Genomic DNA, 56,543 nt, shown 5'->3' on the forward strand with positions numbered 1-56,543 from the left:
CGGTAGAGGGCCAGCTCGCCGGGTGTGGCGGGTGCGACCGGTGCGCCGGTGGGGGCGGCAGCAGCGTGCGACACGGGAAGCACGGAGCTGAGGCCGAACCCGGCCAGCAGCGTGGTTCCCGAGGTGACAACGGTCCGTCGCGACGGGAGGCGCGACGGGCCCGACAGATCTGTCATGTGTGTGACGTCCCATCAGAAAGCGCAGGCCGAACCGGCTCCGCACGCCCCGCGCCGAACCGGATGACAACGTTGCCAAAGGCTGTGTCGCCCAGCGATTTCTGTCAACCCCTGGGGCGTTGTTGCTTCACACGGCGCTGTGCGGATATTTGCTCGGCATGGCTGAAGCGAACGGTTGCATACGAGGGTCGGGGCTGTGCGCGTTCAGGGGGACCCGGTGAACTCGTGGCGGTGGCGCGGGCCGTACGCCGCCAGAGGGTTCTTCGCGAGCGAGCCACTGCGGTTGTGGCGTGACCGCGATGATGCCAGGGAGCCGGGTGGCCGTCTGGGGCGTCGGCCGGGGCCACTGGATCGGTGGCACGGCCTGCCTGGGTGGTCGACCTCGCCGCTCGCCGATCTTGCCGTCATGCGCCGCGGGCCATGCCCCTGTACGCGGCCACACTTCGGCGCCTCGCGAGTGCAACGATGTGATGGACCGCCGGACTGCCGCCGCGTAGCAGGGTGTTCAGACGGGCGGTTTCGGCGATACCGGTGCCGTGTCCGGCACCGCGGTCGCGGTGCCGGACGTCCTGCCCGCGCGCAGTCGGTCTTCTCGCTGTGGGGCCAACGCCTTTGCGATCAACGGGGTGACTACGCCCTCGGTGACTTCTGGTTCGTGTGCGGCTCCGGAGCGGCGGTGCTGGAAGCCGCGGTGCTGGGAGCGGTGCTCCTGGAAGCCGCGCTGTGGGGAGCCATGTTCCTGGAAGCCGCGCTGTGGGGAGCCGCGTTGTTGGGAGCCAGGGTGCTGGGAGCCGCGTTGCCCGGAGCCGGGCTGCTGGGAGCCGCGTTGCTGGGGCCGCGGAAGACGATGTAGGCGAACAGGGCGCCCATGACGGCGACACCGGCCCACATGGCGTTCTGCCAGCCGTCCACGAAGGACTGCTGGGCGGCGTGGAGCAGGTCCGGCGCGTGCGGACCGGCGGTACCCGCCGCCTCGACGGCGTTGGCGACGCCCTCCCGGGCGGTATCAGCGGCTCCGCGGGGGATGCCGTTGAGTCGGCTGTCGATGGCGCTGCGGTAGCCGTTGGCGAGAAGCGCCCCCAGCAGGGCGACGCCGAGGGCGGTGCCGAACTCGCGGGTGATGTCGTTGAGGGCGGAGGCGACGCCCTGCTTCTCGCGCGGCAGGGAACCGGTGATGGCCTCCGTGGACGGGGTCATCGACAGGCCCATGCCGAGGCCCATGGCGAGCATGCCGGGCAGGATGGTCACGTAGCCCCCGTCGACGGAGACGAACAGCGCCATCAGCGCCAGACCGAGGCCGGCGCACGCGATGCCCGCGGCCACGGTCGCGCGTGAGCCGCTACGGACGGCGAGCTTGGGGGCCAGGCCGGAGGCCGCCATCATCATGATGGCCATGGGCATCAGCGCGACCGTGGACAGCAGTCCCGACCAGCCGAGCACGGCCTGGAAGAACGGGAAGAGGACCACGGCGATGCCCGCCTGGACACCGAAGACCACCAGGAGGGTGATCGAGCCGCCGGCCAGGCCGCGCTCCCGGAACAGGCGCACGTCCAGCAGGGCCGCGTCACAGCGGTGCAGCTCCCAGGCCACGAACCCGATGGCGCCGGCGAGACCGACCGAGAGGCTGGTCAGAGTCGCGGGGGCGGTCCAGCCGCGTTCGGGACCTTCCTGCAGGACGAAGATGAGGCCGATCACCGCGACGGTGGAGACCAGCGCGCCGACGGCGTCGAAGCGATGGGCCGAGGCCGCCCGGGAGTTGGGGACCGACTTCAGCGTCATGGCCAGGGCCACGAGGACCAGGACCACCGGCAGGACGAACAGCCCGCGCCAGTCGGCGACGTCGACGAGAAGCGCGGAGAGAAACATGCCGAGGATGCCGCCGCCTCCGGCGACGCCGGTCCATACGCCGATCGCCTTGCCGCGCTGCTGTTCGGGGAAGGTGGAGGTGATGACCGCGAGGGTGATCGGCATGATCATCGCCGCGCCGATCCCGCCGGCCACACGCGCGGCGAGCATGACCTCGGCCGACGGGGCCAGGCCCGCGACGACGTTCGCGGTACCGAAGACACCCAGCCCGGCGATCAGCATGGGCTTGCGGCCCAGGCGGTCACCGACGGCGCCGAGCGGCAGCAGCAGGGCGGCCAGGGCGAGCGTGTAGATGTTGATGATCCACAGGACCGTGTTCTGCGAGGCGCCGAACTCCACGGCCACGTGGGTCTGCGCGACATTCAGCCCGGACACCGAGGCGATGACGGCCATCAGCGCGACGGAGACGGCGATCAGGATCGTGCGCAGCTGCCGCGCGTCGGGTACTTCGCCGCCGTCGGTTTCGGCGGCCTGTACGGGCTGGTTCGTACTCATGGATTCCTCTCAAAAGGGCAGGCTGGGGCAGCGCCGGAGAAGGGCCGGTCGCCGAGTGAGGGGTGAAGAGGGTGGTGGGGTGGAGCGGTCCGGGCACCGCACGCATCGCCGGGGCTTGAGCGGTGGGCGGCTCGCCGCGGGCTGCGGGGAGGGCTACGTCGGTGTCCGCGGTGGACGGCAGGAGGTTGCTGTCGGAGCAGCCCCTTGTGCTGACGTCACGGGGGCCATGGCCTTGCCGTTGGTCGGGCGCACGCCGCTGTCCCTTCCTCGTGCGTGGCTCGGAGCGCCCCGGACCCTCTCCACAGGACGCTAAGCGCGATTTGCATCAGGGGCATACCATCTTGCTCATGGCGCAAGAAGACGGTGAGCTGGACAGCCTCGTACGCAAACGCATCCGCGCGCTGCGGGTGGCCCAGGGCTGGTCTCTTGAGGAACTGGCCACGCGCGCCCACCTGAGTCAGTCCTCACTGAGCCGCATCGAGAACGGCCAGCGCCGCCTCGCGCTGGATCAGCTGGTCACTCTCGCCCGCGCGCTGGACACCACGCTGGATCAGTTGGTGGAGACCGCGACGGACGACGTCGTCACCAGCCCGATGATCGACAGCACCCACAGCCTGATGCGCTGGCCGGTGAAGGGTGACCCCGGAATGAGTGTGGTGCGTCAGCGCATGACCGAACCACCGCCCGACAACCCGGCGCGTATGCGTGCCCACCCGGGGCGCGAATGGCTCGTCGTCCTGTCCGGCACCGCGGTGCTGATGCTCGGCCACCGCCGCTTCCGCGTCGAGACCAATCAGGCAGCCGAGTTCCCGACGATGATGCCGCACGCCATCGGCGCCGAGGGGGGCCCGTGCGAGATCCTCGGCATCTTCGACCGCGACGCTCGCCGCGGCCACCAGCGGGAGGGCGGAGAGAGCGATGCTCAGGGTGCGGATGGATGATTACGCAGGCTGCGGAACCGCGACACTGGCCTACGCGGCCAGGGTGCCCCGTCGAGCCTGAGCTGCACGCCCTCGGCTGCTGTCAGGCTTCGATGCGAAGCCACGTGTCGCCGGCGCGCAGCCACAGAAGACCATCACGTCCCTGGCCGCAGCGCATGACCACCCGTCCGGGCACTCGAATCTTGCGCCGCTCGGTCACACTCCAGGTGTCACCGTCCAGCTCAGCTCGGACCACTTCGGTTGCCCGGCGGTTGTGAGCGCGCTTGGTCAGGACTGCTCGACGGTCACGAACGGCGAACCCGTCCGGGTCACATACGGGGCTGGGCCAACTGGCCACCTCCCCGGTGGACGGCGTGATCCGCGTCAAGTACGTGCCTCCCCGGCTACTGCCTGAGTACCAGATCAGCCAGACCCGGTCCCCTTCGGTGGCAGCGGTGCATCCCTCCAAAGGCGCGTCAGGGAGCCGACCTCCCGGGGCCCAGACTGCCTGGCCCTCGGCACTCCAGCCGGCAAGACCGGCTGCAGACTCCGGATGCCCTCCATAGATGCCTTCGTCTCCATACGCCGTCCAGATGGAACCCCCGCCATCGGCCACCAGGGCAGGGATGTCGTCGCCGATGCAGAAGGTGGACTCTTGGTCACCACTTTCGAGGGAGAACACCACAGCGTTCGGGCGCCACGCTCCCGACTCCTCCTTGCTCGAACGACCGCACGCTATGAGGAGTCGGGACTTCGGGAGAAGGGCGATGTGACTCGGCCTGACCGGGATGTCCCTGATCCGTCGACGTTGAAGCGACCCATCAGCCTGCCGCATCAGCAGCACCGCATCGAACGGAACATGCGGGCCCCATCCCGCCCAACCCTTTATGTAGCGGCTCCGACGGAGCCACTGCCGATCGACGAGCAGAACGGCCAACTCCCCCGTCGGGCCGGCCGTCCACCACAGCGGGCGTGGTCCCGCCCAGCGTTCCGACAGAGACGGCTTCCAGACCCTCTCCACGTCGATCGCCGACACCACATCCCCCCTGCTTTCAGCCGCAGCACCCGAACGTAGGTCTGATGAGAGGAGTGTATTGAGGCCGCCGCCAGGCACGGCCCTCGCGTCGTCCGACTCGATGATGCCGCCGTCGCAGGTGAGCAGTTCGACCACGGAGCGAGCTAGTCGCCGGGGCCCGGGCTCGCCGGGTCGGGTACGGGTGCGGCCGTGGTCGCCGCCCGTTGGACCAGAAGGTCGGTGACCAAATTGAGCGGGGGCCAGGCCAAGCGTCCGTGACGTGCGACGGCGTGGGCGCGCAGCGTGACCGGCGGACCGGTGAGCGGCACCAGGCGCACGTCGGAGAAGGTGGGGATGCCGACCGGCAGCAGTCCCACCCCGAGCCCGGTGGTGATCATGCCCTGGACCAGGTCGAGGCTGTCGGCCTGGTGGGTGATCCGGGGTGTGAATCCCGCCATGGAGGCCAGAGTGCGGATGACGGTCTCGTCGGCGGTGTTACGGGAGTTGACGATCCAGTCGTGCGTACGGAAGCGGGCGAAGACGTCGAGGGTGTCCGCCGCGTCCGTCACATCGGCCCCGGCCGGGACGCCCAGGCCCCAGGTTGCGGTCCACAGTGCGGTGCTGTGCAGCGCGGGGTCCGGGTCGGCCGGCGCGAGGTCGTAGTCGTAGGTGAGCGCGAGATCGGTCTCGTCCGCGGCCAGCAACTCCAGCGCCTCGGCGGGTTCATGCTCGCGGATGAGGACATTGAGCCGAGGATGGCTCGCGGCCAGGTCGGTGATGAGGGGCAGCACATGAGCGCGGATGGCAGTGGCGAACCCGGCCACCCGCAGGGTCCCGTTGGGTTCACTGCCGGGGGTGAGGTCAAGGCGCGCGGCCTCTACGGCGGCAAGGATCACCGCGCCATGCTCCGCCAGACGGCGCCCGGCCGGGGTGAGCCTCACCCGACGCCCGTCAGGCTCGGTCAGGGCGGTTCCCATCTCCCGGGCAAGTACCGTGAGTTGCTGCGAGACGGTCGACGTGGTGGTGCCCACGGCTTCGGCCACCGCGCGCATCGATCCGAGCCGGGACAGTTCCACCAGTAGGTGCAGACGCCGTGTCTCCATCCACCTATTGTCCGTGATCTTCGAATGGAATGCTCAGGACTGACGCGTGGGCGCGAACGGTACGCAGAGCCACTGCGCGGCCTTGATGTGACGGCATCCCCTGAGCATGGCCGCTGCGGCCGGACGTTTCGGGGCGCTCTCCGGCCGGATGCGGGCCGTGGCTGGGTTCAGTGGCCACAGAGTGCTCGGAGCCCGGCCCACGCAGCCGGCCGGGTCACACACCCGACCGGCTCACGCAGCCGGCCGGCTCACGATGCTTCGGTGGCCGCGGGCCGCGGTGTGGGCGGGGCGTGCTCGGTGGCCGGACGGGCGCCTGTGCGGGTCGCGCCCACACCGGCGGCGACTACGAAGGCGACTCCGAGAGCGGATGCCACGCCGGGGAGCTGTCCGAGCACGACCAACCCCATCAGCATCGCGATGGCGGGTTCCAGGCTCATCAGAGTGCCGAAGGCCGAGCTGGTCAGGCGGCGCAGTGCGAGGAATTCGAGGGCGAACGGCACCAACGGACTCACGATGGCCAGTCCCAGCATGGTCCACGCCGCCGACCAAGTCACATGCGTCGAGAGGGTGGGCGCGGCGATGAGCATGCCCACTATGCCGGCGACCGGCATGGAGACGGCCAGGCCCTTGAGGCCGGCGAGTTGGTCGCCGACACGCTGGGTCAGCAGGATGTAGGCGGCCCAACAGGCCGCGGCGGCCAGGGCGCATCCGACCCCGGCCAGGTCGAGGCTCCCGTGCCAGGGTTCCGTCAGCAGAGCAACACCCACGGCAGCCGCGACCGTCCATATCTTGCGGCGTGCGCCGGGCCCGTACAGGGACACGGCCAGCGGACCGAGGAACTCCAGCGCGCTTGCGGTGCCGAGTGGGAGCCGGGCGATGGCGAGCATGAAGAAGAGCATCATGCCGGCGGTCACGACACCCAGGGTGGTACAGGCCCGCAGATCACGGCGGGCGAAATCGCGTCGGCGGGGCCGGACCAGGATGAACAGCAGAAGCCCGGCCCAGCCCAGGCGGAGTCCCGCGGCACCCACATCCGTGAGCTGTTCGAACAGGGGAACGGTCAGGGCGGAGCCGAGCTGGACGGTGGACATGCCCGCGACCGCCATGAGAAACCCCGTCTCGGGGCCGCCCAGGCGCGAGCTACGGGGAGGCTTCTGCGGACTCATGGCCTCCAGTAGAGGCGTACCGCATTGTTCGTGTCCACGTGTCGATCATGGACATACTCTTTAGACATCCTGGACGTTTGCCATCCGAGCTGCCGCTGTGCCTCGGCATGCGCGCGGAGAGCCAGGGGCGGGCCGCGTGGTCGTGGCCCCGCCTCTAAGATCGACCGGCCGGATGACGACGAGAAGTGAGGGGGCAGGCGTGATGGCCGGTCAGGTCGCGGCAGTCAGCCGTAACGAGACGTACTCGTTCAGCAAGCCCACTCGTGATTCCATCACCCTGCTCACGGGCCTCGGCATCGAAGGTGACGTGCACGCAGGTGAGACGATCCGCCACCAGTTCCGCATGACCTACGAGCCGGACCTGCCCAACCTGCGCCAGGTCCACCTGATGCACGAGGAACTCTTCGACGAACTCGCGCTCAAGGGCTTCGACGTCTCCGCGGGCCAGCTCGGCGAGAACATCACCACCCGCCAAGTGGACCTGCTGGGCCTCCCCACCGGCGCCCTGCTCCATCTCGGAGAGCGGGCGGTGCTTGAAGTGACGGGGCTGCGCAACCCGTGCTCGAAGATCAACGACTTCCGCAAGGGGCTGCTCGGCGAGGTCTTCGCCCTGGACCCCGTGTCCGGCGACTTCACCTTCAAGAGCGGCGTCATGGCCGTCGTCCGCCAGGGAGGGATCGTCCGCCCCGACGACCCCATCCAGATCGAACTCCCGCCCCTCCCCCACCGCCCGCTGGAGCGCGTCTAGGGCCGCGAGTTGCCGACTCCCTGACGCGCCGTCGCGAGCCCTTCCTCGAAGAAGGTCAGTAGGTGAGTGCGTCCTCGGCGGTGCCGAAGAAGCTGGTGACCCGACCGTCGTTGACCGTGACGGGACCGTCGTTGATCGGAACCGTCGCAGGGCTTTCGGCGGCCGTCAACGCGATCTCCACCTTGTCGGCGCTCTTGCCGCCCGAGGTGTCGGCGCGCGCGAACATGATCCCGGCGTAGGCGGTCTCGCCCGACTTCAGGATCCAGTTCTTGCCCTCGGGTCCCGCGTGCTCGGCGGCTCCGTCGAGTCCCGGAATCGTGATCACCAGCTCGTTCGCCGGCAGCAGACAGGGGGCGCTGTCCTTGTTCGTCGCCGTCAGCAACGCATGACTGGTCGGCTTGGACGCGACGGTGACCTTGTAGCTCAGGTCGGCCGTCTCGCACATGCCCACGCCGCCGTCCTGACCATCGTCCGCCACGGGTGCCGACGCCTGCGGGGTGCTGCCACCGCTGCCGGAGGTGTCACCGTCGGGCTTGTCGCCGTCGCCCGGGGCGGCCGTCGAGGGCTCGCCGGATCCGTTGTCGGCTCCGGCAGGGGACGCGCTCGCTGCCGCGCTCGGAGCGGACGCGTCCTTCTCGCCGTCGCCGTTGCATGCCGTCAGGGCCATGATGCCGAGCGAGACGGCGGCCAGCATCACTGTGGTGGTACGGCGTGGACGAGTTGCGTGAGCCATGTGAAATCCCCCGAGAGTCGGAACGTTGCGGTGATCGTGCCGCATGAGGGCGATGAATCCGCATGATCACACCAAGCAGGGGTCGTTTCCGGACATGCTTGTGACACTGCGACAGGGACCTCGGCTCGCGACATCAAAGGAGGCCGAGCACGACCGGCACCGCTTCGGCAACGCCGTCGCGTGGCGGCGTGCCTCACGCCATGGATGCGGCTCGCTCTCGCGCGACCGTGAGGACGATCTTGCCCTGGATGTGGCCCTGCGCGGCGCGTTCGTGGGCCGCTCGGGCGTCCGCCAGTGTGAAGGTGCTGTCGATCGCGACGCGGAGTGCGCCCGTGTCGAGCAGGCGGCCGAGTTCGGCGAGTTGCGTGCCGTTCGAGCGGACCTGGGCGGTGGAGACGGTGACGCCGAGCTTCGCGATCTCTTCCTCGTCGAAGTCGCCGGGAAGTACGGGGAATTGGGAGCCGCCGCGCTTGAGGGTGCGCAGGAAACGCTTGCTCTCGGGGCCGCCGACCGCATCGAGGACCAGGTCGACGTCGTGGACGAGCTCTTCGGGGCGGCTCCTGGTGTAGTCGATGAACCGGTCGGCGCCGAGCTCGCGCAGGAAGGGTTCATGGGTGCCGGATGCCACCGCGGTGACGTGTGCGCCCTTCCACTTCGCCAGCTGCAGTGCGAAGTGGCCCACGCCGCCCGCGGCGCCGTTGATGAGCACGGTCGTGTCGCGGTCGAGCGACGTCGGGCGATGCGGTGCGTCCTGGAAGGGTGAGGGGTGGTCGTGCCCGACATCGATCAGGAACTGCCACGCGGTGAGCGCGGCCATGGGCGCCGCCGCGGCGTGCACGTGATCGATGCCGGCGGGCTTGCGGGCGAGGTCGGAGGCGGGGGCGGCCACGTATTCGGCGTAGGCACTGCCGTGGAAGCTCGGGAAACGCAGCAGGCCGAAGACCTCATCGCCGACGGAGAACCCGGCCACGTCCGGGGCGACCGCTTCGACGACGCCCGACACATCCGTCCCCGGAATGGCCGGCAGGCTGACCGACGGCTCCGCCTCCCCCGGCATGGTGGTCAGCCCGCCGCGCAGGTACCAGTCGGGAGGGTTGACGCCCACCGCGTACACCTTGACAAGCACCTCACCCGGCCCCGGCTCGGGAATCGGCACCTCGTCGTACTGCAGCACTTCGGGGCCGCCGTGTGCGTGGAGGCGGACCGCTTTCATCGTGCCTGTCGGCATCGTTCTCTCTCCTGCCGTGTCGCGGGATACGCTGATCCGGATCGGCGATCCACATAAACGGATCACTGATCCGAATATATGGACCACTGATCCGGATAGTCAAGAGGGACCGATGCGGGCCGACGCCAGGAAGAACCGCGACCACCTGCTCGCCGTAGCGGGCACCGCCATCGCCGAGCAGGGCGTCGACGTGTCGCTGCGGGACATCGCCCGCAGGGCCGACGTCGGTCTCGCGACGCTGCTGCGCCACTTCCCCACCCGCGAGGCGCTGCTCGACGCCCTGCTCCGCACGAGCTTCGACGAGCTGACGGCGAAGGCGCACGCCCTGGAGACGTCGAACTCGCCCGAGGAGGCCCTCGTTTCGTGGCTCCGCGACTGTGTCGCCTGGACCACCGAGTACCGGGGCGTGACCGTGCTCATGGCAGCCGCCATCGACGACCCCGAATCCGCGCTCCACGCCTCGTGCGTCACCCTGCGCGCCGCCGGCGCCCGGCTCCTCACCCGCGCCCAGGAGACAGGCGCGGCCCGCGGCGACATCGACGGCGCCGACCTGTTCGCGCTGGTGGCCATGCTGGCCTGGCTCGGGGACCAGCCCTCCCTCGCACCGCGCGCCGATCACCTCTTCCAGGTGGTCGCGAGCGCGATTCTGACCAACGCGGTCAGCAGCCGGGCAGAGGCCTAGCGTCGCCACCGGACCCGTAGTCGGCATCGCCGTCCTCTGCCGGGGATTCGGTCAGCCGAGGGACGGAACCGACGCCGGACCCGTAACCGGCATCGCCGTCCACGGCCGCGTACTCGGCCGGCCGAAGGGGCGGAACCGACGCCGGACCCACGGGCGTGTCGAGGGCCGCGGCCTGGGTGGAGCCTCCCTGCGCAGGTCAGGAACCCCGTGTGCGAAGATCCGGGTTCCACACCAGCGAGACCCGCCCGGGACCGGCTCAGCCGCCCACGGTGACCACGGACCGAGAGAAGAGCGCATGCGCACCACCCCGACCAGGGTTCGACGGCTCGTGACCGCCCTCGCGGGGGCCGCCCTCGTCACCGGCTGCGGCAGCCCCGCGCTCCCCACTTCGACCGAGTCCTCCCCCGCCCCCTTCGGCCGGCCCGGCGTACAAGCAGAGCTGAAGGCGGCCGCCGCCGCGGCCGGAGCGCCCGAGAAGCTGGACGAGCTGGACCGCGCCAAGGCACTCCCGACGGGTGCGACGGAGAAGGATCGGAAGCTGGCCGCTCTCACCGCACGCCTGTCCCCCTGCACGGTCTCCTGGACGAACAACCGCGCGAACGGCGCCTTGTCCGGCCCGAACGAGTCGCGACAGCAACTGGACGGCCTTCTCTCGCACCTGGCGGCACACGGCTGGAGGAAGACCGGGGCCGCCACGGAGGCGCCGGTCGGCGACGGCGGGACGTACTTCACGGTCACCTACAAGAAGCGTGGCTGGACTCTCAACGCACGGCACATGACCGTGTCACCCGTGAGCCAGTCCACCGTCGTGGCCACGGAGGACACCTGCTTCAACCGCCTCACCGACGAGGAAGCGGCCCTCCTGGAGGGCTGACCATCACCTAGGGCCCCGTTCCGTTCGCTGCGCCCCTGAAGCATCGGCTCCAGCGGCGCCATGAGAGCGCCCGTGGGCATCCGGCCGACAAACCCGCGTCCGAGGGGTTGCCCGGAGATTACGGTCCCCACTTAAATCACATCGTGAACTAAGTTGCTGTACTGCTGTGTTGCCCCCTCCGGCATGCCTTGGCACACAAGCGACGCGGTTCGCCGCGGCTCCGTCGCGGCGTATCGCTCGCGCTGCAGGAAGCAGGCTCGTCCGAATCCCGCACCGCTCCCGCAGAAAGCTGACGCATGAGACTCATGAAAGACGCCGGACGCCTCAGACGCAGAGCGCTGGGTGTCTCGCTGATCGCCACCGCGGCGCTGGTCACCCTCCCCTCCCAAGGACCGGCGGCGGCAGCCGAAACGCCGCTGTCCCAAGGCAAGAGCGTCACGTCCTCCTCGAACGAGAACGCCGCCACGGCCGCTGCCAACGCCGTGGACGGTGACCGGGGCACCAGGTGGTCCTCGGCCGCGAGCGACAACCAGTGGCTGCAGGTGGACCTGGGCGCCACGGCCTCCGTCACCCGGGTCGATCTGGACTGGGAAGCCGCCTACGGCAAGGACTACAAGATCCAGCTCTCCCAGGACGGCGCCAGTTGGAACGACGCCAAGACCGTGACGGGCGGCGACGGCGGCACCGACTCCGTGGACGTCTCGGGGCAAGCCCGCTATGTGCGGATGCAGGGACTCAGCCGGGCGACGCCTTGGGGCTACTCCCTGTGGGAGTTCCAGGTCTTCGGCACCACCGGCGGCACCCAGCCCGCCTCCTGCGACTCCGCCGACGCCGCCCGCGGCAAGCCCTCGTCCGCCTCCTCGGTCGAGAACGCGGGCACTCCCGCCTCGGCCGCGTTCGACGGTGACGCCGGCACCCGCTGGTCGAGCCAGGCCTCGGACCCGCAGTGGGTGCAGGTCGACCTGGGATCGGTGCGCGACCTGTGCAAGGTCGACCTGAACTGGGAGGCCGCCTACGCCAGGACCTTCCGCATCCAGACCTCCGACAACGGACAGGACTGGAGCACCCTCAAGGAGGTCACCGACGCGACCGGCGGCCGGGCCTCCTACGAGGTCGACGGCTCGGGCCGCTACGTACGCATCCTGGGCACGGCCCGCGCCACCGGCTACGGATACTCGCTGTGGGAGGTCGCCGTGCACACCGAGTCCGGCGGCACCGGTCCCATCGAGGGCGGCGGTGACCTGGGCCCGAACGTCATCGTCGTCGATCCCTCCACACCGAACCTCCAGCAGAAGTTCGACCAGGTCTTCGCGCAGCAGGAGGCAAGCCAGTTCGGCAGCGGCCGCTACCAGTTCCTGCTGAAGCCGGGCACCTACAACAACCTCAACGCCCAACTGGGCTTCTACACCTCCGTCTCGGGCCTCGGCCTCAACCCCGACGACGTCCAGATCAACGGTGACATCACCGTCGACGCGGGCTGGTTCAACGGGAACGCCACCCAGAACTTCTGGCGGTCGGCCGAGAACCTGGCCATCAGCCCCGTCAACGGCACCGACCGGTGGGCGGTCGCCCAGGCGGCGCCGTTCCGGCGGATCCACGTCAAGGGCGGGCTCAACCTCGCACCCAACGGCTACGGCTGGGCCTCCGGCGGATACATCGCCGACTCGAAGATCGACGGCACCGTCGGCCCGTACAGCCAGCAGCAGTGGTACACCCGCGACAGCTCCGTCGGCGGCTGGACCAACGGCGTGTGGAACATGACGTTCACCGGTGTGGAGGGCGCGCCCGCGACCAACTTCGCCACCGGGCCGTACACCACGTTCGACACCACACCCATCTCCCGGGAGAAGCCGTTCCTCTATCTGGACGGCAGCACCTACAAGGTCTTCGTACCCGGCAAGCGCACCAACGCGCGAGGCGTGTCCTGGCCGGCCAACGCCGGGGGCTCGTCCCTGCCGTTGGACCAGTTCTACGTGGTCAAGCCCGGCGCGACGGCCGCCACCATCAACGCGGCCCTCGACCAGGGCCTCAACCTGCTGTTCACACCCGGCGTGTACCACATCGACCAGACCATCGAGGTCGACCGCGCCAACACCGTGGTCCTCGGCCTGGGGCTGGCCACGATCATCCCCGACGGGGGCATCGACGCCCTGCACGTGGCGGACGTCGACGGCGTACGGCTCGCCGGTTTCCTGATCGACGCCGGTCCGGTCAACTCGGACACGCTCCTGCGGATCGGCGAGCCCGGCGCGTCCGCCGACCACTCCGCCAACCCCACCACCATGCAGGACGTGTTCGTCCGCATCGGCGGCGCGGGCCCGGGGCTCGCCACCAACTCGGTGGTCGTCAACAGCGACGACGTACTCATCGACCACACCTGGATCTGGCGCGCCGACCACGGCGAGGGCGTCGGCTGGGACACCAACAGGGCCGACTACGGGCTGCGCGTCAACGGCGACGACGTCCTCACCACCGGCCTGTTCGTCGAGCACTTCAACAAGTACGACGTCCTGTGGAGCGGAGAGCGCGGACGGACGATCTTCTTCCAGAACGAGAAGGCCTACGACGCCCCGAACGAGGCCGCCATCACCCATGACGGCATCGTGGGATACGCGGCCTACAAGGTCGCCGACACGGTGAACGAACACGAGGCGTGGGCGCTCGGAAGCTACTGCAACTACACCTCGGACGACACCATCGTCCAGCACCACGGCTTCCAGGTGCCGGTGAAGCCCGGCATCAAGATGCGCCACCTGATGGTGATCTCCCTCGGCGGCAAGGGTCAGTACCGCCACGTCATCAACGACACGGGAGCCCCGACGTCAGGGACGGACACCGTGCCGTCCAAGGTCACGCAGTTCCCCTGATCCACGTCTGATCCCGCAGCGGCGGGAGGCCCCGGGGGCGTACGCGTCGCCCCCGGGGCCGGCCGGCGGTTCGCCATGTGCTCGTGCGGCGCGGGATCGTCCTCTGCCGTCCGGGTGGGCTGTCAGGGGTGAACAGCGGTGGCGGCAGGCTGCCTGCGGGCCTGCCGTGGGCCGATGGCGATAATTGGCCACGTGAGCAGCGACTATCCCAGCGAGGCGAGTCAGGCGCTGTCCAGCCAGACCCGGGCGCACTGGCGGACCTTCGTGCAGACCGAGACGGGCAGCGCCACTCTGCTGCTGGCCGCCGTGGCCGCGGCCCTGCTGTGGGCCAACATCGACGCGCACTCCTACGAAGCGGTGTGGGGAGCGCACTTCACCATCGGCTTCGACACCCGCCATCTCTCCCTCGACCTGCACGAGTGGATCAACGCGGGGCTGATGAGTCTGTTCTTCTTCGTGGTCGGTCTGGAGGCGCGGCGCGAGTTCGACATGGGGGAACTGCGGGACCGCCGCTGGGTGCTGCTCAGCGCCGTGGCGGGACTGGGCAGCATGGTCGTGCCCGCGGCGATCTACGTCGCCATCAACGCCGGTCATGACTCGGTGCACGGCTGGGGTACGGCGATGTCGACCGACACCGCCTTCGCCCTGGGCATCCTGGCGGTGTTCGGCTCACGGCTGCCGGCCTCCCTGCGCGCTTTCATGCTGTCGATCTCCGTGGTCGACGATCTCCTCGCGCTGCTGGTGATCGCGGTCTTCTACAGCGAGGGCATCCATGTGCCGGCGCTGCTGGTGGCGCTGGGCGGGCTGCTGCTCATCGGTGTGCTGCGGCTGGCCGGTATCCGCAAGGGCGTCTACTGCGCCGTGCTGTCCGTGGTGGTGTGGATCGCGCTGTACGAGGCCGGCGTCGACCCCGTGGTGACCGGTCTGGCCGTCGGAGCGCTGGTGGTCGCCTATCCGGCGCCGCGGGGCGACCTGGAGCGGGCGAGCCAGCTGTTCCGCCTCTTCCGCGAGCAGCCCACGCCCGAGCTGCAACGCTCCGCCGTACGGGGTCTCGCGGCGGCGATCTCCCCCAACGAGCGCCTGGAGCAGAAGTTCCTGCCCTGGGTGAGCTACGGCATCGTGCCGCTGTTCGCGCTGGCCAACGCGGGCATCGAGCTGAGTGGCGCCAAGCTCGAGGAAGCGTTCACCTCGCCCATCACGTTGGGCATCCTGGTCGGCTGTGCGGCGGGCAAAGTGATCGGGATCGTGGGTTCCATGGCGGGCGCGCAGTTCCTGACGGGCGGTCGCCTGCGCCCCAACGTGGGCTGGGGATCGGTCACCGCGGGCGGGGCCATCGCCGGAGCGGCGTTCACCGTCTCCTTGTTGATCGCCTCCCACGCCTTCGAGGGCGAGGAACTGGACCAGGCACGGATCGGCATCCTCGCCACCCTGGTCGCCGCGTTCGTGCTCAGCTGGGCCGTCTCGGGTGTCGTCGGACTGCTGCCGGAGGCCCGCCGGGCGCGGGCGCTGCTGGGCACGACCGACGCGCTGACGGATCTGGCGGTGGCCGTGGACGTGCGCCACGACCGCATCCGCGGGCCCGAGAAGGCGGCCGTCACGGTGGTGGAGTACGGCGACTTCGAGTGCCCGTACTGCGGGCAGGCCGAGCCGGCCGTACGGGAACTGCTGGGCACCGACTCCGACGTCCGCTTCGTGTGGCGGCACCTGCCGCTGTCGGACGTGCACCCCGAGGCGGAACTCGCGGCGGAGGCGTCGGAAGCGGCTGCGCGGCAGGGGAAGTTCTGGGAGATGCACGATTTGCTTCTCGCGCGGCAGGATGCGCTCGGCGGGGAGGACCTGCTGCGGTACGCGCGGGAACTCGGTCTGGACGTGGCGCGGTTCCGCGACGACATGGAGCGGGGCCGGGGCGCCCGGCGTGTCGCGGAGGACGTCGACTCCGCGGACTTGAGCGGGGTGTCGGGTACACCCACGTTCTTCATCAACGGACGGCGCCACAAGGGTGCCTACGACGCGGCAGCCCTGACGCAGGCGGTCGAACAGGCCCGGCGGCAGGTGCTGGCCACGCAGGCGGGAGTGTCGGGACAAGCGGGCAGCCGACCGCGCCGGCCCGCGCCTTGAGGGGCCCGGGTCCGGTACGGGCGCCGAGCGCGGGGCCCCTGAGTCAGAGGCCGCTCAGCACTGCTGCTCGTACCGGAGGTCGGCGTACCGTCGGGCGGCGATGTCCTCGCGGATGCCCACGATCAGGTTCAGGGTGAACACCTCGTAGTCGATCGCCTGCCCCGCCATCTGGGCGAAGAGCACCAGACCGTCCGTGTCCGGTGCCATGTCCCACGGGTCGGAGAAGCCGCCGAGCTGCACACAGACGCCGGGGCGGGTGCCGCCGGACGCCGCTTCCAGCAGGTCCTCCTCGAATCCGTCCAGTATGTCGTCGTGGCCGTCGCCCCTCGCGAAGGCTGCCGTTCGCGGGGCGTCGCGCCAGTCTTCGCCGAGGGTCAGTCCGACCACGGGGTACAGGGTGCGGGGTTCATAGGCCCTGACCCGTACGGACTCACCGTCGGACTCGTACGTCCCGGGGTGCTCCGTCGTCGGCGTTCCGGCCGGGACGTGGAGCACCGCCGATGAGTCCGGCGGGTACTCGATGTCGCTGAAGAACAACAGGTGCCCGTCGGCGGGAAGTTCGATGTCCAGCACCTCTCGGGGCAGCGCCGCGCAGTCGACGCTCAGTATCAGCGGCTCCCTCCCGTCGGGCCAGTCCGCCCCTTCCGGCAACGCGGGGAGCCCGCCCGTCCGTGCGGCCGGCCGGGTCCTCTCGCGGAGCGAAGCCGGGACCTCGTCGTACGGCACCAGGTGGATGCAGGGCCTGCTCCGGAGCAGCAACTCCTCTGCGACGGAGCCGGGAACGCCATGCTTCGCGGCCGTCTCGTGGATGAGCCGCGCGTCAACTGCTGTCATGCCGCGATCGTGCCACGGGCCACTGACATGCGAGCGTCCGTGCTCTCGCCCGCTCCCGCGGCCGGCGAGAGACACGGCGGCTCCTGCGCCCTTCGAGACATCCGTCGCTCTCTCGCCGGACGGCGCCGCTCACCTCAACGGGCGGGGCCGATGGCCACGTTGTCGAAGGCGGCGGCGGAGTCGAAGACGCGGACCCCGTTCGCCCCGCTCGGGAAGGTGCCGTCCTCGGCGGAGATCTTCGGCGTCGTCATGTCGTCGACGAATACCTTGATCGATGCTCCGACCGCGGTGACACGGATCCGGTGCGTCGAACCGGGTACGACAGGCGTGCGGGCGGCCCCCAGTTCGGTCCAGGAGCCGTTCGCCCGGCCGAGAACCACCTTGCCGCTCGGGCTGATACCGGCGTAGTAGCCCGAGTAGTCGTCCCAGCCGACCGAGGGCTCCTTCACCCGGAACACGAGCCCGGCGTCTCCACCGCCGGACGTCACGGTGACGTCCGCGTCGTACGTGAAGTCCGCGAAGTCGGTGTCGAGGAGCGCCTTGCCTCCGAGGTCCCGTCCCACGCGGTACCGACCGCCTGCGACCGACCACGTGCCGCCGTAGGTCTTCCAGCCCAGGGCGTTGCCGTCGGCGAAGTTGTCCTTCACCTGCATCGCGATGCGCCGGATGGTGCCGTCGGGGTTGAAGTACATGCGGTCGTAGGCCAGTTGACGATGGTTGCCGTCGCTCTCGCTGAGCGGACGGCGGTGGTAGACGATGTACCAGATGTCGGTGCCCGGCACGTTGACGACGGAGTTGTGTCCCGAGCCCTTGGCGACCGCCGGGTCCTGGGCGAGCACCTTGTCGATCTTGACGAAGGGGCCGGTCGGCGAGTCGGACATGGCGTACGACACCGAGTAGTCGGGTCCGGTCCAGCCGCCCTCCGACCACATCAGGTAGTACGTGCCGTTCCGCTTGAACATGTAGGAGCCCTCGGTGTAGTTCTCCGGGGTGATCTCCTTGTAGGTCGAACCGTCCTCGAAGGTCCCCAGGCTGGTCATGTCCGGGTTGAGCTTGACGACGTTGGCGTGGTGCCAGCCTCCGTAGTACATGTACGCCTGGCCGTCGTCGTCGATGAAGACGTCCTGGTCGATGGGCTGGGCCCCGTTGTGGAACTGGGAGATCAACGGTTTGCCGAGGGCGTCCTCGTAGGGCCCCTCGGGGCGGTCGGCGACGGCGACGCCGATGCCGCCGAGTTGGGAGTTGTCCTGGATGTCGTTCGCCGCGAAGTACAGGTAGTACCTGCCGCCGCGTTCGACGGGTGCAGGCGCCCATACCGCGTACTTGGCCCAGGAGACGTTCGCCGTCGTCAGGACGTTGCTGTGCTTGGTCCAGTGGATCAGGTCCGTCGAGGAGAACGCGTCGAGGTGGGTCTGTTCGGCGTACGCCTTCGACGCGGTGGGGAAGACCCAGTACTTGCCGTCGTAGATCGCGATGTCGGGGTCCGCGTACCAGCCGTCGACGAAGGGGTTCCCCGCCTCGGCGGTCGAGTACGCGGGGAGGGCAACGGCGGGAGTGGGCGAGAGCAGCGCCAGCAGTCCGCCGGTGAGCAACGCGGCCAAGGCTCGGGCGACGGACCCGGTCGGTCTGACAGTCATGAGGACCTCCGTCGGGGATCGGGGGCCGACAGTCGAAAGACAACGTTGTCCAACGACTCGCAGCCCTACGCACGGGCGCAGAGCTTCGGTAGAAGCCTTTTACATCGATGGAATGAGGCTGTAAACCCTCTGCGCACCAGCACCTCCCGAACTCGCCACGCCCCGCCTCCACTTGGGGACCGCTCGCATCCCCCGCACCGTTGACGACCCGTCGTCCCGTCATTACCTTCCGAGAGCGCTCTCTTTCACTCACAGCATGTCCCCGGGCTGTCGCCTCGGCCGGCGTTCGCAGGCCCCGGCGCAGCGTGGGGGCGGCGCCCTGACAGGGAGGCCCCATGGCTCCCGCACGAAGATTCCGCAGACCGAATCCCCCCACCGCCGGACGGTCGGCCGCAGCGATCGCCCTCGTGCTCCTCGCGGGTGCCGCCTCGCCGCCGGCCTCCGCCGCCGGCACGGTCACGGCCGCGGCGACCATCTGCAACAAGTACTGCGACGCCCGGGACCCCGCCCTCTCCCCCGGCGACCGCACCCCGGTATCGGCCACCGTCCACGGACGGTCGATCGCGCTGCACTTCGACGACGCCGACGCGATGGGCTGGGCGTCCCTCACCAACGGCAACCCGGGCGACGAGGTGTGGCTCGACCGCTCCTTCGACGGCGGCCGCACCTGGAGCTCGGGCAGCAAGCTCGGAGACACCACCGTTCCCGCCGGTCAACGGGGTTGGCGCACGCTCATGTACAACGTGGACGACTGGAACAACCGCGGCGTCGGCGCGTTGCGCGCCTGCGGCAAAGCGGGCGATCGTACCGAGATCGCCTGTACGCCGTGGGCCCGCACCACCTGGAACGCGGGCGACCGACGCACCGCCGCTGCCACGGGCCTGATGAGCCTCTACGACAACGCGACCGGCCTGTTCGACACCACCGGATGGTGGAACTCCGCGAACGCCCTCACCGCGATCATCGACAACGTCCGCGTGTCGGGGATGGGCAGTTACTCGTACGCGATCTCCCGGACCTACGACCTCAATCTCCAGGCGCAGGGCGGGCAGTTCCGCAACGACTACATCGACGACACCGGATGGTGGGGGCTGGCCTGGGTCGCCGCCTACGACCTGACCGGCGACAGCCGCTACCTCGCCACCGCCCGCGCCGACGCCGACCACATGGCGGCGTACTGGGACGGCACCTGTGGCGGCGGCGTGTGGTGGAGCACGGCGAAGACCTACAAGAACGCCATAGCCAACTCCCTCTACATCCACCTCAACGCGGCCCTGCACAACCGGATCCCGGGCGACACCGCGTACCGGGAGCGGGCGCGTGCCGGTTGGTCCTGGTTCCAGGGCACCGGAATGATCAACGGCTCGCATCTCGTCAACGACGGTATCGACCTGGGCACTTGCCGCAACAACGGCCAGCCGGTCTGGTCGTACAACCAAGGGGTCCTGCTCGGCGCCCTCACCGAGCTGCACCGGGCCACGGGGGATGCCGCGCTGCTCGACCGGGCACGGCAGATCGGCGACGCCGCCACCACGGCCTCCGCCCTGCACACCGCCGAGGGCATCCTGCGCGACCCGTGCGAGGGGGGTGACTGCGGCGCCGACGGGCCGTCCTTCAAGGGCGCGCACGTGCGGGGCCTGGGCCGACTCAACGCCGCGTTGCCCCACCATCCCTACACCGCCTACCTCCGTCGCCAGGCGGACCGTGCCCACACGAGCGACCGCAACGCCCTCGATCAGTACGGACTGCGCTGGTCGGGTCCGCTCGACAAGGTGGACGCGGCGCGGCAGCAAAGCGCCCTCGACCTGCTCAACGCGGCGCCGTAGTCGCAGCTTCCGGTCGAAGCACCCTCGGCTCCTCCTCACCCCCACCGACCCTGACGGAGAAAGGGCGGTACGTCGTCATGTCAGCACGCGGACATCGCATCTGGACCGGCCTCCTGGTCCTGGCACTGGCCCTGGCCGGGCTGGTCGCCCTGCCCACCCCCTCCCACGCGGCGCCGGCGGTCTGCGCGCTGGCGTGCGACACCCTGGACCCCTCGAAGGCACGGCAGGAGACGTTCCCGGTGCCGGACGGGAACATCAACGGTCGCGTCCTGCGCCTGCATGTCTCCGACCCCGACAACATGGCCTGGGCGAGCATCGACAACGGTGTGCGCGGTGACTCGGTCTGGCTCGACCGTTCCTGGGACCGTGGCGCCACCTGGGAGCCGCTCCTCGGCAAGGCGAGCGTCCCCGACACCTGGACCGGCACCCGCACGCTGATGTACAACGTCTCCGACCCGGTCGGTCACCGGCGCGGCTGGATCCGTGCCTGCGGCGACGCCGGTGCCGTCACCTGCACCGACTGGGTGTACCCGAGGGTCTGCGACGGAACGTCCTGCGACGGCGCCGATCCCGCCACCGCGTCCGGCGACGACACCCCGGTGCCCTCCACCACGCTCTTCGGCCGCACGATCAGCCTGCACGTCGACCAGCGCAACGGCATGGCCTGGGGCGCGACCGAGAGCGGCGGCGCGGGCGACGAGATCTGGCTGGACCGTTCCTGGGACGCCGGCGCGAGCTGGCCCGAGGGCTCCTCCCTCGGCCGCAGAAGCGTGCCGTCGGGGGCGTCCTCGACCAGGACCGCGATGTTCGCCACCCGGGACCCGCGGGGTCTGCTGTACGGCGGAGCGGTCCGGGCCTGCGGCCGCGAGGCGGCTCATCAGGAGGGGAGCTGCACGGCATGGGCGCGGCCCGCACCGACGCGGGAACGGGCCGCAGCGGACGCGTTGATGGCGTCGTACCAGACCAACGAGGGCTGGTGGCACAGCAGTTGGTGGAACTCGGCCGTCGCGCTCACGTCGCTGGTCGACTTCGCCGAGCGGACCGGGCGGCACGACTACGACTGGGTGATCGCCCGCACCTTCGAGCAGAACCGTGGTGTCTTCCCGGCGGGCGTCCGCAGCACGGACCCGATCGAGGGCCATTTCATCAGCCGCGCCGTCGATGACGCGGCCTGGTGGGCGATGGCCTGGGTCAGGGCGTACGACTACACCGGCGAGCGCCGGTATCTGGACGAGGCGGTCACCATCAGCGACTACGTCCACGGGTTCTGGGATCCGGGCACCTGCGGTGGCGGTGTGTGGTGGGACCGGGAGCGCACGTACAAGAACGCCGTGACCAACGGGCTGTACCTGTGGCTCGCCACCGCTCTGCACCAGCGCGTCGGCGGCGACACGGTGTGGGGCGGCCGGGCGGCCGGGGCGGCGGACTGGTACCTCGCCAGCGGGATGATCAACTCGGCGGGTCTGGTCAACGACGGACTGACCGCGGGCTGCGCCAACAACGGCCAGACGGTGTGGAGTTACAACCAGGGCCTGGCCATCGGCGCCTTCACGCAGCTGTGGCGGTCCACCGGCAGCGGCCGCTACCTGGAGACCGCCGTACGCCTGGCCGACGCCGCGATCTCCTCCCCCGTGCTCACGCGCGACGGGATCCTCACCGAGTCGTGCGACATCGCGACCAACTCCTGCGACGACAACCAGAAACAGTTCAAGGGCATCTTCATGCGCAACCTGGCGGACCTGGCGGAGGCCACCGGATCCGCCGCCTACCGGGCGTACGCCGACCGACAGGCCGACGCGATCTGGACCAACGACCGGGACTCTCTGAACCGCCTGGGCCAGCGCTGGTCCGGCACCACTCCCAACCCGTCGGACTGGCGCACCCAGGCGAGCGCCCTGGAGGCTTTGACGGCCGCGGCCATGCCCTAGTCGACCCTGACGACGTACTTCCCCCGGACTCCGCCCGCCTCCAGCGCCCCGTGGGCCGCCGCTGTCTCCTCCAGGGGGAAGACCGTGTCCACCGACGGGCGCAGTTTCCCCTCCGTGACGTGGTGGGCGAGGTCGTCGAGGAGCGGGCGTTCGGGGTTGCCGCTGAAGAAGCGCACCCGGCTCCGCCCGTGGACGGCGCTCGCCGCGATGTAGCCCAGCGAGGCGGCGGGCCTGGTCACGTCGAAGGCGATGGTGACCATGCGGCCGCCGGGCCTGAGCAGCCCGCGGAGGGTCCGCAGGTCGGTGCCCGCCGTGTCGAGGAGTACGTCGAACCGGCCCAGCTCCGCCGGGGACGCGGTCCGGTGGTCGACGGCGTGGTGGGCACCGAGGTCGCGCACGAAGCCGAGATTGGCGGCGCGGGCGAGAGCCGTGACCTCGGCGCCGTACGCCTGTCCGAGCTGGACTGCGGCGTTGCCGACGCCGCCCGCCGCGCCCCGCACGAGGAGCCGCTCGCCGGGGCGCAGCCGGGCCTTGTCCCGCAGCGCGGTGAGGGCCGTGGTGGCGACGGGCAGTGCGGCGGCGTCCACCAGGTCCAGCCCGGGAGGAACGAGGCCGAGCCGCTTGACGGGCACGCTCACGTATTCCGCGGCGCTGCCGAACCCGCTGGTACGTCCCAGGACGCCCCAGACGAGGTCACCGACGGCGAAGTCCGTCGTTCCGGCGCCCAGCGCGGCTACTTCGCCGGTGAGGTCGAGTCCCACGCGCTGGGGGAACCTCCGGCCGGTCAGGAGACGGACACGGCCGGCACGGGCTGACAGTTCGCCGCCGTTCACGCTGAACGCGCGCACCCGCACCAGGACCTCGCCGGGAGCCGGTTCGGGGCGTGGCACCCGGCCCAGGTAGAGCACGTCGGGGGTGCCGTAGCGGTCGAACAGCACTGCCTTCATCGTGTCGCCGTCCATCGGTCGTCCTTCTCGCCGGGTGCCTGCGGGGTTCTGAGACGGACCGTAGGCTGCCAAGTGGACGAGATCGTCCGTTTGGACGGGAAGCGAGACACAGTGATGGCGGAATCCTCTCGGATCACGGGCTCGGACGGGCTGCGGGCGGACGCCCGGCGTAACAGGGAGCGCGTCCTGGTCGCCGCCCGCGCGGTCTTCGCCGACCACGGGATCGACGCCCCGATGGCGACGGTGGCCCGCCGGGCCGGGGTCGGCGTGGCGACTCTGTACCGGCATTTCCCGACCCGGGACGACCTGGTGCGATCCGCGTTCGCACGGCAGATGGACACATGTGCCCGGGCGCTCACCGAGGCGCTGGCGGACCCGGATCCGTGGCGGGGCTTCCAGCGGCTGATCGAGACGGTCTGTGAACTGCAGCGGGAGGAACGGGGCTTCCCGGCCGCGTTCGTGTCGGCCTTCCCGGACAGCTCAGGGGAACACGCGCGGGTGCGGGAGCGGGCCGAGCGGGACTTCAGGACCCTGGTCCGCAGGGCTCAGGCGGCGGGCGCGCTGCGCGCCGACTTCCACCCCTCCGACCTCGTCGTGGCCCTGCTGTCCCACTGCGGTCTGGTGACCGCGCTGCCGGACGACCGTGCGGCGTCCCGGCGGCTGGTGGCGTACCTGCTCCAGTCGTTCCGTGCCGAATCCGCGCTCGGGGCTCTGCCGGCGCCCAGCGCGCTGTCGCTGGGCGACCTTCCGCTGGTGGCCGACCATTCCCAGGGGCAGCGACCCGCCAGGTCCAGAGCCTGACGCAGGACGGCGCCCGCCGGGCGGAAACGGAATCTTCCGGCAGCCCCGGAGAACTGCCGGAAGAAGACTCAGACTTCGCAGTGCCGTGCGGAGCGGGGTTCAGCAGCCGCCGCAGTTGTAGTAGAGGACGTCCCAGTGGTTGCCCTCGTCGGCGTAGATGTTGCCCGAGCCGGAACGCCACTGGGGAGCCCCGTCGCCGCGCAGGCCGATGTAGGTGAAGTTGTTCTTGATGTAGTTCCCGATGCAGGTGTACTTGCTGTAGTCGAGCTTGTAGCCGTTCCAGTGCGAGTACGTGCCGGAGGCGTGCCCGGTCTCGGTGCCGCCGGTGATGTTCAGGGCGCAGCCGCTGGCGCGCTTGAGCGTCTGTGCGCCCTGGGCGGTGGCCAGGTTGAGCTGCTCGAACGACGTACAGGTGGAGTTGTTGCGGTTCGAGCAGTTCCCGGACGACGACCAGGTGATGCCGACCTGCTGGAACATGGACGTCGCGGTGGCGTGACTGATCTTGGTGACGGCGAACGCGTCGCCGGCCGTGCCGACGACGACGGCACCGGGGGCGACCACGAGGGCGAGAGCGGTCAGGACCGAGCGGAGCTTCAAGGCCTTGGTGACCTTCATGCGGGGGACCTTCCTGCGGTGGGCCAGGCTTCGTGAGGGTGGCTGTGCAGGTGGTGCGGGAAGCATGGTGCCCGCGGTCTACGCGCGTTGGCCAGAGGACAAAGCGGAACACATGCGCTCGCGCCGACTCCGCACCCCATTCCGGTCACATACATGACCCGGCCTCTGTGAATGCCGTAGGGGATGTGGATGGCTACCGGACTCTTGAAGCCCTCAGAAGGCTCTGCTTTCCTCCATTAGGAAAGTTTCCTATCAATCACTCACGTGAACGAGGTTCATATGAGGGCATTCTCTCTGCCACTGCGGCGAGGTGCGCTGGGTGCCGCGCTCGGCAGCGTCCTGTTGCTCCTCCTCAGCGTCGTCCCGACCGGCTCGGCCTTTGCGACCGGCACCGGCCAACGGGCCGCCGCCACGCCGGTCTCCGCCAACGGGCAGCTCAAGGTCTGCGGCACCAAGCTGTGCAACAGCCGCGGGAACCCGATCCAGTTACGGGGCATGAGCACCCATGGCACCCAGTGGTACCCGCACTGCCTGACCAGCGGTTCGCTCAACGCCCTGGCCACCGACTGGAAGGCGGACGTCCTGCGCGTCTCGACCTACGTCCAGGAGGGCGGCTACGAGACGAACCCCCAGCACTTCACCAACCTCGCGAACTCCCTCATCCAGCAGGCGACCGACCGCGGCATGTACGTGATCGTCGACTGGCACATGCTCACCCCGGGCGACCCCCACGCCAATCTGAGCAAGGCCCGGCAGTTCTTCACCGACATCGCCAACCGCAACAAGGACAAGAACAACATCCTCTACGAGATCGCGAACGAGCCCAGCGGCGTGAGCTGGTCGCGGATCAAGAGCTACGCGGAACAGATCATCCCGACCATCCGCTCCATCGACTCCGATGCTCCCGTGCTGGTCGGAACACGCGCGTGGTCCTCGTTCGGGGTGTCCGAGGGTGCCGACGAGTCGGAGGTGGTGAACAACCCGGTCAGGGGGTCCAACATCATGTACACCTTCCACTTCTACGCGTACTCGCACCGCGACGAGTACCTGGCGACGCTCTCCCGGGCAGCCGACAAACTCCCGGTGTTCGTCACGGAGTTCGGCACCCAGAACTACGCCGGTGAGGGCAGCAACAACTTCGCCATGTCGCAGCGCTACCTCGACCTCATGGCCGCCAAGAAGATCAGCTGGACGAACTGGAACTTCTCCGACGACAACCGCTCCGGAGCAGTCTTCAAGACCGGCACATGCGACAGGTCCGGCCCCTGGACCGGCACCTCGCCGCTGAAACCCGCCGGAGTCTGGATCCGCGAGCGGATCATGTCGCAGGACAACTTCCCCGCCGCGTGACCCGGTGAGGGACGACTGCGCATGAGCACGAGCGACCGGGTGGCCTGTGTGTCTCGCACAGGCCACCTCCTGCTTCAGGCCACCTGCTGTCTCAGGCCACCTGCTGCCTCAGGGCGCCGACGTGGTGGGCGCCGCCTCCGTCGGGGTCGCCGCGGTGGACGACGTGATCACTTCGGAGCTCTCGGAGCCTCGGCCGCCCCGGTCCATGAGGCCGCCCATGAAGGCCAGGCCGAGACCCGCCACGGCCAGCGCCGCGCCGACGAGGTTCGGTGAGGCCCAGCCCCAGCCCGCGGAGATGGCCAGGCCGCCGAGCCAGGCGCCACCGGCGTTGGCCAGGTTGAAGGCGGAGTGGTTGGAGGCCGCGGCCATCGTCGGGGCGTTCCTGGCCTTCGCCATGAGCAGCATCTGGACGGGGGTGGTGATGAGGGCACCCATCGCGCCGATGAAAGTGATCGTGAGCAGGGCCGGAACGGTGCTGTGGACGGTGAAGTAGAACGTCACCAGCCCGGCCGCGAGCAGGGCGAGTCCCGCGTACAGGGTGGGGCGCAGGGCGCGGTCGGTGAGGGGGCCGGCGATCAGCGTGCCGGCCGTCATGCCCACGCCGTACAGCGCGAGGACCAGAGTCGTGGAGGTGTCGGAGATACCCGTCAGGTTCGTCAGCATCGGCACGAGGTAGCTGTAGACGGCGAAGAAGCCGCCGAACCCGACCACCGCCGTGGCCAGGCCGATCACGACCTGCCGGTTGCGCATGGCGCGCACCTCGTGGCGGATGCCGGCCTGCTGTCCGCGCGGCTGGTGGGGAACGAACGCGGCCAGCGCGGCCAGCGCGACGAGCCCGATGACGGCCACGGCGCCGTAGGCGGACCGCCAGCCGAGCTGCTGGCCGAGCGCGGTGCCGGCCGGGACACCGATGATGTTCGCGACCGTCAGGCCCAGGAACATCCTCGACACGGCGCGCGCGGCCCGGTCGGGGGCGACCAGCCGGGACGCGACGACGGCGCCGACGCCGAACAGCGCGCCGTGCGGCAGCCCCGCGAGGAAGCGTGCGGCGAACAGCAGGCCGAAGTTCGGGGCGAACGCGGAGGCGATGTTGCCGATCACGAACAGGCCGGACAACAGCAGCAGCAGCTTCTTGTGCGGGATGCGTGCACCGATGCCGGTCAGCACCGGGGCACCGACGACGACACCGAGCGCGTAGGCCGACACGAGGTTGCCGGCCTGGGGTACCGACACCCCGACCCCGTCGGCGATCTGGGGCAGCAGCCCCATCGTGGCGAACTCGGTCGTGCCGATGCCGAAGGCGACGACAGCCAGGGCCAACAGAGCCAGAGGCATGGTGCGGGAGAACCTTTCGAAAGACAGCGGTACGGGGACGAGGGAGCAGAGAAGGCCGAGGTCGTGCGGAAACCCACCTCAGCCGGCCGCGTCGAGCACCGTTGCCCAGCGCGCCCCCACACAGGGCGAGCCCATGAACAGTGCAGCAGCGACGGGAAACCGCGCATTCCAAGATCGGGCCGCGCCTTGACGTGATCTACGTCATGCGACCTCGGCGGACTCCCCCAAGGACCGTTCCTGCTGCGTCTTGGGCCGCCCCACGTGATGCCCAACGGGTATCACAGACGCCGGAAGAGGTCTTGGACGCCGGCTCGTCGCCGGGCGGAGGCTGTGAGGGCAAGGCAAGCCACCGACAGGCAGGAGCCAAGATCATGAGGGTCTTCCTCACCGGCGGATCCGGATACATCGGCAAGGCGACGATCAGCGCGCTGCTCCGGCACGGGCACACCGTGGAGGCACTGGCGCGCAATGACCGGGCCGCCGAGACGGTCGGGGCCCTCGGAGCGGCTCCCGTACTCGGCGGACTGGCCGACCTGGACGTCCTGAACACGGCCGCCGCCCGTGCGGAGGCCGTCGTACACCTGGCGCAGGCCGCGACCGGTGACGAGGACCTGGCGGCCGCCACCGCCCTGCAGGACGGCATCGGCACCGGCCCCTACGTGCACACGGGCGGCACCTGGGTCCACGGCGACACCCAGGGTGTGGCCGACGAGACCGCCCCCTGGAATCCGCCCGCCCTGGTCGCCTGGCGCAGGCCCGTCGAGACAGCCGTCCTCCAGCGCGCAGAACAGGGCGGCAGGCCCGTGCTGGTACGGCCCGGTCTGCTGTACGGCGGCGAGAACCGTCTGATCGACCTCTTCTACACCGACCCCGGCAAGGACGCGGGCGCCGTCCCCTGCATCGGGGACGGGGAGAACCACTGGCCGCTCGTCCACATCGACGACATCGCCGAGCTGTACGTGGCGTCACTGAAAGCCGCGCCGGGCGCGGTGTATGTCGGGGTGGGAGGTGTGAACCCCACCGCGAAGGAGTGCGCGCTCGCCCTCAGCCGGGCCGTGGGGCTCGACGGCAAGGTCGTGTCGATCAGCCTGGAGCAGGCTCGTGAGCGGATGGGTCCGATCGCCGACGCCTTCGCCCTGGACCAGCAGTTCACCCCGCGCCGCGCCCTGGCCGAACTCGGGTGGGTTCCCGCCCACACCGACCCGCTGGCCGTCCTCGGCCGTCGGTGAGCGAGCTCAGCTGCACGGAGACGGTCGATCACGCGCCGGGGCCTTTCGTGGCTGAGCGGTAGATTTGTGATCGGCTGCCGGGAGCGCCGAGGCGGTCGCTTCCCACGATGGCCGGCTGACCAGGAATGCGGCGGCGACAGAGTGAGCGGTGAGCCCCGGTGGATCTTGATCTGCGGAAGCTCCGGTACTTCGTGGCGGTGGCGGAGGAGCTTCATTTCGGACGGGCGGCCGAGCGGCTGCACATCGCCCAGCCGGTCCTGTCCCGGCAGATCCGCAGCCTGGAGGAAGAGCTCGGTGCGGAGGTGTTCGACCGCGGCCGCCGCGGCACTGCGCTGACTCCCGCGGGAAAGCAGTTGCTGGAGGACGCGGTTCCCCTGCTCGCCTCGGCCCAGGCCCTGGTCGGCCGGGTGAAAGCGGCGGCGCGGGGCACGCGGTCCCTGACCATCGGCTTCATGCCCGGCATCACCGTCACCCCGGCCATGACCGCGTTCACCGCGCAGCACCCCGGCGTGCAGGTGCGGCTGCTGCGTACGACGTGGGACGACCAGGTCGACGTGCTGCTGGACGGTCGGGCCGACGTCGGCATCGTGCGGCTGCCCATCGACCGGCAGGGTCTCGATGTGCGCCCTCTCTTCCAGGAACGCCGCGTCGTCATGCTGCCCGTGGGGCATCGCCTGGCCGGCCGGAAGTCGGTGACGGTCAAGGACCTCGCCGCCGAGCATCTGCTCCAGGACCCGGACGCCGTTCCCGAGTGGCGTGACGTGGCGCTGGAGTTGCGGGCCGGGCGACGCCCCGACGTTCCGGTGATCCACCAGGTGGAGGAGAAGCTCGAACTGGTGGCTGCCGGAGCCGGGATCTGCGTCCTGCCGCTGTCGACCGCGAACTTCTACACCCGACCGGACGTGATCCCGCTGCGCGTGGACGGCATCGGCCCCAACGACGTGGCGCTGGCGTGGGTGGCGGCCCGCCGGTCCCGCCTCATCCGCGACTTCGCCGTGGCGGCAGCGGACACGCTGGCCGCGTCCCACGCCGAGGACCCGTCGACCCCTTAGGCCGCGGCCTCTCGGCCGTCGGACCACGCCGCCCCACCGACAGGTATTGATACATCAATCTGATTTGACGTACCTTCGATGTATGGGATCCGATCCCCGGGACGTGACCTTCGCGCCGCCCGAGTTCCTTCGGCTGGCCGCGCATCCCCTGCGCTGGCGGCTGCTGACGGCACTCGCCGACGGGGACCACCGGGTGCGTGAACTGGTGGAGCGTGTCGGGGAGCCGCAGAACCTGGTGTCGTACCACCTGCGGCTGCTGCGCGACGGCGGGCTGGTCGCGGCCCGGCGCAGCAACTTCGACGGCCGGGACAGCTACTACCGCCTCGACCTGGAGCGTTGCGCGGAGGCTCTGGCGGCCGGCGGTGCCGCCCTGCACCCGGCGTTGCGCCAGGCCCCCGCACTCCCCCGTCGTCCCGCACCGGCGCGATCCCCGCGGGTGACGGTGCTCTTCGTGTGCACCGGCAACAGCGCCCGCTCGCCGATCGCCGAAGCCCTGCTGCGCCACCACACCGCCGGCCGGGTCACGACGGCCAGTGCGGGCACGAGTCCCAAGCCGCAGCTGCACCCGTACGCGGTCCGGGTGCTGGCCGAGTCGTACGGCATCGACCTCTCCGGTGGACGCACCCGGACCCAGCACGTGGACGCCCTGGCCGGACGCCGCTTCGACCACGTGGTCACCCTGTGCGACAAGGCGCGCGAGGTCTGCCCGGAGTTCGGCCCGCGACGGGTCCACTGGAGCATGGCCGACCCGGGCGCGGCCGATGCCGCCGGCGGCGCGATCGGCTACGCGGCCTTTCAGCATGCGGCGGCCGACATAGACACCCGTGTCAGGTACCTGATTCCGGTCCTGAACAACCCCGAGACCGTTGCGAGGTCCGAGCCATGACCATCCACGACGAATACGTCAGCGTCCGCTACCTCGTCGATGACGTGCGGGCGGCGGCCGACTTCTACACCGCCCACCTCGGCTTCACGCTGAACTCCAGCGCCGCCCCCGCCTTCGCCGACGTGGTGCGCGGCCGCCTCCGGCTGCTCCTGTCGGGCCCGGCGAGCTCGGGCGCCCGCGCCACACCGAAGGAGGCGGCCGTCGCGGGCGCCAACCGCATCCACCTCACCTACGACGACCTCGACGCCGAGATCGCACGGCTGCGCGGCGCCGGACTCACCTTCCGCAGCGAGGTCGTCGCCGGCCCCGGCGGACGCCAGATCCTGCTCGCCGACCCGGCAGGCAACCTCATCGAGCTGTTCCAGCCGGCCGACAGGCCCTGACCGGGGCGGCGCGCGCCGTTCAGGTACCTGCGGCTGTGGCGACCGACGTCAGGGGCTGTTCGGCACGACCAGGCCGGACTCGTAGGCGAGGACGACGAGTTGGGCCCGGTCACGGGTGTGGAGTTTGGTCATCGCCCGGTTGATGTGGGTCTTGGCGGTCATCGGGCTGATCACCATGCGGTCGGCGATCTGGTCGTTGGACAGGCCCTGGGCGACGAGGCTGACCGCCTCGCGTTCGCGGTCGGTCAGCACGGTGAGCGCGCGGTCGGTCGCGGTGGGGAGGGGCTGGTTGATGTACCGGTGGATCAGTTTGCGGGTGAGGGACGGGGCGAGGAGGGCGTCGCCGCGAGCGGCGACCCGTACGGCGTGCAGGAGGTCCTCCGGCACGATGTCCTTGACCAGGAACCCGGCCGCGCCGGCCCGCAGCCCCTCGAAGACGTACTCGTCCATGCCGTAGTTGGTCAGGATGACGACGTGCACACCGGTCAGGGCCGGGTCCGCGGCGATGTGGCGGGTCGCCTCGATTCCGTCCATGGCCGGCATCCGGATGTCGATGAGCGCGACATCGGGCAGGTGCTCCCGGGCGAGCGCCACTCCCTCTTCGCCGTCGGCGGCTTCGGCGACCACCTCGATGTCGTCCTCGAGGTCGAGCAAGGCGCGGAAACCGCTGCGGATGAGTGGCTGATCGTCGACCAGCAGGACGCGGATCATGATGCTCGTTCCACGGGGAGTTCTGCCTGGACGGTGAAGCCGTGCCCGGTACGTGGTGCGGCGCGCAGCCGGCCGCCGAGCGCGGTGACGCGTTCGCGCATGCCGAGCAGCCCGAGACCGGGGGCCGGGGCGACGTCGGGGGTGGCCGTGCCGTCGTCGTCCACCTGGACGGACAGCGCGTCGGGCCGGTATCGGATCCGGACCGTCGCGGTGGTGGCACCGGCGTGCCGGGCCGTGTTGGTCAGCGCCTCCTGGACGATGCGGTAGGCGGTCCGGCTCACCGCGGCCGGCACGTCGTGTCGTCGGCCCTCGATCGTCAGCGTCGCGTCCAGGCCCATCGAACGGGCGCGCTCGACGAGTTCCGGTACGTGCTCAAGGCTCTGCGGCGGGGTTGTGTCGTCGTCGCGCAGGGCTTCCAGGGTCGCGCGCAGTTCTCGGGTCGCCTCGCGGCCGGCCGTCCGGATCGCCAGCAGCGTCTCGGGGACCTGCTCGCCGCGCCTGCGCGCCACATGTACGGCGACCTCGGACTGCACTTTGATGATCGAGATCTGGTGGGTGAGGGAGTCGTGCAGCTCACGCGCGATGTGCAGCCGCTCCTCGTCGGCGCGGCGCTTCGCGGTCTCCTCCCGGGTGAGCTCGGCCTCTTCCGCGCGCCGCTCCGCCTGCCGTAGCGCCTCCCCCGCGGCGAACGCGGCGATCAGCCACGCGATCTCCAGTACGTTTCGGGCCTGTGCGAAAGCGTCGCGCGCGGGCCCGTCACGGAGGACCAGGGCAGTGAGCGGGAGGACGACGAGCAGGGACACCGACACCGCCACCGTGAGCGCATGGTGCCCGGCTCGTACGGCGCCGTACACCGCGACCAGGTAGGAGACGGCGAGGACCTCGAAACCGGTGGCCTCGTACCCCGCGGCGCACAGAGCCGTGACCCCCAGTACCGCGATCGGAGCCCTGCGGCGCGCGACCAGCACCAGACCGCCGGACGCCAGCAGCACGGAGCCGAGCAGCGCGCGGCCACCGGCCGGGGGCGACCCGGAAATCCCGGAGCCCAGCATCAGCGCCGCCACACTCGCGGCAACCGCCCAGTCCATGACACCGGCCGGGACACGAAGACGCGTTGTGTCCATGAGCGCACAGTAGCCGCGCGTCACCGCCGACGCGTCCCGCCCGCGGACGAGGGGCCGAGTACCGCAGCCGCGGTACGGATCCGCCACCTGCCGCTTCCGCGGCAGACGGCTGCCGCGCCGACGGCAGTCGGAAGAGACCGCGCCCGCCGGACGACCGGCGGCACCGTCGGCAGGCACGCTCACATCACGGCGGAACCTCGCGTCCGCGACACCAGGAGAAGGAGGAGAGCGGTATGAACACAGCAGACGCCCTGACGGTGGCTGCCGAGGGCGGAATCATCGGCGACGGGCGGACCGGGGCCAACCTGGCCCTCGGGGTGGGGCTGGTCGGCGTGGTCCTCGGCCTGCTGGCCCTGGCCCGCGTCGCAGGCCGCGTCAGCACGGGCAACGCGCGCACGGGCGCCGTGTCGGCCATGGCCGTGGGGCTGACCGGCATGGCCCTCGCGGCACTGCACCTGGCCACCTCCGACGGAGGCCCTGGCACCGGCAACGGGATGGTGGGAGCAGTCGCCGCACTCCCGTTGGGACTGCTTGCGGTCGCCATCGGCCGGCGCGCCCTCACCCGCTCCCGACGCGCCGAGCGCACCGCCGACCGCTTCGAACCCGCCTGACCAGGGCGGCTCGTGGTCGTGCGCCGCCGGACCACGACGGCGAACCGGATCACTGTTCGCCGTCGTTGGCGGCCGGTCTGCGAGGCCAACCACGTATCGCGTGTTCACACGGTCGGATCAGGGGCGTACGTCGACGTAGTCACCGGCGGCCTTGGCCGGGCCCGTGGTGGTCGTGCCGGGGAAGTTCCATCGCCAGTAGCCGTCCTTCACCGCCTTGACCGTGGTGCGCAGGGTGCCGGTGCTGCTGGTCTTCACCGCGATCACCGTGGTGTAGGTGCTGCTGTCCTTCGGGCGGAACTGCAACTGCACGGTCTGCCCCGCGTATCCCGCGTAGCGGTAGGTGTCCCAGTTGGCCCGCACGAGCTTGCCGCTGACGGTGATGCGGCCGCCCTTGGTGACCGGCTCCGGTGACGCGTTGACCGTGAGCCGCGCGGCACGCTTGAGGCTGAACGACCCCGCGCCGGGGGCGAAGACGGAGTCGCCGTCGTGGGCGTCGGCCAGGGCGTCGACCGTCCAACGGCCCGCGTTGGCGTTGGCGAGGTCCACCGGGTCGTCGCTGCCCGGGGCAGGGTGGGCGTTGACGGTGAACACCGTTGTGCAGGCCGTGGTGCTCTCGCAGAACGCGTCGGTGGTGTAGAAGCCGCCGTGCGGTCCCTTGAGGTCCACATCGACGAAGGACAGGCCGGAGTCGTCCGACCCGCTGACCGTGACCGGGAAGACCACGTCGTGCGTGATGCCCACGACGACGTCGTGCCCGGAGTTGACGGTGGCACCGCTGACCAGCGGATCGCCGGGCGCGGCGCCGGCCGGGGCGCCGACCCCCGCCATCAGCACGACCGCGGCTGCGAGCACGACACCGCGGGTTGTCGCCCGGCCTGCGGGACGGCCCTGCGGGGTGCGTGCGCCGGCCGTGGGCGATGCGGTGTCGTGTCCGTCGCTGGGTCTGGCTCCCAGCGGTGCGGCGTTACGGCTCATGAACCCTCCCGGGGGTGACAAGCCCTCACGCCAACCACCTGGCACGGGGCGGTGGTTGGCGGAGAGCTCCAGAGGCGGAACTGCGTCACTCCCTACGACAGCCGAACTGGCCGGATCGTTGCCCCCGGATGTGAGGGGTACCTCCGGGACGCGCAGTATCGCGCGGCCCGGTGGTACGGCCGGTACTAGGCGTAGGTCTCGAACTCGGCCACCTTGGGCGTGCCGGTGGCACCGGTGATCTCGAAGGTGATCTTCTTCAGCGAGGTCGAGGCGAACGTGATGGCGCCCGCGCCGTTGCCCGTGGTCAGCACCGCGCCCGTATCGCCGTTCAGCAGCCGCCAGGAGCCGATGACCCCGCCGGCGTCCGCGGCCTCCCGGATGACCACGCTCGACACGGAGGTCGCCGCACCCCACTTGACGGAGACCGAACCCGTCGAGCCGGACGGCGACCAGTAGGTGCTCATGTCGCCGTCACGGACACTGCCGTAGCTGGTGCCGTCGGCCTTGCTGGAGCCGTCGGAGCCGGCACCGATGCTGAGGTTCGTGCCGCTGGGCTGCGTCGGGTCGGGGGTGGTGGGTGGGGTCGTGGGGGTCGTCGGGGTGGGAGTCGGCGTCTGTGCCGAGCAGTTGCCGTCGGACACCTGCAGGCCGGTGCCCGCGCCCGCTGTCCGGCTCACGACGTCGGGGACGCACGCGGCGGCGTCGAGCGTGTAGGCGTAGGGGATGCCGACCGTGGTGTTGGACTGCGGGTCGGGGCCCGCGGGGTAGTTGTCCGTGCCGGGGCTGGACCAGGTGACGTTGTCGAAGATGTTGCCGCTGACCTGCCAGTAGCCGCGCTGGTCCGTGTAGAAGGTGCCGAGGACGTCCTTGGAGTCCTCGAAGTAGTTGTTGTCCACCTTCGCCTTGGCACCGGCCCGTGAGTTGATGCCGGACTCGTTCAGGCTCACGTAGTGGTTGTTGTACGCGTGAGCCGTCCCGCCGCGCAGGAGTGGGGCACGGGAGTCGATGTTCTCGTAGCGGTTGTGGTGGAAGGTGACGTAGCCGTTGGACAGATCGCTCTCGCTGGACCCGATCAGACCGCCCCGGCCCGAGTTGCGCAGGATGCTGTACGAGAGCGTCACGTACTGCGTGTTGTCCTTCATGTCGAACAGGCCGTCGTAGCCCTCCGACTCGCCTCCCGACGCCTCCAGGGTCGCGTGGTCGACCCAGACGTTGCGGACGTCGCTCTCCATGCCGATCGCGTCACCGCCGTTGGACGTGGGTGAGCCCGACTTCTTCACGTTCCGGACGGTGACGTTCTGGATGATGATGTTGCTCGACTCGCGGATGTGGATGCCGAGTTGGTCGAAGACGGCGCCGTTGCCGACGCCGACCAGCGTGACGTTGCTGATCTGCTTCAGCTCGATGACGCCGGCGGCCGTGTTGCAGCTGTCTCCCGACACCTTCGCGGTGTTGCCGTGGTTGATGGTGCCCTCGACCTCGATGATGATCGGGGTGCCGCTGTCGGCCCGGCCGCAGAGCGCCGCGTGGATCTCGGTGCCCGTGGTCGCGCGGACCCGCTGTCCGCCGGCTCCACCCGTGGTCCCGCCGTTCTGGGTCGCGTAGCCGGTGACACCGCCGGTCGCGGCCGCGGCCTGCGACATCGACAGGGTCACGCCGGCCGCGGCCGCCAGGGCCATCGCGGCCGAGGCCGCGCAGAGTCGCAGTGCGACAGGTCTTCTCATCTTGTCTCCTGGATTCACCGGGGGTTCACCGTGGTTGTGGCGACGCGTGGGTGTGCGACAGCCCCGGCCTGGTGGCGTGGGGGCTGGTGGCGCATAACGCTGGAGAAAGCGCTTTCCGGGTGGAGACCCTAGGGCCGGTTCGGTCAACCGACAAGACTTTCAGCCGGACTTTGTTCACATCCTCGAATGAGACGCGAACACACCCCGGGGCTGGTGGAGTTGACCAGGCATGCAATGGCTCACGGTCGGATGAGGCTGAGATCTCGAACTACACCGTGAACTCGCATCATGGATATGAACGCGCGCCCATGTCGCCTCGGCGTCACCCCGAGACCCGGACCGTGGCCCCGCTCGGACGCCGGTGGGCATTCCTCGTGCACGGCTATGGGAAGTTTTGGGGTGCATCGTTACCCTCCGCCCATGATTCCCACGGTGGTTTGGGGCACAGGCAACGTCGGGCGTGCGGCCATCCGGGCTGTCGCCGCGCATCCGATGCTCAGCCTTGTGGCCGTGCTGGTGTCGAGTCCCGCCAAGGTCGGCAAGGACGCGGGCGAACTCGCCGACCTCGGGCGGCGGTTGGGGGTGGCGGCGACAGACGACGTGGACGCGGTCCTGTCGGCGGGCCCGCGCGCGCTCGTGTACGCGGCGTCCGGTGACGTCCGCCCGGACGGCGCGATCGAGGACATCGGCCGCGCGCTCCGCGCCGGTGCGGTGGTCGTCACTCCGTCCGTGTACGGCATGTACGACTGCACGAACGCCCCGGCGGAGATCCGCGACGTGCTGGCCGAGGCGGCGCGGGCCGGGGGCGGCTCGCTGTTCGTGTCGGGCGTGGACCCCGGTTGGGCCAACGACGTGCTCCCGCTGCTGGTCAGCGGGCTGGGGTCCGTCATCGACGCCGTCCGGTGCCAGGAGATCTTCGACTACTCGACGTACGACCAGGAGGAGGCCGTACGTGATCTGATCGGTATGGGCCATCCGCTGGACTACCAGCCGCTGATGCTCGCCGAGGGCATTCCGACGATGATCTGGGGCGGGCAGCTGCGGATGATGGCGCGGGCCCTGGGTGTCGAACTGGACGGCATCGAGGAGACCTTGGAACGCCGGCCGCTCGACACGTCCGTCACCACGGACACGATGGGCGAGTTCTCGGCGGGCACCCAGGGCGCGGTGCGTCTGGAGGTGCAGGGCATGGTGGCGGGTGAACCCCGCATCGTCGTCGAGCACATCACCCGCATTCACGCCACCTGCGCCACGGACTGGCCGGCACCGCCGGACGGCGGAGCGGGCGCGCACCGCGTGATCATCGAAGGGCGCCCCCGCATCGAGGTCACGGTCGAGGCCACGGACGAGGGGGAGAACAGGGCCGCCGGCGGCAACGCGACGGCGGCCGGCCGTCTGGTGAACGCCATCGACTTCCTCGTCGAGGCCGGACCGGGTCTCTACGACGCACTCGACGTCCCGCTGCGCCCCGCGGTGGGCAGACTGGGAAAGAAGTGATCATGCAGATCGACATCCCGCCGGGCGCCGAGCCCATCCCGTACGTCTGGGGCGACCTGGTGCCCGAGATCGGCCAGGCGGCCAGCCACTTCTCCTTGTCCGTCTATCAGTACACGACCCTCGGACTGCGTGAGTTCGAAGCGGCCCGCCTGCGCATCGCGCAGATCAACGGATGCCTCTTCTGCCTGGACTGGCGCACCGAACGGGACGGAGAGAAGGTCGAGGAGGGGTTCCTGGACGCGGTCACCCAATGGCGTACGACGGACTCCTTCGACACGCGGACACGGCTCGCCGCCGAGTACGCGGAGCGCTACGCCGTCGACCATCACAACCTGGACGACGAGTTCTGGAAGCGGATGAAGGCGCACTACAGCCAGGCGGAGATCGTGGAGTTGAGCATGAGCATCGGCTCCTGGCTGGCGTTCGGCCGCCTCAATCATGTGCTGGGGCTCGACAGCGTGTGTGTGCTGCCGTCGGCGCAGGGGTCCTGATCAGGCGTGTCCCCGGTGCGGGACCGGCCGATCGCTCGCATTGCGGGATCCCCTCGTGACCGCTCGGGAGCCTGACCGACGATGCCAGGGCTCGGCCGGAGCCGTCACTGCCCATGAGCGGCGGCCGGTGGGCGGACCGCAGCGGCCGGAGGCATGTCTAGTTGTCGAACCAGACCACGAGACGGACGTTCTCGGCCCCGTGCCGTTCGGCCAGCATGCCCATCACCGACCAGACGTCACCCCAGTCCTCGTCACGAACCGCCTCCCGCCGGGTGAGCCGACTCTGTGGCGCGGGCGACCCGGTGACTGATTCCGTACCGTCCCAGTCCGCCTACTCCAGTTCGGACCAGCTGATCCACGACGGGCTGTGCGAGTCCGGCCGCTCACGCTCATAGGCGCGCGTCACCGCGCGGGACGCGTCCTGCGGGAAGCCTCGCTGCGCCGCGAGCGGCTCGAAGGCCCGGCCACGGACGCCGAACAGGCAACCGAAGGCGGCGTAGGACCGGTCGTTGTGGACATGGTCCAGGGGGATCGCCGGATGCCAGCGGAAGAACGGCTCGTCGTCATCGGGCTCGGAGCTGTCGACATAGCTGTTTCTGACTTCGATGAATCCATGGATGTCCGTGCCCATGAAACCGATCATGGCAGGCATGTCAGGCCGCTGACCAGTACCTTTCCGCGGGGTATGGCGGGAGGGTGCCCGGTGCGGGCGAGGTTCGACCGGGCGGCGACCCCGCGGCCGCAAGGCTGCGGGCCGGGGCACTTCGGCCGCGGCCCACAGGTGTTCGCACGGCGCGCCGACGGGGGCGTGCCGGTGGTGTCAGAAGTCCTCGGCGATGATCTTCTCGATGTTGCGCTCGGCGAGCGCGGTGATGGTGACGAAGGGATTGACGCTGACGTTGCCGGGGATGAGCGCGCCGTCCATCACATACAGGCCGGGATGGCCGTGCAGGCGCCCGTAGTTGTCCGTGGCCTTGTCGAGGACGGCTCCACCGAGCGGGTGGTACGTCAGATGGTCGCCCCAGATCTTGTAGATGCCGAACAGGTCGGTGCGGTAGATGGTGCCCTCAGTGGCGTTGATCTTGTCGAAGATCGATTTCGCCATGGTGATCGACGGCTGCTTCCAGGCGGTCTGCCAGTCCAGGTCCACCTTCCCCGTCGCCGCGTTCCAGGTGAACCGGCCGCGGTGCGGATTCTTGGTGATGGACAGGTAGAACGACGCCCAGGTCTCGATTCCGGTGGGCAGCGGCGCCACCTCGGCGAACGCACCGCCCGCTGCCCAGTTGTCGATGCCGGCCGTCGGGATCGACGACTGGAGCGCTCCGGTCGGATCCCACAGGTGGTTGGCCCGGCCGCACATGACGTTGCCGTTCTCGCCCCATCCGTTGCCGACTTCGCCGTTGAGGCCGGGCAGCGCGCCGGTCGCCTTCAGACGGACCAGGAGCTTGCTGGTGCCGACGCTGCCCGCGGCGAAGAACACCCGTTGGGCCCGTACGGTCTTGGTGGTGGTGACGGCTCCGCTCGTGTCGAGCTGCTCGATGGTCACGGAGTAGCCGCCGGTGGCCGGCGTCACCGAGGTGACCCGGTGCAGGGGTGAGATGCCGACCCGCCCGGTCGCGCGGGCCTGCGCGAGGTAGGTCTTCGGCAGGGACTTCTTGCCGTGGTTGTTGCCGTACAGGATCTCGCCGGCCAGGGCCGACTTGGTCACCGCTCCCGTGGCCTCCTGTTTCATGTAGTCCCAGTCGTAGACGTTGGGGACGAACATGAAGCGGAAACCGGAGCGTTGGGCGTGCTTGCGGCCGACGCGCGCGTACTTGTAGGCCTCCGTCGTCTCGAACCAGGCCGGGTCGATGGTGGCGACGCCGAGGGTGCTGTTGGCCCGCGGGTAGTAGACGTCGTACATCTCGTCGGCGTCGACGGACGGGAGCACCGCGGGGAAACGGCTGCGCTCGGGTGTCACCGCCATGCCGCCGTTGACGAGGGATCCGCCCCCGACTCCCCGGCCCTGGTACACGACGATGCCGCCCATCTCCTCGGCGTCGAGGATGCCGGTGTACCGGGGTACGTCCTTGTCGAGCGGGAAGCCTAGGAAGTTGCTCAGGGGCTGCTTGGTCCGGGTGCGCAGCCAGAAGGACCGGTAGTCAGGGGTGGTGGTGTTGGCGAAGATCTTGCCGTCCGACCCCGGGGTGTCCCAGGCCATGCCCATTTCCACCATGTGCACGTCGACGCCTGCCTGCGCGAGCCGCAGTGCGGTGACCGAGCCGCCGTATCCGGTGCCGATGACGAGTGCGGTGACCTGTGCACCGGGTTCGATGACCTCTGCCTGCTGCGGGAGCGCGGAGGCGTGCGGAAGGTCGATTGCGCCGAGTGCGGCGGCGCCCAAAATAGAACCAGTTCTACCAATGAAGCGACGACGGGAAAGACGTCTTCCTTCCTGCGTGCTGGGTGGCCTTGAGTCCACGTAGATCTCCTTCCATTTACACAATGGAAACGAGTTCTACTCAGAATCGTGAAACAAGTCACGAGAAACCTGCGGGTAACTTCAGTACTGGCCTCTGGTTTACGCATCAGGAATTGCGTGAGAACTCACCGGCCTCTCCGGCATCAATCGGCAACCGGCGAATCGTGTCCACAGAACGGTGAGAATGTCGGCGCCCTGCGGAACCGGCACCGCGGAAAGTCCGAACTGGCGCACGGACGGCAGGTGTGGGGACATAGGTTGGTCCGTGAATGATCCCTGCCCCGGTTGAAGGACGGCTGCGACCCATGAGTGACCCTGCGACGACACCGGAGCCGGCGACTCCGAGAATCGACGCGTCGATTCCGCACTCCGCCCGCATCTGGAACTACTGGCTCGGCGGGAAGGACAACTACCGCGTCGACGAGGAGGCCGGCGACGCGTACACCGCGGTCTTCCCGGGCATCGTCACCATCGCCCGCTCCAGCCGCGCCTTCCTGCGTCGCAACATCACCCACCTCGTCTCCGAGGCGGGCATCCGGCAGTTCCTGGACGTCGGGACCGGCCTTCCGACGGCTCAGAACACCCACGAGGTCGCCCAACAGCTGGCGCCCGAGGCGCGGATCGTCTACGTCGACAACGATCCGATGGTCCTCGCCCACGCTCGCGCCCTGCTCTACTCCACCCAGGAGGGCGCGACCGCCTACGTCGACGCCGATGTCGCCGACCCCGACCGCATCCTCGAAGCCGCGGCGAAGACACTGGACTTCGGCCGCCCCACCGCGCTCATCCTCAGCAACATCCTGGGCCACATCGCGGACCACGGTCAGGCACGCTCCATCGTCACCCGGCTGATGAGCGCACTCCCCGCGGGCAGCTACCTCTCCATCAACGACGGGTCGCTCGGCATCGACCCGGTCTTCGAGCAGGCCCAGGAGGCCTACAACAGCAGCGGCGCCGTCCCGTACAACCTGCGCACCGTCGACGAGATCACCGCGTTCTTCGACGGCTTGGAACTCGTCGAGCCCGGCGTCGTCCCGGTCACGCAGTGGCGTCCCGAGCCCGGTTCACCCGCCCCCGAGGTCGTCGCCGAGCACGGCGGGCTCGCCCGGAAGGGGTAGTCGGCGGACGTGCCGCCGTTCATTCTCCGCGAGGTGCGGATTGCGTGGTGCCGGTACTCGGTACGGGCAACAGGGCGAGCGGCACGTGGTGTTGTCCCGAGTGGATGTCACGGTCGAAAAGGGATGCCTGGCTGACGGGGCGCGGGAAGGAAATCTTGACGACGTTCAGCGACGGGATCCGGAAGATCTGGATCCCGGACGCGTCCACTCCGTAGAGCCGAGCGATCGTCCGCTCGTCGAGGAACGTCTCGTCCGCGGCGATGCGATAGCCGTCCGCGTCGCGCATGAACAATTCCATCGTGACCCAGAACGGGCCGGCGTTCTTGGACCGGATCTCGTGGGCCAGGTCCCCGAGGGTGGTGGGGATGGTCTCAGGCACGACGCGTGGCCTCCTCGAACGCGATGCGGAACATGTCGGTGGGGGTCGCGCTGTCGACGACGTGATGGAGCACGAACTCATACGCCGGGCCACGCTCGATCTCGGCCGGCGAAGTGGCGAACGCCAGGCTCGGCAGGTAGTTCATGTCGGGCGTCGGCAGGTGGAGCATCAACGGGTTCGCGATCTTCGCCACGGCGGTCGCGGTGGCCTGGTCCGGCGCGCTGACCAGGAGCATGACCCCTACCTCACGAGGCGCACCCACCGCCGGGTCGAAGTCCCCCAGTACGGCGTTGTAGCCGTAGAGCCGGACGTCGAAGGCGTACTGGTCCTCGCTCAGGCCGATCGTCTGCTCCACCCGCTCCCTGATCATCGTGCGCAGGAGGGCGGCCCAGTCGTCGATGGCCGCGAGGATGTGCGGATCCCTGATCGCGGTGAAGGACATCGTCTCGTATCCGGTGATCCGGGCGCCCTCCAGCTTGATGGTGTGCTGGTCGGCGACATGGAACCGGGAGCCCTCGACCCGCACGGTGCTCTCGTCGACAGCGGTGTACGTGGCGTCGCTGACGTCCAGCGTGCCGTCGGGCTCACGCATCCGGAACGGGTTCGCGGTCTCGTAGAGCATGTGCGCGGCGACGAGACTCGGCGTGCAGGCGGCCGTCGTGGCGAGCGGCTCGATGGAGAACCCGTTGGCGTCGATGGTGGCCAGCACTCCCCCGGCCCGTGGGTCGGTGGTGCACTGTCCTCCGCACTCGATGATCTTGGCGGCATGCCACGACGGTCCGGCCGGCATCCCCTTCATCAGGGGGTAGGCGGCGGCGATGGCGGTGTCGGTGGCCCGCCCCGCGAGCACGACTCGGGCGCCGGCCTCGAGTGCGGCGACGATGGGCTCGTGCCCCATGACACCCACGACGTGCGTGCAGCTTTCGAGGGTCTCGGGCCGGAGTTCCTCCGCGGGAGGCAGCGCGTGGATCCGGCCGGCGTCGAGGCGCTCCTTCAGATCGGCGGTGTCCTGCTCGCTGTAGATCCGCGCGACCCGCAGGTTCAGCCCCTCCTCCGCCTGGATGTCGGCGACGATGCCCGCGACCCAGTCGACGCCCCGGTCGGTGCCGCTGGTGCCGCAGGAACCCACGATCAGCGGTATGTCGGCCTGTGCTGCCGCTTTCAGCAGCATGCGCAGGTCACGGGCGACCGCCGCGCGGGTGGTCTTGGGCTGCGAGGCGCCGAGGTAGTAGGGACCCGAGTCCGTGCTGCCGCCGTCGACGGAGATCACGTCGGCGCCGAGGCGCAGGCCCCGTTCGATCGTGGCCTCGGGGAAGCCGGCTCCGAGCATGCCGGTCGGCGCCAGGACCGTGACGAAGTCAACGGTGTCGTCGTCCATGTTCCTCTTTCCTTGTCGGTGATCCATGTCGGTGATCCATGTCGGTGATCCATGGCGGTCGTCGATGTCGGTGGGCCCGGTCAGCGGGTCGTGGCGGCCGCGTGGGTGCTCGGGAGCAGGTGGGCGTTGACCGCGAACCGGGGGTGCCCCGCCAGTGCGGCCATCACCTCGGACGCCCCCTCCAGGCCCGTGGCCGCGCGGGCTTCGGCGGTCTGTCCCGCGAGGTGGGAGTAGACGACGATGCCCTCAACGCCCCGCAGGGGGCTGTCGGTTGCGAGGGGCTCCTCGCTCACGACGTCGAGTGCCGCTGCCGCGATCCGGCCGGCGCGCACCGCGTCGGCGAGGGCCCGCTCGTCCACGACGGCTCCGCGCGCCGTGTTGATCAGCACCGCCGTCGGCTTCATCAGGCGGAAAGCGGACGCGTCGAGGAGGCCCCGCGTGCGCTCGGTCAACGCGGTGTGCACCGAGACGTAGTCGGACTCCGCGAGCAGTTCGGGAAACTCGACGAAACTCACCCACGGATCCGTGCGCTCCCCCTCCGGCACGCCGGTCGTGCACAGCACCCGCATCCCGAACGCCCGCGCCAGCGGGACGACGGCCCGGGCGGCCGCACCGTAGCCGAGCAGACCGAGGGTCGACCCGCGCAGCTCGTGGCCGTCCGCCCTGGGCCAGTTGCCGGCCGCGACGCCAGTCGCGCTCTGTACGAGTCCGCGCGCGGCGGCGAGCAGCAGGCCGAGGGTGTACTCGGCCACGGCGTTGGCGTTGATGCCGGGCAGGTTGCTCACCGTGATACCGAGCCTGCCCGCGGCGGCGACATCGATGGAGTCAAAGCCGACGCCGGTCCGGACGACGGCCCGCAGTCGGGTCGCCCGGGACAGGACGTCTTCGGTGAGGGGCTCGTTCGCGACGAGTGCCGCGTCGATCCCGTCGAGGGCGGCGACGAGTTGTGCGGGGTCGCGGCGTCCGACCAGGGGTGAGTGGACGGTGGTGTGACCGTGGGAGCGGAGGCGGCGGTCGACTTCGTCGCCGGGGCGCAGATAGTCCGTGGTGATCAGGATGCGGGGCACGCGGTCCTCGTTTCTGGCTGTGGTGCTGCGCGGCCGGTCACTTGGCGAGGGCGAGGGCCGACCGCCGCCGCAGGGTGCCGATCCGGGCGATCACGACGATGGCCAGCAGGGCGACCGCGGCGATGTCGACGAGCATCAGCGACCACCCGTTGACGTCGACCATGCCGCCGATCAGCGCCGGTCCTAGGAAGCCTCCGCCCGCCCAGCTCACTGTGTACATGCCGGCGTACGTCCCGAACACCCTTGCCGAGGGAGCGAGGTTCCACAGGACGACGACCGCGTTGACGAGGAAGCTGCTCGCGCCGGCGGCCGCGACGCAGAAGGCGATGGTGGTGCCGGTCGGTGTCTGCAGGAGCGTGCCGAGCAGCATGGCCGCGGCGAAGACGGACATGCCCGCGGCGATGGCGCGCAGCCGTCCGTAGCGCTCGGCGAGCAGTGCGGCCGGATAGGCGGCGAGGATGAAGGCGACACCGCTCGGCAGGGTGAGTCCGCCGGCGTCACCGCGGGACATATCGAGCGCCTCCATGCCGTACGGCGTGATCAGGGAACGCGAGGCGGCCCAGGCGCTGCCGAAGAGGAGGATGGCGGCGAGGAGCAGGAGCCTGCTGCGGTCCGGGTCCTTCACGATCTCGACGAAGGTGTCGCGGACGCGCGGCGCCCTGCTGTCGGCGGGCTCCTCGGCGCTCTCGGCCAGCACCTGCCGGTAGGCCGGGGACCGGCTGTCGCGCACGGTGGCACCGAGCACCACGATGGACACCGCCATGATGGCCGCGGGGATCGCGAAGGCGATCTTCAAATGGTCGTCGACGAGGAAGATGCTGATCAGTGCCGCGACGATGGCCGTCAGGCTGGTCGCGATCTTGACCGCGGCGTTCGCGCGGCCGCGTCGCTCGGGTGCGATGAAGTCGGGGACCAGCGCCTCGGCGACGGGTTTGAAGGTGTTGGCGACCAGCGCGTAGGCGAACATCACCGTGATCAGGAGCGGCAGGGAGGCCGCCGTGTGCGGAATGACGACGAACAGGGCGGCGGCGATCGGCATTCCGACGACCAGGTACGGGATGCGGCGGCCCCACGCGGTGCGGGTGCGGTCCGAGCGGTTGCCGATCCACGGCTGGACGAAGATGCCCAGCAGGTTGTCCATGCCCATCAGCACGCCCACGACGGCCGCGCTGCCGATGTGCTCCCGCAGCAGGGGCGGGACCTGGGATTCGTAGAAGTTCCAGGTCGACTCCTGCGCGAACACCGCGAGAGCGACCAGGAACGTGATGCTCCGGGTTCCTGGGAGCTGCCCTGCCGACGTCGTCGTCATGAGGGTCGTCCCTTCGCGCCGCCGCCGGGTCGGCGGCTGTCGGATGAGAAGGCGGTACTGGAGATCTCCGTCGCGATGGCCTTGCCCAGCCCCACGGTGGTCCCCGTGCCGCCGAGGTCGGGGGTGACCGCGTCCGGCTGTTCGTCGAGGACGTTCTCGATGGCGGCGACAACATGGGCCGCCGCCTCGTGCTCGCCGAGATGGTCGAGCATCATCGCGCCGCTCCAGATCTGGCCGACGGGGTTGGCGATTCCGCGGCCGGCGATGTCCGGTGCCGATCCGTGGACCGGTTCGAACAGGCTGGGGAACGTGCGGTCGGGGTTGATGTTGGCGCTGGGGGCGATGCCGATGGTGCCGGTGCATGCCGGACCGAGGTCGGACAGGATGTCGCCGAAGAGGTTGCTCGCGACGACCACGTCGTACCGTTCGGGCTGGAGCACGAACTTGGCGGTGAGGATGTCGATGTGGTCCTTGTCGGCGGTCACGTCCGGGTACCGCCGCGCCATCTCGGCGGCGCGCTCGTCCCAGTAGGGCATGGAGATCGAGATGCCGTTGCTCTTCGTCGCCCAGGTGAGGTGCTTGCGGGGGCGGGCCGCGGCGAGTTCGAAGGCGTAGCGCAGCACCCGGTCGACACCGGTCCGGGTCATGACGGTCTCCTGGACGACCGTCTCCCGCGCGGTGCCCTCGAAGATCCGGCCGCCGATGCTGGAGTACTCCCCCTCGGTGTTCTCGCGGACGACGTAGAAGTCGATGTCACCGGGCCGGTGATCGCGCAGAGGGCTGCGTACACCGCGCAGCAGCCGGACCGGGCGGAGGTTGACGTACTGGTCGAATCCCCGCCGGAACCGCAGGAGGCTGCCCCACAGGGAGACATGGTCGGGGACCACGTCGGGCCGGCCGACCGCGCCGAAGAAGATCGCGTCGAAACCGCCGAGGACGCTTTGCCAGTCCTCGGGGAGCATCGTGCCGTGGCGCAGCCAGTAGTCGGCGCTGGCGAAGTCGAACTCGGTGACGTCGAGGGCGAATCCGTGCACCTCGGCGGCGGCATGCAGGCATCTCAGGCCCTCGGGGACGACCTCCCGGCCGATCCCGTCGCCCGGGATCGCTGCGATGCGGTGGTTCTGCGGCACGAATCTCTCTCCTCGAGCGACGAGCAGTGGCGAAGGGGACGGCGTCGGCCGGCGGGGCGGGACGCTCGACGCGCTGCGCGTCTTGCGGCCCGGTAGCGACCTGGGGACCACCCTGGCCAGCCGCGATACCCGCAACAAGGCCGCGGGCGGCAAGGTAGCCTTTCGCTGGTGGAAAACCTCCGCCGCTCCGGGCCGCCGGGCCGCAAGAACCGTTCACCCCTCGACGACTTGGAGTTCTTCCAGGTCGTCGCGTCGAGCGAGACCCTCACGGCCGCCTCTCGGGAACTCGGGTGCTCCCTGCCCGTCGTCAGCAAGCGCCTCAGCGCGCTGGAGCGCCGGCTGGACGTGCGACTCGTCCAGCGCGGTGCCCGGCGACTGGTGCTGACCTCGGAGGGCGCGCTGTACGCGGCGCGGGTGGCGACGATCCTCGACCAGGTGCGCGAGCTGGAGGACTCGATCACCGACCGGTCGGGGGGACTGCGCGGTTCGCTGACCGTCGAGGCGACGCTGGGCCTCGGACGCGCGCACATCGCCCCGCTGCTGGGCGAGTTCGCGCAGGCCCACCCCGAGCTGCACGTACGGCTGCAGACCTCCGCGCTCCCCCTGCGGCCCCATCGACGCGAGTTCGACGTGGCGGTCCATGTGGGCGCCCCGCCCGACTCGTCGCTGCGCATGCGCCGGCTCGCCGAGAACCGGCGGGTGCCGTGCGCGGCGCCGTCGTATCTCGCCCGGCACGGCACGCCCGCGACCATCGAGGACCTGGCCGGCCACGACTGCATCGTGCTGCGCGAGAACGAGAGCGACTTCGCGCTGTGGCGGTTCGGGGACACGGCGGGCACCCGCCACCTCCGCGTCCGCGGCAGTCTCTCCAGCAACGACGGTGACGTGGTGACCGGGTGGGCCCTGGAGGGGCGGGGCATCATCATGCGTTCGCAGTGGCACGTCGGGCCCCACATCGATCGGGGAGAACTCGTCCATGTGCTGCCGGACGTACCGACGCCGGCCGCGGACATCTACGCCCTGACCGAGGACGACGCGCACCTGCCGCTGCGGGTCGGCAGGCTCATCGACTTCCTCGCCGCCCGGCTCCCCCGGCGGCTGAATCAACGTCACACGGAGTACGGGCTCCTGCGGTAGGGGCGCCTCCTCCCGGCCGTGGCACACCTCCGGCAGCCGGAGCGGGGGACCGGTCGGCTCTGCCGCAACGACCTCCGTCCCACCCGTTTACATCGATGTACATTCCGCTCTAGCCTGACGCGCGTCTCCCCCACCCGGAAGGAACACCATGGTGATCCTGCGACTTCGGCATGCCCTCGGACGGCATCGACTCCTCGCGCTCGCCCTGACCGGCGTGCTGAGTCTGCTGCCCGCCACCCCCGTCGCCGCCTCTCCCGAGCCCACCGGCGCGACCGCCTCGGCGCCCTCGCCCGCGGCACCCTCCCTCACGGCCACCGGAACCCCGCTGCGGGCCGGAACCGGCCTGTATCCGCGAGCCATTCGGCTCGCCCACAACGGCACGGCCAACGGGCGCGTGCTGGCGAGCGTCGTCACCTTCGACGGCGACAACGGCATCGGCGCCATCCACGAGAGCACCGATTCCGGTGCGACGTTCCGCGAGGTCGGCAGAGTCGCCGACCCGGAGTCCGCGGCGGGCCAGGGGCTCTGCTGTTCCACCCTGTTCGAGCTGCCACGCCAGGTGGGCGCACTGCCCGCCGGCACCCTGCTGTGGGCCGCCTCCGTCGGCCAGGACGAGCAGAACCGCCGTATGGCACTGCGGATCTGGCGGAGCAACGACGTGGGCCGCAGCTGGTCCTACCTGTCGTCCTGCGCCGTCGCGGGCGGTACGGGCGGGCTGTGGGAGCCGGAGTTCTCCGTGGCCGCCGACGGCGCCCTGGTCTGCCACTACGCCGACGAGACCGACCCCGCGCACAGCCAGAAACTCGTCGCCGCGCGCAGCTACGACGGGGTGCGCTGGGAGGGCCACCACAACACCGTGGCCGGCACCTGGGCGGAGGACCGGCCCGGCATGCCGGTGGTGCGGCGGCTGCCGAACGGCACGTACTTCATGAGCTACGAGATCTGCAATCCCGGTGGTCAGTACCAGTGCGTCGTCCACTACCGGACCTCCGCCGACGGCTGGAACTGGGGTGACCCCGCCGGCCTCGGCATCCGGCCCGAGACGGCGGACGGGAGGTACTTCCGCGCCGCCCCGACCATCGCCTGGGCGCCCACGCCGGGCGGCGGGGCCGACGGGCGGATCCTGCTGATCGGGCAGCGCCTGCTCAACCGGGACGGCACGCCCGCGGCGGGCAGCGGACGCACGATCCTCACCAACACCCGGAACGGCAGCGGAGCCTGGACCGCGATCGCCGCGCCGGTGAACGTGCCGAACCCGGAAGTGAACTACTGCCAGAACTACAGCTCACCGCTGCTTCCCTCGGCGGACGGCACGCGGGTCCTCCAGATCGCCACCGACTTCGAGGGCACGGTGTGCCGGGCGTACTTCGCGACCGGCAGCCTGCCGTAACGGCGGGACGACCTCCCCCCTCTCGGCCCCGACCGGATCATCGTCGGGGCCGAGAGGGGAAACCCGGGCGCCTGCCACCCACCCCTTGAGAAATCATGCTGTAGCAAATACGGTGCTGCACATGGGACAGCTTCCGCAGCTCACAGCTTCCGCGACGCTCGGCGACCAGGCGTACGCCGCGATCCGCGAGGCGATCATCTCCGGCGCCCTCGAACGGGGCCAGAAGGTGACCGAGCGGGGTCTCGCCGAGTCGCTGGACATCAGCGCGACACCGGTGCGCGAGGCGCTGCGGCGCCTGGAACAGGACCGCCTGGTCGAGCGGACGGGTCCGCGCTCCGTACGCATCGCCAAGTTCGCGGAGGAGGAACTGCGCGAGTTCACCATGATCGGGGACTCGTTGCGCGCCCTGGCCGCCCGGCTCGCCGCCGAGAAGTCGACGGCGGCACAGCGCCGGGAGATGCGTGCGCTGCTCGACCGGGCCGACGACCTGCGCGGCCGGTCGGACGGGATCGAACCGGGCAGCGACGAGGAGCGGGAGCTGATCCAGGAGATCCTGCGGTGCATGCGCATGTTCCACGCCCTCGTCGACCGGGCCGGCGGCAACTCGACGCTGCTCCAGATGCTGCACATGGTCGACGCCTTCGGGGCGGACGAGCGCCGCAGCACGGTCCTCACCGAGGTCGGCGGCGACCGGCGCGGCGCGGTGGAGGAGCGCTACCGCCAGCACCGTGCCATCTATGACGCCATCGCCGCCGGCGACGGGGACCGGGCGGCCGAGCTGATGAGTGCTCACAGTGCGGCGTCCAGCGACTCGTTGATCTCGGGGCGCTTTCCGGCCTGAGAGCCGGGCGACCACCGCGTACACCTCCGGGAGAGTGCGGTCGTCACTCACCTTCAAGAAGCTATAGCAAATAGCGAGTATCTCATTCCGGCTCGCAGACCCCTTTCCGCATCCCACTTGCTATGGCATATGGCAAAGGAGCCGCCATGCCTGAGACCGCACAACCCCCGCCACTCCGGGAAGCCCTCGCCTCGCCGGGGCGGATGAGTGCGAGCACCGTCCTGTGGGTGACCCTCGCGGTCTTCGCCCAGGAGTCGGTCTGGAACTTCTACGACGCTCAAGTCCCCGCCGAACTGCGGCAGTACCTCACCTCCGCGGGCCTCGTCGGACTCGTCATGGGTATGGACAACCTGCTGGGCGTCCTGATCCAGCCCTGGACGGGCTTCGTGTCCGACCGGCACGCCCGTGCCGGCAAGGGCCGCTGGGGGATCGTCCTCACCGGCGCGGCGCTGGCTTCGGTGCCCTTCGCCCTGATCCCGTGGACCGGCGATCTGCCCACGCTGATGGTCTGCGTCGTCGCGTTCGCCGCCACGGCCAACGCGTTCAAGGGCGTCACCGAGACGCTGGTCTCCGACTACCTCGCCCCCGCGCACCGGGCCAAGGCGCAAGGCTTCGTGAAGGCGGGAGTGAGCCTCACCATCGTGGTCTCGGCGCTGATCAGTCTGCTTGTCGTCGACCGCAGCGTCACCCTGGCGTTCGCCGTTCCGCCCGTCCTGATGCTGGTGCTGCTCACCACTTCGTGGGCGTTCCTGGGCCGTCGGCACACCACGGCCGCCGCGCGGGTGCAGGAGGAGGACGAACCGACGGACTTCGTCTCGCCCTGGGCCGTGGTGAGGGACATGGTGCGCGACCCCTCCCGCGCCCGGGCCCTGCTGATGCTCGGCATCTTCTGCTTCGCCGGCATGTGGTCCGCCCTGCGCGCCCTCATGACGCCGTACGGCACGGAGACCCTCGGCCTCTCCCGCGGTGCGGCGGGCGGACTCGCGCTGCCCGGCGCCGTCGCCTTCCTGGTGTGCGTCGTGCCCCTCGCCTACGCCTCGTCCCGGCTGGGCCAGGTGCGCGCCATCCGTTACGGCGTCGGCCTGTTCGTCGCCGGCCTGCTCATCGGCTTCGCCTCCCCCACCGTGCCGGGCACGGTCCTCTCTCTCGTCATCACCTCGATCGGGTACGCGACCTTCGCGGTGAACGCCCTGGTCGCGCTGTGGGACCTCGCCCCCAGCCGGCATGTCGTGGGCACCTACACCGGCCTGTACACCGTCGCCTCGTCGACCGGCGCGGCGCTCGGCCCGGCCCTGCTCGGCTTCACCGTCGACGTCACGGGGTGGCGGTTCATGCTGCTCGACGGGGCCTTGTTCGCCGCCGTCACCTTCGCCGTGTTCACCCGGCTGGCTCGCCGCCTCACACCTGCCGCCGCCTGACACCACGTCCGGACACACCCCACCACACAGGAAACAGAGACCTTCATGGAGTTCCGCATCCTCGCTCCGACGGGAGCCCTTGGCGCCGGCTTCGACGCGGAGGCGTTCCGGCGCGGCGTCGCGTCCCGGCCCCACGTCATCGCCTGCGACGCCGGGTCGACCGACTCCGGTCCCGCGGCCCTCGGCTCCGGCACACCCAAACTCTCCGACCAGGCCGTCACCCGCGATCTGCGCCTGCTGCTCAGAGCCCGTGCCGAACTGGGCGTCCCCCTGATCATCGGCTCCTGCGGCACCAGCGGACGGGACATCGGCGTCGACCGGGTCGCCGGACTCGTGCGCGGCATCGCAGAGGCGGAGAACCTGCACTTCACCTTGGCGCTGATCTACTCCGACCAGCCCGCCGAGCGTCTGGAGGGTCTCTTCGACGCCGGCCGCATCGCCGCGCTGCCCCACGCGCCCGCCATCGACCGGGAGTTGTTCGCCCGCAGTCACACCGTCGCCATGATGGGCACAGAGCCGATCGAGGAGGCGCTGCGCTCCGGCTGCGACGTCGTGCTCACCGGCCGGGCCAGCGACACCGCCCTGTTCGCCGCGGTCCCCCATATGCGGGGTGCCGACCCCGGACTGACCTGGCACATGGCCAAGACCATCGAGTGCGGCGCCGCCTGCGCCGTGCCGCCGTCGGCCAACGGGCTCCTGGTGCACCTGCGCGACGACCACTTCGACGTCACCACACTCGCCGAGGACAGCCGGCTCACCCCCCGGTCCGTCGCGGCGCACACCCTGTACGAGAACGCCGACCCGTTCCGCGTCGTGGAGCCCTCCGGCATCCTCGACACCACCGACGCCACGTACGAGGCCGTCGACGAGCGGACGGTCCGGGTGCGCGGGGCGCGCTTCATCCCCTCGGACGGCTGCACGAACAAACTGGAGGGCGCCGAACTCGTGGGCCACCAGACCGTCATCGTCGGCGGCGTGCGCGACCAGGTGGTCATCCGGCACCTGCCCGATCTGGTGCCCTTCGCCAAGAAGTACTTCGCGGACAAGATCCTCGACGTGTTCGGCGGCGACGTCGACCCCGCGGACGTCGACATCGACTTCCGCCTCTACGGCGACGGAGCCGTCCTCGCGGCCGCCGAACCCGAGCCGCTGCGCCCCCGCGAGATCGGCGTCCTCATCACCGTGACCGCCCCGGACCAGGCCACCGCCCACGCCGTCGCGACCTTCGTCGCCCACGCGAGCAGTCATCTGCCGATCCCGGAGTACGACGGCCTGGTCTCCACGCTCGCCTACCCCTTCTCACCGCCCGAGACGGACCGCGGCCCGCTGTACCGCTTCACCCTCAACCACGTCGTCACCGGCGTCACCCCCACCGAACTGTTCCGCACCGTCACCGAGGAGGTGTGAGCCATGCCCACCCTGCTGGACTTCTGCTCCCTGGTCCGCTCCAAGAACGCCGGACCCTTCACCCTGACCTTCGACTTCATGTGCCACGACCGGGCCGCCTACGACGCCCTCGTCGCCACCGGCTTCCTCAGCAAGGACCTCTTCGGACGGCTCTACGGCGTCCACCCCGCGCACATCCTGCTCGTCAACCACCCCTTGGCCCTCGCCGTGAAGGTCTCCCTGCCCCGCCCCGAGATACAGGGCGACCTGCGCGACGCCGATTGCTACGCCGGCCAGCAGTACGCCCCGTTGATGGACCTCCCCATAGAACCGGACCCCCTCTCGTGACCGCCGAACTCCCCCTGTCTCCCTGGGACTTGCCCGCAGGTCACCCCGGCGTGACCTTTCTCACCGGCCCCACCGCCCAGTTCGCCCTCGCACGCGACCCACGCTTCTCCTACTGCCTGTACGTCCCCGAGGGCCATGCGCCCGACGGCCCGCCCCGCCCTGTGGTGATCGCCGTGCACGGCACACGCCGTCGCGCCGAGACCCTGCGCAACGCGTTCGCCGACTTCGCCGAGCGCCACAACTGCGTCGTTCTCGTGCCGCTGTTCCCCGCCGGGATCACCGGTCCCAATGACGTGGACAGCTACAAACTGCTCTCCCCTGCCGGGTTCCGGGCGGACGAGGTACTCCTTGCCATGACCGAGGAGGCCGCCGCCCGCTGGCATCTGCGGACCGACCGTTTCCACCTGCACGGCTTCTCCGGCGGCGGCCAGTTCGCGCACCGCTTCGCCTACCTGCACCCGGACCGGCTGGCCTCCCTGTCCGTCGGAGCGCCCGGAAGGGTCACACTGCTGGATCCGACGAGGACCTGGTGGCACGGCACGTCCGATGCCAAGGAGCGGTTCGGGATCGAGGTCGACCCCGCCGCGCTGCGTGACGTGCCCGTCCAGCTGGTCATCGGTGCGCAGGACACCGGCAGCGCCGAGCTCGCGCCGCCCGACGCCCGCGGCCCCGCCCCGGTGGGCAGCAACCGCCTCGAGCGCATCCACGCGCTGCACTCCAACTGGCGCGAGCACGGCATCGACGCGCGTCTCGACACGGTCCCGGACACGGCGCACGACCACTTCGCCGTGCTGCCCGTGGTGCAGCGATTCCTCGCCGCGTGCCTGGCCCGGTGAACCCCGCCGTGCGGGCGTACGCACTAGATCCGCGGATCGCCGAAGTCCTCGGGACCGGCGCGGTCGAGCCCGACCTGCGCTCGTTGCGGGCGTCTTCGGCCGGCCGTCCGGGCTCCGACCCTCAGGTGCGCGACGACATCGCGCACCTGAAGGGCCGGTCCCTGCCGATCCGTCTCTACCAGGGCACCCGCGACGACTGTGTCGTCGTCTTCTTCCACGGCGGTGGTTTCGTCAAGGGAGACCTGGACTCGCACGACGTGCAGGCGCGGACCTTGTGCGGGGTCACGGGGCGGCCGGTCGTCTCGGTGGGGTACCGGCTCGCTCCCGAGCACCGGTTTCCGAGCGCCCATGACGACGCCGTGGAGGCCGTCCGCTGGGTGCACGAGAACGCTCGCACGCTCGTCGGCCGCCCGGCCCAGGTCGCGGTCGCGGGCAGCAGCGCCGGAGCGAATCTCGCCCTCGGCGCCGCGTCGGCCCTCGCGTCCGCGCCCTCGGCCCCGGTCGCGCAACTGCTTGTCTGTCCCTTCGCCTCGGGCGACCCGACGTTGCCCTCGCGCACCGAGTTCGCCGAGGGCTACGGGCTGACCTCCCGAGCCGTCGAGCGGTTCGTCGAGGCGTACGTGTCCGATCCGGCGCAGCGGCGGAACCCGCGCTTCGCCCCGGTGCTGTCCGGGGAGCTCGCCGGTCTGCCGCCAACGGTCCTGTACAGCGCCGGACTTGACCCCCTGCGTGACGACGCCCGCGTCCTGTCGGAGCGACTGCGGGCGTCGGGCGTACACGTACTGGCCTCGGAGGAGCCGACGCTCCCCCACGGCTTCGTCAAGTACGCCGGGCTCTCCGAAGCGGCGCGGGACGCGGTCGTACGAATGAACACGGCGTTCCGCGACCTGCTCGACGGCCTCGGCGGCGACGTGGCGCACTCGGAGCAGGAGTTGAAGTGAGGGACCTCAGTCCCTGTCCTCCTCCTCGATCGCCGCCGGGCGCTGCTGTGCGGCGCGGACGCGGTCGATGTCGAGCTTGGTGCCGCGGTCGAAGCGGTAGATGCCGTTGCGTTCCTGGAAGACGTCGGTCAGCTGGGTGTAGCAGTAGCCGAACATGTCCCGGTCGTCGAGCAGGACGCCGGTGAGGCCGGCGAAGCGGGTGTGGAACTCCTCCTCGTCGCGGACCCGTTCGCCGTAGCCCCAGGACTCGGTGCGGTCCTCCCCGGACTGGGCGACGGCCGCCTCGGGGTCCCACCAGATCCCCCCGAACTCGCTGACGAAGTACGGCTGACCGCCGTAGGGCAGTGAGTAAGGGGCGCCGCTCTCATGGGCGTTGACGAACGGGGCGTCCTTCGCCAGCCCCGACATCAGCTCACGGAACGCCTCGGGGTCCTGCTCGTAGTGATGTGAGTCGTAGATGTCGGTCTCGGCGACCCGGTGGGCGTAGCCGGAGGCGTCGATCACCGGCCGGGTGGTGTCCATGGCCTTCGTGGCCAGGAACATCGCGCGGGTCACCGCGTCGAGTTGGGTGATGCGGTCGTGCAGCTTCTGGTAGGTCTCGTTCAGCGGGCACCAGCCGATGATCGAGGGGTGGGAGTAGTCCCGCTCCACGGCCTCCAGCCACTGGGCGACGTACGACGCGTCGGGCTGCTGGTTGTCGCCCGAGGAGCCGCCGACCTCGCAGCCCCAGTCGCCGAACTCGCCCCAGACCAGGTAGCCGAGGCGGTCGGCGTGGTAGAGGAAGCGCTCCTCGAACACCTTCTGGTGGAGCCGGGCTCCGTTGAAGCCCGCCGCCATGGCCAGCTCGATGTCCCGCACGAGGGCCTCGTCGGTCGGCGCCGTCATCAGTCCGTCCGGATACCAGCCCTGGTCCAGCACCAGGCGCTGGAAGACGGGGCGTCCGTTGAGCAGGACGGCCTTGCCGCGCAGACCGACGGCCCGCAGACCCGCGTAGCTCTCGGCGCTGTCGACGATCTGCCCGTCCGCGTCGAGGAGTTCCAGCCGCAGGTCGTACAGGTGCGGGTCTTCGGGGCCCCACTCGCGGCGCCGGCCCTCGGGAACGGGCAGGTGCAGGCGCGGGGCCAGGTCCAGGTCCGCCCGTGCCTCGGCGCGGGTCACCTCGCCGCCGGCGTCGCTGAGCACGGCCCGTACCCGGTGGCCGGGGCGGTTGCCGGAGATCGGCAGTTCGAGGTGGAAGGCGGAGCCGGCGAGGTCGGGGGTGATGCGGGGGCGCCGCAGGTGCAGATCGGGGACGGGCTCCAGCCAGACGGTCTGCCAGATGCCGGTCACGCGGGTGTAGTTGCAGTCGTGGTTGGCGTACTGGATCGCCTGCTTGCCGCGGGCCTGCGGTCCGGACTTGGGGTCGCGGGCCCGGACGGTGATGACGACCTCCTCACCGCTGCCGGCGATGTCGCCGA

Annotated in this window: 50 protein-coding genes (2 of these 50 running past the window's edge); 26 read left to right on the forward strand and 24 right to left on the reverse strand. The window is 70.1% G+C overall.

The window, feature by feature from the left end; all coding sequences use genetic code 11:
• Both ACGFW6_RS07750 and ACGFW6_RS07755 read right to left on the reverse strand, forming a co-directional pair.
• Positions 1-176, reverse strand: the start of a protein-coding gene (locus tag ACGFW6_RS07750; protein WP_393505736.1) for a discoidin domain-containing protein. The gene continues 3,910 nt to the left of window position 1, outside the view; 176 of the gene's 4,086 nt are visible here — the first part of the coding sequence; its start codon is at positions 174-176; its stop codon lies beyond the left edge, outside the window.
• A gap of 630 nt (positions 177-806) precedes the next feature.
• Positions 807-2,537: an MFS transporter gene (locus ACGFW6_RS07755; RefSeq protein WP_393505738.1), complete on the reverse strand. Its 1,731-nt coding sequence runs from the start codon at positions 2,535-2,537 to the stop codon at positions 807-809.
• Positions 2,538-2,884: 347 nt separating this feature from the next.
• Here ACGFW6_RS07755 and ACGFW6_RS07760 point away from each other — a divergent pair, with 347 nt between their 5' ends.
• Positions 2,885-3,478, forward strand: coding sequence for a helix-turn-helix domain-containing protein (locus tag ACGFW6_RS07760; RefSeq protein ID WP_393505740.1), 594 nt, complete (start codon positions 2,885-2,887; stop codon positions 3,476-3,478).
• A gap of 82 nt (positions 3,479-3,560) precedes the next feature.
• On the opposite strand, the gene ACGFW6_RS07765 is transcribed toward ACGFW6_RS07760, so the two are convergent.
• From ACGFW6_RS07765 to ACGFW6_RS07775, 3 genes are all read right to left on the reverse strand, one after another.
• Entirely contained in the window at positions 3,561-4,628 is a 1,068-nt protein-coding gene (locus ACGFW6_RS07765; RefSeq protein WP_393505742.1) for a hypothetical protein, read from the reverse strand.
• An 8-nt stretch (positions 4,629-4,636) separates the two neighbouring features.
• Positions 4,637-5,575 (reverse strand): LysR family transcriptional regulator, encoded by a 939-nt coding sequence (locus tag ACGFW6_RS07770; protein WP_393505744.1) that lies wholly within the window; start codon positions 5,573-5,575, stop codon positions 4,637-4,639.
• A 248-nt stretch (positions 5,576-5,823) separates the two neighbouring features.
• The gene (locus ACGFW6_RS07775; protein WP_393505746.1) at positions 5,824-6,681 is read right to left on the reverse strand and encodes a DMT family transporter; all 858 of its coding nucleotides are present in this window, start codon (positions 6,679-6,681) and stop codon (positions 5,824-5,826) included.
• A gap of 262 nt (positions 6,682-6,943) precedes the next feature.
• Here ACGFW6_RS07775 and ACGFW6_RS07780 point away from each other — a divergent pair, with 262 nt between their 5' ends.
• Complete coding sequence (locus ACGFW6_RS07780; RefSeq protein WP_393506961.1) at positions 6,944-7,489, forward strand: MOSC domain-containing protein; 546 nt, start codon at positions 6,944-6,946, stop codon at positions 7,487-7,489.
• A 55-nt stretch (positions 7,490-7,544) separates the two neighbouring features.
• Here the strand turns inward: ACGFW6_RS07780 and ACGFW6_RS07785 are convergent, their stop codons facing one another.
• Both ACGFW6_RS07785 and ACGFW6_RS07790 read right to left on the reverse strand, forming a co-directional pair.
• The gene (locus ACGFW6_RS07785; RefSeq protein WP_393505748.1) at positions 7,545-8,222 is read right to left on the reverse strand and encodes a DUF4232 domain-containing protein; all 678 of its coding nucleotides are present in this window, start codon (positions 8,220-8,222) and stop codon (positions 7,545-7,547) included.
• A gap of 193 nt (positions 8,223-8,415) precedes the next feature.
• Positions 8,416-9,450, reverse strand: coding sequence for an NADP-dependent oxidoreductase (locus ACGFW6_RS07790; RefSeq protein ID WP_393505749.1), 1,035 nt, complete (start codon positions 9,448-9,450; stop codon positions 8,416-8,418).
• Positions 9,451-9,562: 112 nt separating this feature from the next.
• On the opposite strand from ACGFW6_RS07790, the gene ACGFW6_RS07795 reads away from it, so the two are divergent.
• The 4 genes from ACGFW6_RS07795 (at position 9,563) to ACGFW6_RS07810 (ending at position 15,991) form a co-directional block, all read left to right on the forward strand.
• Complete coding sequence (locus ACGFW6_RS07795) at positions 9,563-10,132, forward strand: TetR/AcrR family transcriptional regulator (protein WP_393505751.1); 570 nt, start codon at positions 9,563-9,565, stop codon at positions 10,130-10,132.
• A 295-nt stretch (positions 10,133-10,427) separates the two neighbouring features.
• On the forward strand, positions 10,428-11,006 hold the full coding sequence (locus tag ACGFW6_RS07800) for a hypothetical protein (RefSeq protein WP_393505753.1): 579 nt from the start codon (positions 10,428-10,430) through the stop codon (positions 11,004-11,006).
• A gap of 296 nt (positions 11,007-11,302) precedes the next feature.
• The gene (locus ACGFW6_RS07805; protein WP_393505755.1) at positions 11,303-13,873 is read left to right on the forward strand and encodes a discoidin domain-containing protein; all 2,571 of its coding nucleotides are present in this window, start codon (positions 11,303-11,305) and stop codon (positions 13,871-13,873) included.
• A gap of 174 nt (positions 13,874-14,047) precedes the next feature.
• A complete protein-coding gene (locus ACGFW6_RS07810; RefSeq protein ID WP_393505756.1) occupies positions 14,048-15,991 on the forward strand; it encodes a Na+/H+ antiporter NhaA in 1,944 nt (647 codons plus the stop codon).
• 54 nt (positions 15,992-16,045) lie between these two features.
• On the opposite strand, the gene ACGFW6_RS07815 is transcribed toward ACGFW6_RS07810, so the two are convergent.
• Positions 16,046-16,825, reverse strand: a complete 780-nt coding sequence (locus ACGFW6_RS07815; RefSeq protein ID WP_393505758.1) for a DUF1963 domain-containing protein — start codon at positions 16,823-16,825, stop codon at positions 16,046-16,048.
• 134 nt (positions 16,826-16,959) lie between these two features.
• Positions 16,960-18,462, reverse strand: coding sequence for a glycoside hydrolase family 43 protein (locus ACGFW6_RS07820; protein WP_393505760.1), 1,503 nt, complete (start codon positions 18,460-18,462; stop codon positions 16,960-16,962).
• Positions 18,463-18,797: 335 nt separating this feature from the next.
• On the opposite strand from ACGFW6_RS07820, the gene ACGFW6_RS07825 reads away from it, so the two are divergent.
• Both ACGFW6_RS07825 and ACGFW6_RS07830 read left to right on the forward strand, forming a co-directional pair.
• Entirely contained in the window at positions 18,798-20,288 is a 1,491-nt protein-coding gene (locus ACGFW6_RS07825) for a glycoside hydrolase family 76 protein (protein WP_393505762.1), read from the forward strand.
• 77 nt (positions 20,289-20,365) lie between these two features.
• On the forward strand, positions 20,366-22,216 hold the full coding sequence (locus tag ACGFW6_RS07830; RefSeq protein WP_393505764.1) for a glycoside hydrolase family 76 protein: 1,851 nt from the start codon (positions 20,366-20,368) through the stop codon (positions 22,214-22,216).
• Here the strand turns inward: ACGFW6_RS07830 and ACGFW6_RS07835 are convergent.
• Positions 22,213-23,178 carry an NAD(P)-dependent alcohol dehydrogenase gene (locus ACGFW6_RS07835; protein ID WP_393505766.1) on the reverse strand — a complete coding sequence of 322 codons (966 nt, stop codon included), beginning with the start codon at positions 23,176-23,178 and terminating at the stop codon, positions 22,213-22,215. The two genes, ACGFW6_RS07830 and ACGFW6_RS07835, sit on opposite strands and share 4 nt — an antisense overlap.
• Positions 23,179-23,277: 99 nt before the next feature.
• On the opposite strand from ACGFW6_RS07835, the gene ACGFW6_RS07840 reads away from it, so the two are divergent.
• Positions 23,278-23,964, forward strand: coding sequence for a TetR/AcrR family transcriptional regulator (locus ACGFW6_RS07840; protein ID WP_393505768.1), 687 nt, complete (start codon positions 23,278-23,280; stop codon positions 23,962-23,964).
• Between the two features lie 99 nt (positions 23,965-24,063).
• Here the strand turns inward: ACGFW6_RS07840 and ACGFW6_RS07845 are convergent, their stop codons facing one another.
• On the reverse strand, positions 24,064-24,579 hold the full coding sequence (locus ACGFW6_RS07845) for a hypothetical protein (RefSeq protein ID WP_393505770.1): 516 nt from the start codon (positions 24,577-24,579) through the stop codon (positions 24,064-24,066).
• A gap of 279 nt (positions 24,580-24,858) precedes the next feature.
• Here ACGFW6_RS07845 and ACGFW6_RS07850 point away from each other — a divergent pair, with 279 nt between their 5' ends.
• Positions 24,859-25,929, forward strand: a complete 1,071-nt coding sequence (locus ACGFW6_RS07850; RefSeq protein WP_393505772.1) for a glycoside hydrolase family 5 protein — start codon at positions 24,859-24,861, stop codon at positions 25,927-25,929.
• A 108-nt stretch (positions 25,930-26,037) separates the two neighbouring features.
• Here ACGFW6_RS07850 and ACGFW6_RS07855 read toward each other — a convergent pair whose 3' ends face one another.
• On the reverse strand, positions 26,038-27,264 hold the full coding sequence (locus tag ACGFW6_RS07855; RefSeq protein ID WP_393505774.1) for an MFS transporter: 1,227 nt from the start codon (positions 27,262-27,264) through the stop codon (positions 26,038-26,040).
• Between the two features lie 371 nt (positions 27,265-27,635).
• On the opposite strand from ACGFW6_RS07855, the gene ACGFW6_RS07860 reads away from it, so the two are divergent.
• From ACGFW6_RS07860 to ACGFW6_RS07875, 4 genes are all read left to right on the forward strand, one after another.
• A complete protein-coding gene (locus tag ACGFW6_RS07860; RefSeq protein WP_393505776.1) occupies positions 27,636-28,493 on the forward strand; it encodes an NAD-dependent epimerase/dehydratase family protein in 858 nt (285 codons plus the stop codon).
• Between the two features lie 158 nt (positions 28,494-28,651).
• Positions 28,652-29,545, forward strand: a complete 894-nt coding sequence (locus ACGFW6_RS07865) for a LysR family transcriptional regulator (protein WP_393505778.1) — start codon at positions 28,652-28,654, stop codon at positions 29,543-29,545.
• Between the two features lie 82 nt (positions 29,546-29,627).
• Positions 29,628-30,431, forward strand: a complete 804-nt coding sequence (locus tag ACGFW6_RS07870) for a metalloregulator ArsR/SmtB family transcription factor (RefSeq protein ID WP_393505781.1) — start codon at positions 29,628-29,630, stop codon at positions 30,429-30,431.
• Positions 30,428-30,814 (forward strand): VOC family protein, encoded by a 387-nt coding sequence (locus ACGFW6_RS07875; protein WP_393505783.1) that lies wholly within the window; start codon positions 30,428-30,430, stop codon positions 30,812-30,814. Before ACGFW6_RS07870 ends, ACGFW6_RS07875 begins: the two co-directional genes overlap by 4 nt.
• Positions 30,815-30,862: 48 nt before the next feature.
• Here ACGFW6_RS07875 and ACGFW6_RS07880 read toward each other — a convergent pair whose 3' ends face one another.
• Both ACGFW6_RS07880 and ACGFW6_RS07885 read right to left on the reverse strand, forming a co-directional pair.
• Complete coding sequence (locus tag ACGFW6_RS07880; protein WP_393505785.1) at positions 30,863-31,525, reverse strand: response regulator; 663 nt, start codon at positions 31,523-31,525, stop codon at positions 30,863-30,865.
• Entirely contained in the window at positions 31,522-32,649 is a 1,128-nt protein-coding gene (locus ACGFW6_RS07885) for a sensor histidine kinase (RefSeq protein ID WP_393505788.1), read from the reverse strand. The genes ACGFW6_RS07880 and ACGFW6_RS07885 overlap by 4 nt, the downstream gene beginning before the upstream one ends.
• A 233-nt stretch (positions 32,650-32,882) precedes the next feature.
• Between ACGFW6_RS07885 and ACGFW6_RS07890 the strand changes: the two genes are divergently transcribed.
• Complete coding sequence (locus ACGFW6_RS07890; protein WP_393505790.1) at positions 32,883-33,260, forward strand: DUF6223 family protein; 378 nt, start codon at positions 32,883-32,885, stop codon at positions 33,258-33,260.
• A 117-nt stretch (positions 33,261-33,377) separates the two neighbouring features.
• Here ACGFW6_RS07890 and ACGFW6_RS07895 read toward each other — a convergent pair whose 3' ends face one another.
• Together ACGFW6_RS07895 and ACGFW6_RS07900 are read right to left on the reverse strand one after the other, a co-directional pair.
• Positions 33,378-34,235, reverse strand: coding sequence for a calcium-binding protein (locus ACGFW6_RS07895; protein WP_393505793.1), 858 nt, complete (start codon positions 34,233-34,235; stop codon positions 33,378-33,380).
• A 185-nt stretch (positions 34,236-34,420) separates the two neighbouring features.
• Positions 34,421-35,959 (reverse strand): polysaccharide lyase family 1 protein, encoded by a 1,539-nt coding sequence (locus ACGFW6_RS07900; RefSeq protein ID WP_393505795.1) that lies wholly within the window; start codon positions 35,957-35,959, stop codon positions 34,421-34,423.
• A 420-nt stretch (positions 35,960-36,379) separates the two neighbouring features.
• Here ACGFW6_RS07900 and ACGFW6_RS07905 point away from each other — a divergent pair, with 420 nt between their 5' ends.
• Both ACGFW6_RS07905 and ACGFW6_RS07910 read left to right on the forward strand, forming a co-directional pair.
• Complete coding sequence (locus tag ACGFW6_RS07905; protein WP_393505797.1) at positions 36,380-37,456, forward strand: dihydrodipicolinate reductase; 1,077 nt, start codon at positions 36,380-36,382, stop codon at positions 37,454-37,456.
• A gap of 2 nt (positions 37,457-37,458) precedes the next feature.
• Positions 37,459-37,947 carry a carboxymuconolactone decarboxylase family protein gene (locus tag ACGFW6_RS07910; RefSeq protein ID WP_393505798.1) on the forward strand — a complete coding sequence of 163 codons (489 nt, stop codon included), beginning with the start codon at positions 37,459-37,461 and terminating at the stop codon, positions 37,945-37,947.
• A gap of 331 nt (positions 37,948-38,278) precedes the next feature.
• Here ACGFW6_RS07910 and ACGFW6_RS07915 read toward each other — a convergent pair whose 3' ends face one another.
• Together ACGFW6_RS07915 and ACGFW6_RS07920 are read right to left on the reverse strand one after the other, a co-directional pair.
• Complete coding sequence (locus tag ACGFW6_RS07915) at positions 38,279-38,590, reverse strand: hypothetical protein (RefSeq protein WP_393505800.1); 312 nt, start codon at positions 38,588-38,590, stop codon at positions 38,279-38,281.
• 177 nt (positions 38,591-38,767) lie between these two features.
• On the reverse strand, positions 38,768-40,408 hold the full coding sequence (locus tag ACGFW6_RS07920) for a GMC oxidoreductase (RefSeq protein WP_393505803.1): 1,641 nt from the start codon (positions 40,406-40,408) through the stop codon (positions 38,768-38,770).
• A gap of 305 nt (positions 40,409-40,713) precedes the next feature.
• Between ACGFW6_RS07920 and ACGFW6_RS07925 the strand changes: the two genes are divergently transcribed.
• Positions 40,714-41,526, forward strand: coding sequence for an SAM-dependent methyltransferase (locus tag ACGFW6_RS07925; protein ID WP_393505805.1), 813 nt, complete (start codon positions 40,714-40,716; stop codon positions 41,524-41,526).
• 19 nt (positions 41,527-41,545) lie between these two features.
• On the opposite strand, the gene ACGFW6_RS07930 is transcribed toward ACGFW6_RS07925, so the two are convergent.
• The 5 genes from ACGFW6_RS07930 to ACGFW6_RS07950 form a co-directional block, all read right to left on the reverse strand.
• Positions 41,546-41,905, reverse strand: a complete 360-nt coding sequence (locus ACGFW6_RS07930; RefSeq protein ID WP_393505807.1) for a DUF4387 domain-containing protein — start codon at positions 41,903-41,905, stop codon at positions 41,546-41,548.
• Positions 41,898-43,283, reverse strand: coding sequence for an acyclic terpene utilization AtuA family protein (locus ACGFW6_RS07935; protein WP_393505809.1), 1,386 nt, complete (start codon positions 43,281-43,283; stop codon positions 41,898-41,900). Before ACGFW6_RS07935 ends, ACGFW6_RS07930 begins: the two co-directional genes overlap by 8 nt.
• Before the next feature lie 80 nt (positions 43,284-43,363).
• Positions 43,364-44,350, reverse strand: a complete 987-nt coding sequence (locus tag ACGFW6_RS07940; RefSeq protein ID WP_393505811.1) for a phosphoglycerate dehydrogenase — start codon at positions 44,348-44,350, stop codon at positions 43,364-43,366.
• Between the two features lie 37 nt (positions 44,351-44,387).
• Positions 44,388-45,659: an MFS transporter gene (locus ACGFW6_RS07945; RefSeq protein WP_393505813.1), complete on the reverse strand. Its 1,272-nt coding sequence runs from the start codon at positions 45,657-45,659 to the stop codon at positions 44,388-44,390.
• A complete protein-coding gene (locus tag ACGFW6_RS07950; RefSeq protein WP_393505815.1) occupies positions 45,656-46,789 on the reverse strand; it encodes a tartrate dehydrogenase in 1,134 nt (377 codons plus the stop codon). Before ACGFW6_RS07950 ends, ACGFW6_RS07945 begins: the two co-directional genes overlap by 4 nt.
• 168 nt (positions 46,790-46,957) lie before the next feature.
• Between ACGFW6_RS07950 and ACGFW6_RS07955 the strand changes: the two genes are divergently transcribed.
• The 8 genes from ACGFW6_RS07955 (at position 46,958) to ACGFW6_RS07990 (ending at position 55,086) form a co-directional block, all read left to right on the forward strand.
• Complete coding sequence (locus tag ACGFW6_RS07955) at positions 46,958-47,926, forward strand: LysR family transcriptional regulator (protein ID WP_393505817.1); 969 nt, start codon at positions 46,958-46,960, stop codon at positions 47,924-47,926.
• Positions 47,927-48,074: 148 nt separating this feature from the next.
• The gene (locus ACGFW6_RS07960; RefSeq protein WP_393505819.1) at positions 48,075-49,316 is read left to right on the forward strand and encodes a sialidase family protein; all 1,242 of its coding nucleotides are present in this window, start codon (positions 48,075-48,077) and stop codon (positions 49,314-49,316) included.
• Between the two features lie 121 nt (positions 49,317-49,437).
• Complete coding sequence (locus ACGFW6_RS07965; protein WP_393505821.1) at positions 49,438-50,157, forward strand: GntR family transcriptional regulator; 720 nt, start codon at positions 49,438-49,440, stop codon at positions 50,155-50,157.
• A 146-nt stretch (positions 50,158-50,303) separates the two neighbouring features.
• Positions 50,304-51,575 (forward strand): MFS transporter, encoded by a 1,272-nt coding sequence (locus ACGFW6_RS07970; RefSeq protein ID WP_393505823.1) that lies wholly within the window; start codon positions 50,304-50,306, stop codon positions 51,573-51,575.
• A gap of 45 nt (positions 51,576-51,620) precedes the next feature.
• The gene (locus ACGFW6_RS07975) at positions 51,621-52,982 is read left to right on the forward strand and encodes an acyclic terpene utilization AtuA family protein (RefSeq protein WP_393505825.1); all 1,362 of its coding nucleotides are present in this window, start codon (positions 51,621-51,623) and stop codon (positions 52,980-52,982) included.
• A gap of 3 nt (positions 52,983-52,985) precedes the next feature.
• Positions 52,986-53,309, forward strand: coding sequence for a DUF4387 domain-containing protein (locus ACGFW6_RS07980; protein ID WP_393505827.1), 324 nt, complete (start codon positions 52,986-52,988; stop codon positions 53,307-53,309).
• Between the two features lie 50 nt (positions 53,310-53,359).
• Entirely contained in the window at positions 53,360-54,145 is a 786-nt protein-coding gene (locus tag ACGFW6_RS07985; protein ID WP_393505829.1) for a poly(aspartic acid) hydrolase, read from the forward strand.
• The gene (locus tag ACGFW6_RS07990; protein ID WP_393505831.1) at positions 54,130-55,086 is read left to right on the forward strand and encodes an alpha/beta hydrolase; all 957 of its coding nucleotides are present in this window, start codon (positions 54,130-54,132) and stop codon (positions 55,084-55,086) included. Before ACGFW6_RS07985 ends, ACGFW6_RS07990 begins: the two co-directional genes overlap by 16 nt.
• Positions 55,087-55,092: 6 nt before the next feature.
• Here the strand turns inward: ACGFW6_RS07990 and ACGFW6_RS07995 are convergent, their stop codons facing one another.
• A protein-coding gene (locus ACGFW6_RS07995; RefSeq protein WP_393505833.1) for a glycoside hydrolase family 2 protein crosses the window boundary here: on the reverse strand, positions 55,093-56,543 show its 3' portion. The gene runs 373 nt beyond the window's last position; 1,451 of the gene's 1,824 nt are visible here — the last part of the coding sequence; the start codon falls outside the window, past its right edge — the gene reads right to left on this strand; its stop codon occupies positions 55,093-55,095.

The organism is Streptomyces sp. Y7, from assembly GCF_043195415.1.
Lineage (GTDB): Bacteria > Actinomycetota > Actinomycetes > Streptomycetales > Streptomycetaceae > Streptomyces.

Excerpts from the sequence above, each read along its gene's own strand:
- ACGFW6_RS07755 (WP_393505738.1), bottom strand. The coding sequence starts at position 2,537 with ATGAGTACGAACCAGCCCGTACAGGCCGCCGAAACCGACGGCGGCGAA.
- ACGFW6_RS07760 (WP_393505740.1), top strand. The coding sequence starts at position 2,885 with ATGGCGCAAGAAGACGGTGAGCTGGACAGCCTCGTACGCAAACGCATC.
- ACGFW6_RS07770 (WP_393505744.1), bottom strand. The coding sequence starts at position 5,575 with ATGGAGACACGGCGTCTGCACCTACTGGTGGAACTGTCCCGGCTCGGA.
- ACGFW6_RS07775 (WP_393505746.1), bottom strand. The coding sequence starts at position 6,681 with ATGGCGGTCGCGGGCATGTCCACCGTCCAGCTCGGCTCCGCCCTGACC.
- ACGFW6_RS07780 (WP_393506961.1), top strand. The coding sequence starts at position 6,944 with ATGGCCGGTCAGGTCGCGGCAGTCAGCCGTAACGAGACGTACTCGTTC.
- ACGFW6_RS07785 (WP_393505748.1), bottom strand. The coding sequence starts at position 8,222 with ATGGCTCACGCAACTCGTCCACGCCGTACCACCACAGTGATGCTGGCC.
- ACGFW6_RS07790 (WP_393505749.1), bottom strand. The coding sequence starts at position 9,450 with ATGCCGACAGGCACGATGAAAGCGGTCCGCCTCCACGCACACGGCGGC.
- ACGFW6_RS07795 (WP_393505751.1), top strand. The coding sequence starts at position 9,563 with ATGCGGGCCGACGCCAGGAAGAACCGCGACCACCTGCTCGCCGTAGCG.
- ACGFW6_RS07800 (WP_393505753.1), top strand. The coding sequence starts at position 10,428 with ATGCGCACCACCCCGACCAGGGTTCGACGGCTCGTGACCGCCCTCGCG.
- ACGFW6_RS07805 (WP_393505755.1), top strand. The coding sequence starts at position 11,303 with ATGAGACTCATGAAAGACGCCGGACGCCTCAGACGCAGAGCGCTGGGT.
- ACGFW6_RS07810 (WP_393505756.1), top strand. The coding sequence starts at position 14,048 with ATGGCGATAATTGGCCACGTGAGCAGCGACTATCCCAGCGAGGCGAGT.
- ACGFW6_RS07815 (WP_393505758.1), bottom strand. The coding sequence starts at position 16,825 with ATGACAGCAGTTGACGCGCGGCTCATCCACGAGACGGCCGCGAAGCAT.
- ACGFW6_RS07820 (WP_393505760.1), bottom strand. The coding sequence starts at position 18,462 with ATGACTGTCAGACCGACCGGGTCCGTCGCCCGAGCCTTGGCCGCGTTG.
- ACGFW6_RS07825 (WP_393505762.1), top strand. The coding sequence starts at position 18,798 with ATGGCTCCCGCACGAAGATTCCGCAGACCGAATCCCCCCACCGCCGGA.
- ACGFW6_RS07830 (WP_393505764.1), top strand. The coding sequence starts at position 20,366 with ATGTCAGCACGCGGACATCGCATCTGGACCGGCCTCCTGGTCCTGGCA.
- ACGFW6_RS07835 (WP_393505766.1), bottom strand. The coding sequence starts at position 23,178 with ATGGACGGCGACACGATGAAGGCAGTGCTGTTCGACCGCTACGGCACC.
- ACGFW6_RS07840 (WP_393505768.1), top strand. The coding sequence starts at position 23,278 with ATGGCGGAATCCTCTCGGATCACGGGCTCGGACGGGCTGCGGGCGGAC.
- ACGFW6_RS07845 (WP_393505770.1), bottom strand. The coding sequence starts at position 24,579 with ATGAAGGTCACCAAGGCCTTGAAGCTCCGCTCGGTCCTGACCGCTCTC.
- ACGFW6_RS07850 (WP_393505772.1), top strand. The coding sequence starts at position 24,859 with ATGAGGGCATTCTCTCTGCCACTGCGGCGAGGTGCGCTGGGTGCCGCG.
- ACGFW6_RS07855 (WP_393505774.1), bottom strand. The coding sequence starts at position 27,264 with ATGCCTCTGGCTCTGTTGGCCCTGGCTGTCGTCGCCTTCGGCATCGGC.
- ACGFW6_RS07860 (WP_393505776.1), top strand. The coding sequence starts at position 27,636 with ATGAGGGTCTTCCTCACCGGCGGATCCGGATACATCGGCAAGGCGACG.
- ACGFW6_RS07870 (WP_393505781.1), top strand. The coding sequence starts at position 29,628 with ATGGGATCCGATCCCCGGGACGTGACCTTCGCGCCGCCCGAGTTCCTT.
- ACGFW6_RS07875 (WP_393505783.1), top strand. The coding sequence starts at position 30,428 with ATGACCATCCACGACGAATACGTCAGCGTCCGCTACCTCGTCGATGAC.
- ACGFW6_RS07880 (WP_393505785.1), bottom strand. The coding sequence starts at position 31,525 with ATGATCCGCGTCCTGCTGGTCGACGATCAGCCACTCATCCGCAGCGGT.
- ACGFW6_RS07885 (WP_393505788.1), bottom strand. The coding sequence starts at position 32,649 with ATGGACACAACGCGTCTTCGTGTCCCGGCCGGTGTCATGGACTGGGCG.
- ACGFW6_RS07890 (WP_393505790.1), top strand. The coding sequence starts at position 32,883 with ATGAACACAGCAGACGCCCTGACGGTGGCTGCCGAGGGCGGAATCATC.
- ACGFW6_RS07895 (WP_393505793.1), bottom strand. The coding sequence starts at position 34,235 with ATGAGCCGTAACGCCGCACCGCTGGGAGCCAGACCCAGCGACGGACAC.
- ACGFW6_RS07900 (WP_393505795.1), bottom strand. The coding sequence starts at position 35,959 with ATGAGAAGACCTGTCGCACTGCGACTCTGCGCGGCCTCGGCCGCGATG.
- ACGFW6_RS07905 (WP_393505797.1), top strand. The coding sequence starts at position 36,380 with ATGATTCCCACGGTGGTTTGGGGCACAGGCAACGTCGGGCGTGCGGCC.
- ACGFW6_RS07910 (WP_393505798.1), top strand. The coding sequence starts at position 37,459 with ATGCAGATCGACATCCCGCCGGGCGCCGAGCCCATCCCGTACGTCTGG.
- ACGFW6_RS07915 (WP_393505800.1), bottom strand. The coding sequence starts at position 38,590 with ATGATCGGTTTCATGGGCACGGACATCCATGGATTCATCGAAGTCAGA.
- ACGFW6_RS07925 (WP_393505805.1), top strand. The coding sequence starts at position 40,714 with ATGAGTGACCCTGCGACGACACCGGAGCCGGCGACTCCGAGAATCGAC.
- ACGFW6_RS07935 (WP_393505809.1), bottom strand. The coding sequence starts at position 43,283 with ATGGACGACGACACCGTTGACTTCGTCACGGTCCTGGCGCCGACCGGC.
- ACGFW6_RS07945 (WP_393505813.1), bottom strand. The coding sequence starts at position 45,659 with ATGACGACGACGTCGGCAGGGCAGCTCCCAGGAACCCGGAGCATCACG.
- ACGFW6_RS07960 (WP_393505819.1), top strand. The coding sequence starts at position 48,075 with ATGGTGATCCTGCGACTTCGGCATGCCCTCGGACGGCATCGACTCCTC.
- ACGFW6_RS07965 (WP_393505821.1), top strand. The coding sequence starts at position 49,438 with ATGGGACAGCTTCCGCAGCTCACAGCTTCCGCGACGCTCGGCGACCAG.
- ACGFW6_RS07970 (WP_393505823.1), top strand. The coding sequence starts at position 50,304 with ATGCCTGAGACCGCACAACCCCCGCCACTCCGGGAAGCCCTCGCCTCG.
- ACGFW6_RS07975 (WP_393505825.1), top strand. The coding sequence starts at position 51,621 with ATGGAGTTCCGCATCCTCGCTCCGACGGGAGCCCTTGGCGCCGGCTTC.
- ACGFW6_RS07980 (WP_393505827.1), top strand. The coding sequence starts at position 52,986 with ATGCCCACCCTGCTGGACTTCTGCTCCCTGGTCCGCTCCAAGAACGCC.